At 43.4% G+C, this 57,671-nt stretch carries 52 protein-coding genes and 2 pseudogenes (1 of these 54 running past the window's edge); 32 read left to right on the top strand and 22 right to left on the bottom strand.

Annotated elements, in window-relative coordinates; translation table 11 throughout:
• The 6 genes and pseudogenes from zipA to AB6D07_RS13430 all read left to right on the top strand — a co-directional run.
• Positions 1–103 carry the final stretch of a cell division protein ZipA gene (gene zipA, locus AB6D07_RS13455; protein WP_017103254.1) on the top strand. 1,034 nt of this gene lie to the left of the window's left edge, so the window shows 103 of its 1,137 coding nt (coding positions 1,035–1,137); its start codon lies beyond the left edge, outside the window; its stop codon occupies positions 101–103.
• Positions 104–285: 182 nt separating this feature from the next.
• Positions 286–2,238, top strand: coding sequence for a BRCT domain-containing protein (locus AB6D07_RS13450; RefSeq protein WP_372091669.1), 1,953 nt, complete (start codon positions 286–288; stop codon positions 2,236–2,238).
• Positions 2,228–2,359 (top strand): annotated as a pseudogene (locus AB6D07_RS13445) (DNA ligase); the annotation flags it as partial. The gene AB6D07_RS13450 and the pseudogene AB6D07_RS13445, both read left to right, overlap by 11 nt.
• 387 nt (positions 2,360–2,746) lie before the next feature.
• A pseudogene (locus tag AB6D07_RS13440) lies at positions 2,747–2,903 on the top strand (DNA ligase).
• Positions 2,884–4,272 (top strand): hypothetical protein, encoded by a 1,389-nt coding sequence (locus tag AB6D07_RS13435; RefSeq protein WP_017103252.1) that lies wholly within the window; start codon positions 2,884–2,886, stop codon positions 4,270–4,272. The pseudogene AB6D07_RS13440 and the gene AB6D07_RS13435 overlap by 20 nt, the downstream one beginning before the upstream one ends.
• A 63-nt stretch (positions 4,273–4,335) precedes the next feature.
• Complete coding sequence (locus tag AB6D07_RS13430; RefSeq protein ID WP_017103251.1) at positions 4,336–4,701, top strand: DUF2799 domain-containing protein; 366 nt, start codon at positions 4,336–4,338, stop codon at positions 4,699–4,701.
• Positions 4,702–4,737: 36 nt separating this feature from the next.
• Here AB6D07_RS13430 and AB6D07_RS13425 read toward each other — a convergent pair whose 3' ends face one another.
• The gene (locus AB6D07_RS13425) at positions 4,738–4,914 is read right to left on the bottom strand and encodes a hypothetical protein (RefSeq protein ID WP_017103250.1); all 177 of its coding nucleotides are present in this window, start codon (positions 4,912–4,914) and stop codon (positions 4,738–4,740) included.
• A 353-nt stretch (positions 4,915–5,267) separates the two neighbouring features.
• On the opposite strand from AB6D07_RS13425, the gene cueR reads away from it, so the two are divergent.
• Positions 5,268–5,663, top strand: coding sequence for a Cu(I)-responsive transcriptional regulator (cueR, locus tag AB6D07_RS13420; RefSeq protein WP_009847356.1), 396 nt, complete (start codon positions 5,268–5,270; stop codon positions 5,661–5,663).
• Positions 5,664–5,700: 37 nt separating this feature from the next.
• On the opposite strand, the gene AB6D07_RS13415 is transcribed toward cueR, so the two are convergent.
• The 5 genes from AB6D07_RS13415 to AB6D07_RS13395 form a co-directional block, all read right to left on the bottom strand.
• Complete coding sequence (locus AB6D07_RS13415) at positions 5,701–6,156, bottom strand: NfeD family protein (RefSeq protein ID WP_017103249.1); 456 nt, start codon at positions 6,154–6,156, stop codon at positions 5,701–5,703.
• A gap of 3 nt (positions 6,157–6,159) precedes the next feature.
• Positions 6,160–7,089, bottom strand: coding sequence for an SPFH domain-containing protein (locus AB6D07_RS13410; protein ID WP_009847354.1), 930 nt, complete (start codon positions 7,087–7,089; stop codon positions 6,160–6,162).
• A 209-nt stretch (positions 7,090–7,298) separates the two neighbouring features.
• The gene (locus tag AB6D07_RS13405; protein ID WP_017103248.1) at positions 7,299–8,153 is read right to left on the bottom strand and encodes a co-chaperone YbbN; all 855 of its coding nucleotides are present in this window, start codon (positions 8,151–8,153) and stop codon (positions 7,299–7,301) included.
• Positions 8,154–8,548: 395 nt separating this feature from the next.
• Positions 8,549–9,376: an SDR family oxidoreductase gene (locus AB6D07_RS13400; RefSeq protein ID WP_017103247.1), complete on the bottom strand. Its 828-nt coding sequence runs from the start codon at positions 9,374–9,376 to the stop codon at positions 8,549–8,551.
• A 43-nt stretch (positions 9,377–9,419) separates the two neighbouring features.
• On the bottom strand, positions 9,420–10,334 hold the full coding sequence (locus AB6D07_RS13395) for a TIGR01777 family oxidoreductase (protein WP_017103246.1): 915 nt from the start codon (positions 10,332–10,334) through the stop codon (positions 9,420–9,422).
• 300 nt (positions 10,335–10,634) lie between these two features.
• On the opposite strand from AB6D07_RS13395, the gene AB6D07_RS13390 reads away from it, so the two are divergent.
• From AB6D07_RS13390 to yfcE, 5 genes are read left to right on the top strand one after another with little or no spacing between them, the layout of a single operon-like run.
• A complete protein-coding gene (locus AB6D07_RS13390; protein ID WP_009847350.1) occupies positions 10,635–11,369 on the top strand; it encodes a DUF1538 domain-containing protein in 735 nt (244 codons plus the stop codon).
• Positions 11,366–12,160 (top strand): DUF1538 domain-containing protein, encoded by a 795-nt coding sequence (locus AB6D07_RS13385; protein WP_017103245.1) that lies wholly within the window; start codon positions 11,366–11,368, stop codon positions 12,158–12,160. The genes AB6D07_RS13390 and AB6D07_RS13385 overlap by 4 nt, the downstream gene beginning before the upstream one ends.
• Positions 12,150–12,500, top strand: a complete 351-nt coding sequence (locus tag AB6D07_RS13380) for a P-II family nitrogen regulator (protein WP_004734245.1) — start codon at positions 12,150–12,152, stop codon at positions 12,498–12,500. The genes AB6D07_RS13385 and AB6D07_RS13380 overlap by 11 nt, the downstream gene beginning before the upstream one ends.
• The gene (locus AB6D07_RS13375; RefSeq protein WP_017103244.1) at positions 12,497–12,904 is read left to right on the top strand and encodes a CBS domain-containing protein; all 408 of its coding nucleotides are present in this window, start codon (positions 12,497–12,499) and stop codon (positions 12,902–12,904) included. The genes AB6D07_RS13380 and AB6D07_RS13375 overlap by 4 nt, the downstream gene beginning before the upstream one ends.
• Positions 12,905–12,951: 47 nt before the next feature.
• Positions 12,952–13,497, top strand: a complete 546-nt coding sequence (gene yfcE, locus AB6D07_RS13370; RefSeq protein WP_017103243.1) for a phosphodiesterase — start codon at positions 12,952–12,954, stop codon at positions 13,495–13,497.
• Positions 13,498–13,527: 30 nt separating this feature from the next.
• Here yfcE and AB6D07_RS13365 read toward each other — a convergent pair whose 3' ends face one another.
• From AB6D07_RS13365 to AB6D07_RS13355, 3 genes are all read right to left on the bottom strand, one after another.
• Positions 13,528–13,839, bottom strand: coding sequence for a SelT/SelW/SelH family protein (locus AB6D07_RS13365; protein WP_017103242.1), 312 nt, complete (start codon positions 13,837–13,839; stop codon positions 13,528–13,530).
• Between the two features lie 134 nt (positions 13,840–13,973).
• Entirely contained in the window at positions 13,974–14,489 is a 516-nt protein-coding gene (locus AB6D07_RS13360; RefSeq protein ID WP_009847344.1) for a regulatory protein ToxS, read from the bottom strand.
• Between the two features lies 1 nt (position 14,490).
• Positions 14,491–15,402, bottom strand: a complete 912-nt coding sequence (locus tag AB6D07_RS13355; protein WP_017103240.1) for a transcriptional regulator — start codon at positions 15,400–15,402, stop codon at positions 14,491–14,493.
• Positions 15,403–15,672: 270 nt separating this feature from the next.
• Between AB6D07_RS13355 and htpG the strand changes: the two genes are divergently transcribed.
• From htpG to hemH, 3 genes are all read left to right on the top strand, one after another.
• Positions 15,673–17,577 (top strand): molecular chaperone HtpG, encoded by a 1,905-nt coding sequence (htpG, locus tag AB6D07_RS13350; RefSeq protein WP_017103239.1) that lies wholly within the window; start codon positions 15,673–15,675, stop codon positions 17,575–17,577.
• A gap of 388 nt (positions 17,578–17,965) precedes the next feature.
• The gene (gene adk, locus AB6D07_RS13345; protein WP_009847341.1) at positions 17,966–18,610 is read left to right on the top strand and encodes an adenylate kinase; all 645 of its coding nucleotides are present in this window, start codon (positions 17,966–17,968) and stop codon (positions 18,608–18,610) included.
• Positions 18,611–18,886: 276 nt separating this feature from the next.
• The gene (gene hemH, locus AB6D07_RS13340) at positions 18,887–19,849 is read left to right on the top strand and encodes a ferrochelatase (protein WP_017103238.1); all 963 of its coding nucleotides are present in this window, start codon (positions 18,887–18,889) and stop codon (positions 19,847–19,849) included.
• A 106-nt stretch (positions 19,850–19,955) separates the two neighbouring features.
• Here the strand turns inward: hemH and AB6D07_RS13335 are convergent, their stop codons facing one another.
• Positions 19,956–21,341 (bottom strand): peptide MFS transporter, encoded by a 1,386-nt coding sequence (locus AB6D07_RS13335; protein WP_012604544.1) that lies wholly within the window; start codon positions 21,339–21,341, stop codon positions 19,956–19,958.
• A gap of 501 nt (positions 21,342–21,842) precedes the next feature.
• Between AB6D07_RS13335 and rfaH the strand changes: the two genes are divergently transcribed.
• Positions 21,843–22,349 (top strand): transcription/translation regulatory transformer protein RfaH, encoded by a 507-nt coding sequence (rfaH, locus tag AB6D07_RS13330; RefSeq protein ID WP_009847338.1) that lies wholly within the window; start codon positions 21,843–21,845, stop codon positions 22,347–22,349.
• Between the two features lie 82 nt (positions 22,350–22,431).
• On the opposite strand, the gene asnB is transcribed toward rfaH, so the two are convergent.
• From asnB to nagA, 4 genes are all read right to left on the bottom strand, one after another.
• Complete coding sequence (gene asnB, locus AB6D07_RS13325) at positions 22,432–24,102, bottom strand: asparagine synthase B (RefSeq protein WP_012604542.1); 1,671 nt, start codon at positions 24,100–24,102, stop codon at positions 22,432–22,434.
• A 234-nt stretch (positions 24,103–24,336) separates the two neighbouring features.
• Complete coding sequence (locus AB6D07_RS13320; RefSeq protein ID WP_009847336.1) at positions 24,337–25,923, bottom strand: cation:proton antiporter family protein; 1,587 nt, start codon at positions 25,921–25,923, stop codon at positions 24,337–24,339.
• A gap of 83 nt (positions 25,924–26,006) precedes the next feature.
• Positions 26,007–27,221, bottom strand: coding sequence for an ROK family protein (locus AB6D07_RS13315; RefSeq protein WP_009847335.1), 1,215 nt, complete (start codon positions 27,219–27,221; stop codon positions 26,007–26,009).
• Positions 27,222–27,223: 2 nt separating this feature from the next.
• Complete coding sequence (gene nagA / locus AB6D07_RS13310; RefSeq protein WP_017103237.1) at positions 27,224–28,360, bottom strand: N-acetylglucosamine-6-phosphate deacetylase; 1,137 nt, start codon at positions 28,358–28,360, stop codon at positions 27,224–27,226.
• Between the two features lie 475 nt (positions 28,361–28,835).
• Between nagA and nagE the strand changes: the two genes are divergently transcribed.
• Together nagE and glnS are read left to right on the top strand one after the other, a co-directional pair.
• Positions 28,836–30,395, top strand: coding sequence for an N-acetylglucosamine-specific PTS transporter subunit IIBC (nagE, locus tag AB6D07_RS13305; RefSeq protein WP_029222967.1), 1,560 nt, complete (start codon positions 28,836–28,838; stop codon positions 30,393–30,395).
• Between the two features lie 302 nt (positions 30,396–30,697).
• A complete protein-coding gene (glnS, locus tag AB6D07_RS13300) occupies positions 30,698–32,365 on the top strand; it encodes a glutamine--tRNA ligase (RefSeq protein ID WP_017103235.1) in 1,668 nt (555 codons plus the stop codon).
• Between the two features lie 198 nt (positions 32,366–32,563).
• Here the strand turns inward: glnS and fcrX are convergent, their stop codons facing one another.
• The gene (gene fcrX, locus AB6D07_RS13295; RefSeq protein WP_004734226.1) at positions 32,564–33,013 is read right to left on the bottom strand and encodes a ferric iron uptake transcriptional regulator FcrX; all 450 of its coding nucleotides are present in this window, start codon (positions 33,011–33,013) and stop codon (positions 32,564–32,566) included.
• 207 nt (positions 33,014–33,220) lie between these two features.
• On the opposite strand from fcrX, the gene AB6D07_RS13290 reads away from it, so the two are divergent.
• The gene (locus tag AB6D07_RS13290) at positions 33,221–33,727 is read left to right on the top strand and encodes a DUF4442 domain-containing protein (RefSeq protein ID WP_009847330.1); all 507 of its coding nucleotides are present in this window, start codon (positions 33,221–33,223) and stop codon (positions 33,725–33,727) included.
• Positions 33,728–33,823: 96 nt separating this feature from the next.
• Here AB6D07_RS13290 and fldA read toward each other — a convergent pair whose 3' ends face one another.
• The 3 genes from fldA to AB6D07_RS13275 all read right to left on the bottom strand — a co-directional run bounded on the left by fldA (position 33,824) and on the right by AB6D07_RS13275 (position 35,503).
• The gene (gene fldA / locus AB6D07_RS13285) at positions 33,824–34,357 is read right to left on the bottom strand and encodes a flavodoxin FldA (protein ID WP_009847329.1); all 534 of its coding nucleotides are present in this window, start codon (positions 34,355–34,357) and stop codon (positions 33,824–33,826) included.
• A gap of 57 nt (positions 34,358–34,414) precedes the next feature.
• Entirely contained in the window at positions 34,415–34,633 is a 219-nt protein-coding gene (locus tag AB6D07_RS13280; RefSeq protein ID WP_009847328.1) for a DUF2788 domain-containing protein, read from the bottom strand.
• 108 nt (positions 34,634–34,741) lie between these two features.
• On the bottom strand, positions 34,742–35,503 hold the full coding sequence (locus AB6D07_RS13275) for an alpha/beta fold hydrolase (protein ID WP_017103234.1): 762 nt from the start codon (positions 35,501–35,503) through the stop codon (positions 34,742–34,744).
• Positions 35,504–35,596: 93 nt separating this feature from the next.
• Here AB6D07_RS13275 and seqA point away from each other — a divergent pair, with 93 nt between their 5' ends.
• Together seqA and pgm are read left to right on the top strand one after the other, a co-directional pair.
• Positions 35,597–36,136 carry a replication initiation negative regulator SeqA gene (gene seqA, locus AB6D07_RS13270; protein WP_012604536.1) on the top strand — a complete coding sequence of 180 codons (540 nt, stop codon included), beginning with the start codon at positions 35,597–35,599 and terminating at the stop codon, positions 36,134–36,136.
• Positions 36,137–36,225: 89 nt separating this feature from the next.
• Positions 36,226–37,872, top strand: coding sequence for a phosphoglucomutase (alpha-D-glucose-1,6-bisphosphate-dependent) (gene pgm / locus AB6D07_RS13265; protein ID WP_029222966.1), 1,647 nt, complete (start codon positions 36,226–36,228; stop codon positions 37,870–37,872).
• 121 nt (positions 37,873–37,993) lie between these two features.
• On the opposite strand, the gene AB6D07_RS13260 is transcribed toward pgm, so the two are convergent.
• Positions 37,994–38,752 (bottom strand): DUF1853 family protein, encoded by a 759-nt coding sequence (locus AB6D07_RS13260; RefSeq protein WP_017103233.1) that lies wholly within the window; start codon positions 38,750–38,752, stop codon positions 37,994–37,996.
• A 106-nt stretch (positions 38,753–38,858) separates the two neighbouring features.
• Here AB6D07_RS13260 and AB6D07_RS13255 point away from each other — a divergent pair, with 106 nt between their 5' ends.
• Positions 38,859–39,617: a Nif3-like dinuclear metal center hexameric protein gene (locus AB6D07_RS13255; RefSeq protein WP_017103232.1), complete on the top strand. Its 759-nt coding sequence runs from the start codon at positions 38,859–38,861 to the stop codon at positions 39,615–39,617.
• Between the two features lie 299 nt (positions 39,618–39,916).
• On the opposite strand, the gene AB6D07_RS13250 is transcribed toward AB6D07_RS13255, so the two are convergent.
• Entirely contained in the window at positions 39,917–41,206 is a 1,290-nt protein-coding gene (locus AB6D07_RS13250) for a citrate synthase (RefSeq protein WP_004734217.1), read from the bottom strand.
• 414 nt (positions 41,207–41,620) lie between these two features.
• On the opposite strand from AB6D07_RS13250, the gene sdhC reads away from it, so the two are divergent.
• The 8 genes from sdhC (at position 41,621) to sucD (ending at position 51,239) form a co-directional block, all read left to right on the top strand.
• Complete coding sequence (gene sdhC / locus AB6D07_RS13245) at positions 41,621–42,013, top strand: succinate dehydrogenase cytochrome b556 subunit (RefSeq protein WP_012604532.1); 393 nt, start codon at positions 41,621–41,623, stop codon at positions 42,011–42,013.
• Entirely contained in the window at positions 42,007–42,354 is a 348-nt protein-coding gene (sdhD, locus tag AB6D07_RS13240; protein ID WP_004734215.1) for a succinate dehydrogenase, hydrophobic membrane anchor protein, read from the top strand. Before sdhC ends, sdhD begins: the two co-directional genes overlap by 7 nt.
• The gene (gene sdhA, locus AB6D07_RS13235) at positions 42,355–44,121 is read left to right on the top strand and encodes a succinate dehydrogenase flavoprotein subunit (RefSeq protein WP_009847321.1); all 1,767 of its coding nucleotides are present in this window, start codon (positions 42,355–42,357) and stop codon (positions 44,119–44,121) included.
• Positions 44,122–44,133: 12 nt separating this feature from the next.
• The gene (locus AB6D07_RS13230) at positions 44,134–44,847 is read left to right on the top strand and encodes a succinate dehydrogenase iron-sulfur subunit (protein ID WP_009847320.1); all 714 of its coding nucleotides are present in this window, start codon (positions 44,134–44,136) and stop codon (positions 44,845–44,847) included.
• 97 nt (positions 44,848–44,944) lie between these two features.
• Entirely contained in the window at positions 44,945–47,764 is a 2,820-nt protein-coding gene (sucA, locus tag AB6D07_RS13225) for a 2-oxoglutarate dehydrogenase E1 component (RefSeq protein WP_017103231.1), read from the top strand.
• Between the two features lie 21 nt (positions 47,765–47,785).
• The gene (odhB, locus tag AB6D07_RS13220; protein WP_009847318.1) at positions 47,786–48,994 is read left to right on the top strand and encodes a 2-oxoglutarate dehydrogenase complex dihydrolipoyllysine-residue succinyltransferase; all 1,209 of its coding nucleotides are present in this window, start codon (positions 47,786–47,788) and stop codon (positions 48,992–48,994) included.
• 206 nt (positions 48,995–49,200) lie between these two features.
• On the top strand, positions 49,201–50,367 hold the full coding sequence (gene sucC, locus AB6D07_RS13215) for an ADP-forming succinate--CoA ligase subunit beta (RefSeq protein ID WP_009847317.1): 1,167 nt from the start codon (positions 49,201–49,203) through the stop codon (positions 50,365–50,367).
• Entirely contained in the window at positions 50,367–51,239 is an 873-nt protein-coding gene (gene sucD, locus AB6D07_RS13210; protein WP_004734209.1) for a succinate--CoA ligase subunit alpha, read from the top strand. The genes sucC and sucD overlap by 1 nt, the downstream gene beginning before the upstream one ends.
• A gap of 135 nt (positions 51,240–51,374) precedes the next feature.
• Here sucD and znuB read toward each other — a convergent pair whose 3' ends face one another.
• Together znuB and znuC are read right to left on the bottom strand one after the other, a co-directional pair.
• Positions 51,375–52,160, bottom strand: a complete 786-nt coding sequence (znuB, locus tag AB6D07_RS13205) for a zinc ABC transporter permease subunit ZnuB (RefSeq protein WP_009847315.1) — start codon at positions 52,158–52,160, stop codon at positions 51,375–51,377.
• The gene (gene znuC / locus AB6D07_RS13200) at positions 52,160–52,939 is read right to left on the bottom strand and encodes a zinc ABC transporter ATP-binding protein ZnuC (RefSeq protein WP_012604527.1); all 780 of its coding nucleotides are present in this window, start codon (positions 52,937–52,939) and stop codon (positions 52,160–52,162) included. Before znuC ends, znuB begins: the two co-directional genes overlap by 1 nt.
• Before the next feature lie 83 nt (positions 52,940–53,022).
• Here znuC and znuA point away from each other — a divergent pair, with 83 nt between their 5' ends.
• Both znuA and AB6D07_RS13190 read left to right on the top strand, forming a co-directional pair.
• The gene (gene znuA / locus AB6D07_RS13195; protein WP_009847313.1) at positions 53,023–53,907 is read left to right on the top strand and encodes a zinc ABC transporter substrate-binding protein ZnuA; all 885 of its coding nucleotides are present in this window, start codon (positions 53,023–53,025) and stop codon (positions 53,905–53,907) included.
• 246 nt (positions 53,908–54,153) lie between these two features.
• Positions 54,154–57,540: a helix-turn-helix domain-containing protein gene (locus AB6D07_RS13190; RefSeq protein WP_017103230.1), complete on the top strand. Its 3,387-nt coding sequence runs from the start codon at positions 54,154–54,156 to the stop codon at positions 57,538–57,540.
• Positions 57,541–57,671 lie beyond the last annotated feature (131 nt).

Raw genomic sequence — 57,671 nt, 5'->3', positions numbered from 1 at the left:
GGGCGGAAACGTATTGGATGAGTCACGTAACTTAATGACGCCAAACCGTTTGTCTGACTACCGCAAGCAAATCCGAGACTTTATGACGGCAGCTAACGCCTAGCCGTATTGTTTAGCCTTGTAAATAATCTATATTTATAGAAAAGGGCTCCTAAGGGAGCCCTTTTTGATATTTCAATCACGACAGAGAAAGCTTTACTTACTAAGTTGATCCATCCCTAGAAATTAGCATGTGATGTTGGGCTAATTTCTACAACAGAACAAAGAACCGATTGGTAGTAGATAATGACAGAATTTAAGTTTAACAATAATCAACTCTCCACAATTCGAGATCTGGAAGTAGATGTTGATTTAAATACGTTAGAAGTTGCAATTAGCAATGGAAGTATTGATGAGCTGAGTGAAGATGAACTTCTAGGTTTACTGAAGGTTGCGAATGCTTTGTATCGTTCAGGTTTTCCTGTAATTGAAGATGCTCTTTACGACACATTTAGAGAGGTATTTGCTCAAAATAGTCCAAATCATACATATATTACTTCTGTAGAGTCCGAGGTAATGAACCTTGGTAAAACCGTGACTTTACCGCAAAAGATGTTGTCTACAGATAAGGCATATTCAAAAGAAGAAATTAAGAAATGGTTAGATAGAATCGTCAAAGCTGCTGTAGAGATAGGCCTTGATACTAAAGCTATAGAAATTAGAGTGACTCCAAAGCTTGACGGTTATGCTGCTTTTGATGACGGAGAAAAGCTTTACACACGTGGTGACGGCGTAAAAGGTCAGGACGTATCGAGAGCTTTTGAACGCGGCCTAAAAGTGGCTAAAAATGGAGATAGAGGCTTAGGCGCTGGTGAGATCGTTATCGACAAAGCTTATTTTGAAGAAAAGTTAAGTCAATATTTTGAAAATTCACGAAACATACAAGCGGCTATAATTGCAGAAAAAAACGTTGATGAAAGAGTTCTAGAGGCAATTAAGGACGGCGCCTGCGTATTCTACCCATTTAGCCTAATTGATGACTGGATTGGCAGTCATGAGGACTTGATCGTTGATTTTGAAAAGACCATTGATAAGATCTGGAATGCGGTCGGTTATGATGTCGATGGCGTTATTTTGGAAGCTACAGATCCCCTTATAAAGGAACACATGGGGGCAACGAGAAAGTTTCATCGGTGGCAAATAGCCTTCAAAATTAACGATGAATCAGAAGAAGTAGAAGTTATTAGTGTTACACCTCAAACATCCAGAACAGGTCGAGTTACTCCTGTAGCTGAGTTAGTTCCGACTCGAATTAGTGGTGCGACTATTAGTAGGGTAACGGTTCACCATTACAACATGGTTAAAACCAATGGCGTAGGCCCAGGCGCAATACTTCAAATTGTTAGAAGCGGCTTGGTGATCCCGAAAATAGAAAAAGTGATAAAACCAGCACCGCCTCAAATACCAGAGTCATGCCCTAGCTGTCAGTCTCATCTTCTTTGGGAATCCGATCACTTGGTATGTCCAAATAAAAGTGACTGTCCTGCACAAACAGAAAATACGTTGGTGCATTTTTTCAAAACCTTGGGCAACAATGACGGATTTGGCCCTAAAAACATCGAGAAACTAGTCAATCTCGGAGTTAATCATATTCATCAAATATATGACTTGAAACCGCATCACTTTGCAATGTATGGGTTTGGTGATAAGACATCTAAGAACCTATCTGATCAACTACAGGCAAGTAAAGATATTGAAATTGAAGACTGGCGTTTTCTTTCAGCATTTGGAGTAAGTCGTTTGGGGGGAGGCAATTGCGAGAAGCTTCTTCAACATTACTCATTGCTAGAGTTGCTTGACGCTACCGCAGAAAGCATTGCCAAGTTAGATGGGTTTGCGACAGTTAGCGCAGAAGCGATTGTTGAAGGTTTAGCTAACATTAAAGAAGAGTTTCTAAAAGTTTATGGGCTTGGGTTTAACTTAAGTCTTACGACTAAGCATTCAGAACAAGAGGATTCATCTTCACCAATAGCAGGTGCAACTATTGTTTTCACAGGAACAATGCTACAAGGGAAGCGCGGTGACATGGAAAAACATGCTAAATCGCTAGGGGCAAAAGTTGGTAAATCAGTGACAAGTAAAACAACTTATCTAGTAGCCGGGGAAAAAGTAGGTGAAACGAAGATAAATGGCGCTAGAGATAAAGATGTCGAGGTTATTTCGGAGCAAGAATATCTTGATTTGATACGTCAAGGGTAATATATCTCAGAAAACGGACATCTTATTTGCTAGTGAAGTTGTGGACTCTAAACTGACCAAAGCACAAGATTTATGTATCGAAATAAGAATAGAAGAAGATCTAATAGCCCTTCCTTCGTAAGTAAATACAGATAAAAAAAGCTCAAAGGCACTCCTTTCAAGGGAGTGCCTTTTTTGTTTCTGATATAAAAATGATCACTTTTTAATTGTTGAGAAATTTGTTCCTATACGAACTATGAAATTAGGACAGTGATGACGCTCAACATTAATGAAATGTTGTTCTAGTTGTTTGTTAAATGCGAGTGATATCAATTTTTAAGAGGTCGAGGGTTCGGTAAGTTTTTGTTTTTTAATGAGTTTGTTGTTTTTCCCTTCGGGTTTTTCAATTAGTAGATCTGGATCACTAAGTACATGATAAATTTGCACCAACTCATATTTTTTTAGATGAGAATTAAGTTCTCATTGATCTTTTTGGGGGTGAAGTTAGTCTTATTGGCATGGATGCACATTGTGTATAACCAGAAAGGAAATCGAGAATTCTGTGTTTAAGAGTTCTCAAACAAGAAAAGGTATTTCTCTCTACGGCGGCCAACTTTAGGCGGGAAATATTCAAACAGCTATATCCATTTTTAGGAGTTTTATTCCATGGAAAACAAATTTTTTAAAGTATCTGCGATCACAGCAGCAATGGTAGGTGCACTTTCTGCTGCACCAGCTATGGCTAATGATCCTGTAGGACCAGAATATTCTGGTGAAGTGTCTGAATTCTTCTCTGAGTCGGCAATTAGCGGTAATCTAAACTTCATGATGCGTGCTCGTGACCGAGGTGACGTAGATAAAAATGGTAATGACACTGCCAAGAAAACAAATCTAGATCATGGCTCAGTCTTCGCCAACATTGGCTTTAATTCTGGTTACGTTGGTGGTGTTGCTGGTCTTGATGCTGTGATCTATAGCACGTTTGATATGTGGCAAAATGGTGGTGCAGACCACGAAATGAACTTTTGGGGTGTGAATAACCCTTATGATAAACAAGCTAAAGATAGCGGATGTTCAAATGTGTGGAGTGATTGTACTGACAATGGTGTATCTTTCGCCACTGCAAACGCTAAATTCAAGTTTGGGCAAGATGTTACTGCTAAACTAGGTTACTTCCAGCCTTCCGTACCAAGTGCACTAGGTGTTAACTGGTCTTTTGCTCCTGGTACTTACATGGGTGGTGAAGTTGGTGCGACGTTTGGTGATCTATCTTTAGGCTTAGTTGTTGCTGATGAGTATAAAGCTCCTTGGTTCAAAGAAACATATGAATTCCAAACTACAAATGGTGAAGATGCGGGCACTCTATACTCACTAGGTGCTCGTTATGCTATGCAAAATGGTATCTCAGTTGACGTCGGTTACGGTGCATTAACGGATGGTGATCGTAAGAACTTCCACGTTAAGGTTAAAGGCACAACTGATGGTGGTTTATACTGGTCTCCACAACTTTATGTAGTTGATGATGACGAGCAGTATGACAGCACTGCATTCCAAGCTGCGATGCTAACAGCGTTTTCTTCGGGTCAATACTCTTACCGTGCCGAAGCGACATACACGGTAGCGGATTCAGTTGTTGACGGCTCTGCGGGTAATATGGCGTATCGTTTGACTAGCCAATATGGTGGTTCTAACGGTGCTTACGACGTCTGGTGGAACAACCGTTCTGACTTTAACCACGATGGCGAGATGGCTTTCTTCTTATCAGCTGCACGTGATTTCTCTGATATTGGTGGTAAAGGCTTCAGTGCTGGTGTGAACGGCGCATACGGCTTTGGTTCAGAAGCTCAAGGATTCGAGGATCTCACAGAGTACTCATACAGCTTCTTTGCAAACTACGCAATTCAAGCCGGTGCATTGGCGGACGCAAACGTTAGTTTCTACTATACTAACTACTACAATGACACTAATGCACCAAACTGGACTGGTTACACGAACTTATTCCAAGATGAAGAAGACTTTAAACTTATGTTAACAATTCCTTTTTCTGTAAAGTAAGTTGATGACACAGTAATTGAAGCTGGGCTAGTGCCCAGCTTTTTTGCTTTTTAGGAGATATTTATGATGCGTATTATTCCCGTTACATTAATTACTTTTAGCTTAGCAGCATGTACTTCTTCACCGAAAACTGCTGCTGAGTTTTGGTATGGTCAAGGTGAGCGCTTTGGTTCTCACGGTCACATGATAGATAATGACTCGTTAGCTGATATCAAAGGAAAGGTTGAGTTTGATGAGTCTGCGTATCTTGCTGGTTATGAAAAAGGAAAACTAGAATTCTGTGATCCCTATAAAGCGTTTGAAAAAGGCATCAAAGGAACAAGGTATACAGACCAATGTGCCGATATGCCTCAAGAGGTAATGATTAAAGCTGAGTGGCAAAGAGGTTGGGATGCATTTATTGGTGCTGATTTCTATAAGTTTAGGTAGGCTTAGAAATCGTTAATTTAAACCTACCCATTATAATTATTGATGTGTGCCTCCATATGCTTTGCACAGTTCACGGGGTAGTTGTTTTATCGCTCCGTCACTGAATGTGCACTGAACACCCGCACCAAATACTTTCCCTGAGTTGTTTTTCGCAATAGAGACTGGAGCTGAAAAAATAAATACTGAAGCGAGCGCTAAAGTTAAAAGTTTCATGTTTGCCTTCCTTTACACTTACCAAAAATAAATAGCATTAAACGTTATGCTCAATACTCAATTATGTATAAGGTTGATGAAAAATCAAAAAAATCAAAAAATTTCCTATGAAAAATAATGAATGCCTATTTTGCTATTTCAAACAGTAACTTGTTGATAGTTGGTGTTTGGGTTTGTTGGAAAATCTAAGCTACTCTCATCATTTGATGTAAAATAGCCATAAACAGCAGACTTTATTTTCGAACATTATATTGCTTCAATGTTTTTGTTTCGGTAGTTAGCATTCCTAGATGTTTGAATAATAGTCTTAGGTTTCTAAATAGTTTTTATGCGATATTTACTTGAGTAATATTATGAACATAAGCGAAGTTGCAAGCCTCACGCAGTTATCACCTAAGTCTATTCGTTTGTATGAAGACAAAGGGGTGATATCTGCACCGTTGCGTTCTGAAAATGGTTATCGGTCTTATGGTGAGAAGCAGATTAAAGAGCTCGGAATCGTAGCGAAAGCGAGAAGCGCTGGTTTTTCGCTTGATGAGTGTCGTGCGCTTGTTGAATTAGCCGACAACCCATGTCGCGAAAGTGCCGATGTTAAAGCAAAAGCGTTAAGTAAATTGGAAGAAGTGAATAAAAAAATTGAAGACTTACTGATCATTCAGAAGACATTGAAAGAGTGGGTTGAACAATGCCCTGGTGACTCAAATAGCCATTGCCCAATTATCGATTCACTTGTAGAGAAAAAGCCATAAGTTGGTTACTTATGGCTTTGACGGAGGGTTTTCTTGATTATTGTTTAGTAGGGCTTATCGTGAGAACAATGCCATCGACAGCAGTAATCACGACTTCCTCTCCCGCATTAATATCATGTGTACTCATCGCAGACCATGAGCTATCCCCTAGCTTTATCCTGCAGTTACCTTTTTGTACCGGCTCTAACAGGCGAGTCTTTCTTCCAATCAGTTGTTTCTCTCGCTGATTAAGGTCTCGAGTAGAGTCAGATTGCTTGTCACTAGATAGCTGTCTTCTCCACCACAGCCAAGTGGTGATAAGCGAGAAGCTCGCAAAGGATAGCCATTGCATCTGCCAACCGATTGGTAGTGCGCCTAATAAGGCGCCGACCAGCATGGCAGATATGCCTATCCATAAAAAGTAACCAGCGGTTCCAATTAGCTCAAGCGCTAACAATGCTAGGCCAAACGCTAACCAATGCCAGTAGTTTACTTGTTCGAGCAATTCGACCATAAGTTAGTCCTTACTACCCTTGTCATTCTTATGTGCAAACATCTCTGCAATACCCGCAACAGAACCCATTAGTCCAGTCGCTTCGAGCGGTAGCATGATGATCTTACCGTTTTCTGCTTGGCCAATAGACTTCAGTGCGTCGGTGTAACCTTGTGCAATAAAGTAATTGACTGCTTGCATGTCACCTTGAGCAATCGCTGTTGATACCATTTCTGTCGCTTTAGCCTCAGCTTCGGCAGCCCGTTCACGAGCTTCAGCTTGAAGTATCGCGGCTTGCTTTTGGCCTTCTGCTTTTAAGATTTCTGATTGCTTGTGACCTTCTGCTTTCAATATCTCAGCTTGTCGTACACCCTCTGCCTCTAGGATATCTGCACGTTTGTTACGCTCGGCTTTCATCTGAGCATTCATCGCAGCGGTAAGGTCTGCTGGTGGCTGTACGTCTTTGATTTCGATACGTGTAACTTTGACACCCCAAGGGTTTGTCGCTTCATCAACGATATTCAATAATTTGGTGTTAATCATGTCTCGCTGGCTGAGCATTTCATCCAGTTCCATCGAGCCCAGTACAGTACGGATATTGGTGAGAGTTAAATTACGAATCGCGTGCTCAAGATCATTCACCTCATAAGCCGCTTTAGGCGCGTCGATCACTTGAACGAAACACACCGCATCAATAACCACATTTGCATTATCTTTGGAGATGACTTCTTGTGCCGGGATGTCGAGAACACGTTCCATCATACTGATGCGTTGTCCGATTTTATCGATAAATGGAATGATCAGGTTCAGACCTGGTTGGAGGGTTTGTGTATAACGGCCGAAGCGTTCTACGGTCCAGTTATTGCCTTGCGGAACCGTTTTTACTCCGGCGAAAATAAACAATATTGCGACGGCAGTAAAGACGCCGATAGTAATCAATGTATCAATAGCCATACAAAATCCTTTGCAAGTTTAAGTTTTTGATAGTTCAGTATTGATACTGGCTCATATTTAAATTCTGAGCAAATTTATAAATGAGAAATGGGCCATAAAATATTGATTTTATGGCCCATTTACATTATTTAATTCGATAAACTAATTGATTGAATTGTCAGTTTTCGATGAGATATACGATGCTTATCTTTAGTGCTTTTAGGGTTTAGTTAGTAGAGCAGAGAGTACAGCTGTCGGCGGTACTTACTGGCAACTGGGTTACCTTGTCCAAGCGCACTTAAGATATCCATGAACTCTTTTTTCATATCGCCATCGCAAGCATTTAGATCTTTTGCAAGGAAAGACCACAACAGTTCCATCGCTTCTTCGTTGCGATTCACTTGGTGATATTGCAATGCTAATTCAGATGCTGTCTTAGCGTCATTTGGGTCTTGCTGAAGAGTGGTTTCTAATGCTTGTATTTCAGGGCTGTCTGCTGCTTGCTTGTGAAGCTCAAGCTTTGCGACTAAGCCTTTATAGTAATTATCTTGGTACTCTAGAGGAATGGTGTCTAGCTGAGTTTCAGCTAGATCAAACTGTTGCGTTTCTAGTAAACATTCTGCGATTGCCAGTTTTACCTCGCCTTTGCTCGTCAGCTCTATTGGCAATTGTTGCATTGCCGCGAGCGCTTGTGCGTGCTCGCCTGCTTGCATTTGCTCGAGAGCCTGACGCAGTGCGAGCTCGTCTTGGCTAGGAAGATGTTTTCCTAACATTTCAACAATCGCTTCTATGCTTTGTGGGCCACCCAAACCATCAACAGGCTGACCGTTAACAAACAGTGCAATAGTAGGGAGTGCTTGTACGCCAAATTGGCTAGCAATTGCCTGCTCTTGTTCACAATTCAACAGAGCTAAAGTAAAAGCGCCGTTGTATTGCTGAGTTAATGTTTGCAGTTCAGGGATCACCTGAGCACTTTCTTGGCTCATTGGTGCCCAAAAGTGGATGAGTACAGGCGTCTGCATTGAGGTTTCTAATACTTGACGAAAGTTCTGCTCATTAAGTTCAACAATATGCGGAGATTGCATTTACGTTCCTTGAGGTGTGTTTTGTGGGTACGTTGCAAATATGGGGGGAGATGCTGGTAACTTCAAGATCTAACTTGGTTATCTCAAATAAAAAGAGCCAAAATAGAAAAACGCTATGCTTCTATGTTGATAGAGTGGTGATCTCAACAGGGAAGGCATAGCGTTATCATTGAGGTGGTCAGTGAGGCATAGCGTAAGATACTCAAAACAGAATAAACAACGTAATCGCCAGACTCACACCGACCCAATTAAGGCGGTTTAAAGTCATGAAATATCCAGATTAGGTTCATCAATTGGGAATAATTGATGAGATAGGACAATCATGACATCTTATTGTTACGGAAAAATTACATCGTTACATTAAAGTTTGCGACTGTTGATGCAAAGTTAGTAATTTATGCTGCTTTTCTCAAAATAGGGTCTAGCAAGCGACTCGGTAGAATTCTTTTCAATACCGCGAACACTTTAGTTGGGGTCGTCACTCGGTATCTGAGTTTGGGCTTATCGGCGGTGAGTGCGTGATAAACCGGTTCAATACAACTTTCAGGCGGGAGAACAAAAGCGTTGTTCGATGATTCTTTTTCGAGTCGGTCTTTTTGTTGTTGATAAGCGTCTTGATGAGCGCTGCCAGCAATGGTGATCCATTTATTGAAAGCTTTCAGGGCATTATTTCTAAATTGGGTTTCTATTGGACCTGGCTGCAATAACGAGATATTAATACCACTGCCATGCAGTTCTAAACGTAACGTATCTGTCCAGCCTTCTAGCGCGAACTTTGAAGCGTTGTAAGCACCACGATATTTCATGGCTGCAAAGCCTAATACGGAACTGTTTTGTACGATTCGACCTTCGCCGCGTTCGCGCATGTGCGGAAGTATCTGACAAACAAGATGATGCCAGCCAAAGAAGTTGGTTTCGAATTGCTCTCTGAGACCTTGGGTTGGTAAGTCTTCTAGCGCGCCAGCTTGACCATAAGCGCCGTTATTGAATAAACCATATAATCCGTTAGGCGCTAGCTCAATAGCAAGTTGTGCAGCTTGTTCAATGCTTTCTTGGTTAGAAAGGTCGAGCTGTATGCAGGTCAGTCCCTCATCTTGCAGACGCTGTACATCTTGCGGATGACGACACGATGCAATGATGTGGAAACCACGCTTTTGTAGTGCATGCGCACATGTATAGCCAATACCCGTTGAGCAACCGGTGATCAGAATCGACTTGTTCACGCTTAATCCTTCATTAGAGTCTTTATCGCTCAAGGGTAAAGAATTAATCTTGATGTTGTAACAAGTTTTTTAAGGCTGGTTCTATTCTTGAGTAACTAAAGATAAATCCTATTTCAGTGAGTTTCTTTGGTTTGGAACGAATGCTGTCAAAGAGCAGACAAGAAGATTCACCCATCAGAAGCGACATTGCCCATTTCGGAGTGAATAAGAAATGAGGTCGGCGTAGTTGCTTGGCGAGTGTACTGCTGAACAGTTTGTTGGTGACAGGGTGCGGGGCACACATATTAAATTCCCCTTGAGCGTGAGGAGTTGACAATAAGTGGTTGATGGCTCTCACCATATCAAGCATGTGAATCCAAGGCATGTACTGTTCGCCTGAACCAAGTGGTCCGCCTACTCCGAGTTTGTAGGGCATTAGCATCTTCTTCAACGCACCGCCATTTTCACCTAACACAATCCCCGTTCTTAGTAGTATCACACGCGTCTCATCGGATTGGGCTCTCTTGGCTATATCTTCCCAGTGCGCGCAGACTTTGTGAGGAAAACTTTCGTCTTCTACTTGTAGTGATTCATCAAATGGGTGTTGTTGTTGATCGCCATAGTAACCGACGGCTGAGCCGCTAATAAAAGCGTGTGGTGGGTTGCTACTGGCATGAATTAATTCGACCAGCTTTTCAGTGATGTGCCAGCGGCTGTTACAGATCCTCTCTTTTTGCTCTGTACTCCAACGCTTATCGGCAATCGGTTCACCCGCGAGGTTGACCACCACATCAAAGTCATTGAGATCACTGAGCTCATCAAGAGATTGAATGTAATGAAGGTTATTCTGGTTCAGGTGATTTAGGTTTTGCTTCGCTTTTTCGGGGCTCCGTGTCAACAATGTCACATCGTCAGTATTCCAACTTTTGACCAATTCAGAACCAATAAATCCCGTACCACCAGTTAACAATATCTTCATACCAATCTCCCTATTAAACATAATTATAGACATGGCTTGTTTTTGAACGCCAATCAATACGAAAAAATCACTATAACGATCATAAGGTTTCAATCGTGTGATACCCAAATTACGCCGTATCAATTTACGAAAGAATGAAATTAAATTCATCAGGTTAGGATGTATACCGCTATCACACTTATGCACTTTACTCCGATATGTTACCAACTGCGTAATATTTGTCACATAAGGAATGATAAGGATTTGCCATGATTATTAGTAATTAATAACCAGACACAATTTCAATGACTAGGAGTTGCGATGACGGCAGTGCTTGCTTTGTTTCGAGCCATGTTAGGTAGCCTAAGGGATCTCTTGCCGATCGTGGCGGTAATTGCTTTCTTCCAGCTTGCTGTTTTGCAAGAACCACTCCCTCATCTGTTGTCTATTCTAACTGGCTTAGTGTTGGTGGTTTTTGGACTGACTTTTTTTATCTTTGGCCTTGAAATGGGTCTGTTCCCAATCGGCGAGTCGATGGCTCAAGCTTTTGCTCGTAAGGGGAGCGTGTTTTGGTTATTGACCTTCGCTTTCTGTTTAGGGTTTGGTACCACCATTGCGGAACCCGCATTAACCGCAGTGGCCGCCGAAGCAGCAGAAGTGGCCGCTGAAGGTGGTGTTATTCCCAACTCTCTAGACGAAATGGAACAGTACGCCGATGGTTTGCGTTTCACCGTAGCATTGTCGGTGGGGATCGCCATCTTACTTGGTGTGCTGCGAATCTTAAAAGGTTGGCCAATTCAGTACATGATCATCGGAGGTTATATTGGAGTTGTGGTGCTCACTGCATTTGCTCCTGAAAACATCATTGGGATTGCGTACGACTCTGGCGGAGTGACTACATCGACCATTACCGTTCCGTTAGTGACCGCATTGGGAGTGGGTTTGGCCTCTGCGATTAAAGGGCGAAATCCGATGATTGATGGCTTTGGATTGATCGCCTTTGCTTCACTGCTGCCGATGATGTTTGTCATGGTCTACGGGATGGTGGTGACATGATCAGTGCTCAGCAATTTATTGACACCTTTCTTGGCACTGTCATGGATGTGATTCCGATTGCGGTGATCATCTTCGGTTTCCAATTAGCGGTGCTGCGTAAGCCAGTTAATAACTTAGGCAAAGTGCTGATAGGTTTCTTTTACGTCATTCTTGGGTTGTCGCTCTTTTTGATGGGGTTAGAGCTCGCGCTGTTTCCTTTAGGGGAGACTATGGCAATGCAACTCACCGAACCAAGTTTTTTGACTGAGTTCAAGGTCAGTTCAGGCCTTACCTTGGCTTGGTTTGATTATTACTGGGTTTACCTTTTCGCGTTTTGTATTGGGTTCAGTACCACGATAGCCGAGCCCTCTTTGATTGCAGTGGCGATTAAGGCGAACCAAGTATCTGGTGGCAGTATTAGTGTTAACGGGCTGAGGATCTCCGTGGCGTTAGGCGTAGCGATTGGCATATCGCTAGGTAGTTATCGCATCGTGGCTGGCGACCCTATCCATTACTACATCATTGTTGGTTATGTCATTGTGGTGATTCAGACCTTTTATGCTCCCAAATTGATTATTCCATTGGCTTACGATTCTGGTGGGGTTACGACATCAACGGTGACGGTTCCTTTAGTGACGGCACTTGGGTTGGGACTCGCGTCAACGGTGCCAGGAAGAAATCCGCTAATTGATGGCTTTGGGTTGATTGCTTTCGCGAGCTTATTTCCAATTATATCCGTGATGGGGTATGCACAAATAACGCAATGGCTAAACCGATCACAATCCTCTAAGGAGAGCAAAGATGCGCTTTAAACTTATCTTAGCGTTTGTAGAAGAGAGCAAGACCGATATCGTGCTCGACGCCGCGCGTGATGCGGGTGCAACAGGGGCAACCGTGATTAACAATGCCAGAGGGCAGGGGCTAAACCAAAAGCGCACCTTCTTTGGGTTAACGTTAGAGGTGCAAAAAGATGTGCTGCTGTTTGTCGTTGAGGAGCATCTAGCAAGGCATATTCTTGAAAGAATTAGTGAAGTGGGGGAGTTTGACCAAGAATCGGGACAGGGTATTGCAGTACAGATAGATGTGGAAGATGCAGTCGGCGTTGCGCATCAAGTTGAGACGTTAACAAAGGTTGTGGAGGATGAGCTATGAGTACCAATGAAAAGATCCGAGTAGGCGATGTCATGGCCAATACGTATGTGATTATCGATGGGCTAACTACGGTGTTAGAAGCGATAGAGATGGCGAAGAAGCACAAAGTGAAGGCAATCATTGTCGATAAACGCCACGAGGATGATGAGTACGGTATCGTGTTGATGAATGATATTGCTAAGAAAGTACTGGCTAAGAACCGTTCTCCGAAGCGAACCAATGTTTATGAGATCATGACCAAGCCAGCGCTAAGCGTGTCTGCCGATATGAATGTGAAGTACTGTGCACGCTTGTTTGAGCGTTTTGGTATCAGTCGTGCACCTGTGGTCAGTGACCATAAAATAGTCGGTATGGTTAGTTACAATAATATCGTGATCAACGGTATGGCGAGAGATGACGTGTAGCTGTTAGATACGTACAATAGGCTCATAAATTTTATGGAGAAGTACGTGTGAAATTATTTTTTGCTTCAGACCTACACGGTTCGCTGCCAGCAACAGAAAAGGTATTAGAACTCTACCAAGCGTCTGGTGCGCAATATTTAGTGCTATTGGGTGACATTCTGAATCATGGTCCAAGAAACCCTATCCCTGAAGGATACAATCCGCCGGCGGTTGCAGAGAAGTTGAATGCGTTTTCTCAAGAGATCATTGCTGTTCGTGGTAACTGCGATAGCGAAGTGGATCAGATGTTGTTGTCTTTTCCAATGATGATGGATTACTCGTGGGTACTATTAGAATCAGGCCAACGTATTTTTCTAACTCATGGTCATTTGTACAACACCAATAAACGCCCTGCGCTGAAGGCGGGCGATATTATTGCCCATGGTCATACTCATATTCCTGTTGCTGAATACCAAGATGACATCTTTATCTTTAATCCTAGCTCGGTGACATTCCCACGAGATGGTCACGCGGCTAGCTACGGTGTATATGAAAATAAAACGTTCAAAGTTATTAGCCTTGAGGGTGACGTAATTGTGAGTGGCGAGCTTTAAATAAACTCAATCGGCGGCGTTAGAAAAGGCTTACTTTGAGTCTACGTGGCCGAGGTCCCTGTCTGGAGCAATGATGTTTCGCACTCTTTGCTTCAGAACTTTAGCCTCAGGAAAACCGTCGTCCGCTTTTCTTTCCCAAATCTGTATTCCATTACAAAAAACCTCAAATCGACCTCCGGTATCAGGGTGTAAACTCACTTGCTCTATCTCTTCACTGAAAGTATGCAGTAACTCTTGGCATAACCAACTAGAACGAAGCATCCAATTGTATTGACGACAATAGTGTATTGCGATGGTTGCCTTGGTGATTGATGCACTTACCGAGCTTGGTTCTGTATTCATAGATACCCCTAAAAATCCTAAAACAGTAGTTTGATGTCAACAGTTAATAAAAAAGGGGCATCATGCCCCTTTCTATTGGTATATCGTTTAATGATATACAGTAAATCACTGTTGAGTTTTAGCTTAATCTGATTTTAGTTTGAGAATAACACCGTAGAACCATGATTTAGGCTAGTGAGCAGCAGTGCTTTCTGATTAATAATATCAATGCGTCGGCTTTGTTCTGCATCCATTTTAATCACTTGAGTGATCAGCTCGAGTTGCTCTTCCGAAAAATCTTGGCGCTCAGCAGAAGTCACATCTTTAAACTCCGTTGGCGAAATCAGTAAATAGTTATCGTTAATATCCCACTGACCTGTTTCGGAGATATTGATGACGTTTGCGGGTGCAGTCTGAGTGCCATACAGTTTAACTACAGCCATTCTCAGATACGTACCGTTTGGCAAATACTTCGCATTCGATGATAGCTCAACCTTACGCAGTGGCCCGATTGAATCCTCTTGCTTGATATCGCTAATCAGAGTCACCATTTTCGATTGCCATTCGTGTTGCGTAAGCAAGCGTTCTATCTTTGCATCGCTACCCCAGTATAACCAGCCGCTCAAGAAAGCAGAGATAACCAGTAAAATAATGGATAATTTTAATTTCATGTTACTGACCACCGTTACAAATGTCGTGTACATCCGACTGGTTTGCGTAAATTCTTAGAGTTACATTCTCGCTCGAGTAATCTTGCGGGTGAATATAGTTTAGAGCTAGATTGTTACCTTGTCCGCCTGTTGCAATCACCTCAGTTGGCTTTAGCATGCCAGTGTGGCTGGTGTTGTAACGCAATACACATTTCTCTATCGCTGGTAGCCAACTAGTCAGAGTCGGGTGGTTAATAGGTGTTTGAACTTTGACACCATTGACCTCTGCTAATGTTCGAAACTCTGACTCTGCTGGGTTCGTTAACGTCAAAACGAGTACTGGCATGATGAAAGCGACAAGCAGTATTCCAAACGTTAACCATTTATTCGGGCTTTCAGTTTTAGGTTTAGCCTGATGGGTCACCTGTTCCGATTCGACATGAGGCTCTTGAGCCTTTGCAATTGGCTCTGGGTCGATAGTTTCAGTGATGACCTCATCAGCTAATGTGGTATTAGCAAATGTTAAGATAGGTTCTACGTCATTTTCTGCAATTTCAGCTGTTGTTGGCTGATCGTTTGATGACAGTGGTGCTGAGCGTTCAACAGTCGCAATAAATTGGTAACCGCGTTTAGGAACAGTCTTAACAAACGCCGGAGACTTGGTTGAGTCTTTTAGCATTTTTCTGAGTGTTGATACCGCTTGCGTTAAGCTGGAGTCGTCCACCTCAAAGCCTTGGTCTCGCCAAACATATTCGTGTAATTCGTTTCGAGTGATAACTTCATTGGGTCTTTCTGACAGCATTAGGAGAATGCGGCTTTCATTACTGCCAAGGCGTACGACTTCACCGTCGCTCATCTGATCAACAAGTGAGTTGCTATTTGGGTCGAATACGAACCGCTGTGCGAGAATAAACTTTGTGCCGATATTACTCATTGAATTCTTCTATTTTAGATGATTTGGGGTGTGAAATAGACAAATCTCAGGTGAAGTCCTGTTAATTCTTCACCAAATCATGGCTTCTTTTATGTTCTTTTATATTTATAACACTCAAGGATAATAAAAACAGATCAAAAAAACAGTGTTTTTATGCTTTTTGACCTTGAATTTACATTTGTCATCCTCATGTTAATGAACAGAAGAGTGGCATAATGTGCAACGCCCCTATGGTTATTCAACATAAAGTATAGATGTTTTGGAGTAAAAATGAGCGAAACGGCAACGCAAAATAAAGAGACTCGTGGCTTTCAATCTGAAGTAAAACAACTACTTCATCTAATGATTCACTCACTGTATTCAAATAAAGAAATCTTTCTACGTGAGCTGATCTCTAACGCATCTGACGCGGCTGATAAGCTTCGTTTCCAAGCGCTATCAAATGGCGACCTTTACCAAGGCGATGCTGATTTAGGTGTGAAACTTTCGTTCAACGCTGAAGCAAATACTTTAACGATCTCTGATAACGGCATCGGTATGAGCCGCGACAACGTTATCGAGCATTTGGGTACGATTGCTAAATCAGGTACGGCTGACTTTTTCTCAAAGCTGTCTGATGACCAAAGCAAAGACTCTCAGCTTATTGGCCAATTTGGTGTTGGTTTCTATTCTGCATTTATCGTTGCAGACGCAGTGACTGTTCGCACTCGAGCAGCTGGACTTGCTAATGACCAAGCCGTGCAATGGCACTCTGCGGGTGAAGGTGATTACACTATCGAAGACATCACGAAAGAATCTCGTGGTACAGACATCATTCTTCATATGCGTGAAGACGGCAAAGAGTTCCTAAATGAATGGCGTCTACGTGAAGTGATTGGTAAGTATTCTGATCACATCGGTATTCCTGTCTCTATCTTCACAGCGGTGAAAGATGACGAAGGTAAAGACACCGAAGAGAAGCATTGGGAGCAAATTAACAAGGCTCAAGCGCTTTGGACTCGTAACAAGTCTGATATCGAGAAAGAAGAGTACCAAGAGTTTTACAAGCACGTATCTCACGACTTTGCTGATCCACTAACCTGGAGCCACAACAAAGTTGAAGGTAAGAACGACTACACAAGCCTGCTTTATATTCCTGCGAAAGCACCTTGGGATATGATGAACCGCGATCATAAGAGCGGCTTGAAACTATACGTGCAACGTGTGTTTATTATGGATGACGCAGAGCAGTTTATGCCATCTTACATGCGCTTCGTTCGCGGCTTGATTGATTCAAACGATTTACCATTGAACGTGTCTCGTGAAATCCTTCAAGATAACAAAGTGACTCAGTCTCTTCGTGGCGCATGTACTAAGCGTGTACTCACTATGCTTGAGCGCATGGCGAAGAATGACAACGATAAGTACTTGGAGTTTTGGAAAGAGTTCGGCCTAGTATTGAAAGAAGGCCCAGCAGAAGACATGGCGAACAAAGAAAAAATCGCTGGTCTACTTCGTTTCTCATCAACGGAAGTGGGTTCTGTTGAGCAAACCATCAGCCTAGCTTCTTACGTAGAACGTATGAAGGAAGATCAAGACAAGATCTATTACCTAACGGCAGACAGCTATGCTGCAGCTAAGAACAGTCCACACTTGGAGCAGTTCAAAGCAAAAGGCATTGAAGTGGTTCTAATGTACGATCGTATTGATGAGTACGTAATGAATTACCTGACTGACTTCGACGGCAAACAGTTCCAATCGATCACTAAAGCGGGCTTAGACCTAAGCAAGTTTGAAGGCGAAGAAGAGAAAGAGAAGCAAAAAGAGACAGAAGAAGAGTTCAAATCTGTTGTTGAGCGCACTCAATCTTACCTAGGTGGTCGTGTTAAAGAAGTTCGGACTACGTTCAAGTTAGCAACAACACCTGCGGTTGTGGTGACTGATGACTTCGAAATGGGCACGCAAATGGCTAAGCTTCTTGAAGCTGCGGGTCAAGCTGCACCTGAAGTTAAGTACATCTTTGAAATTAACCCTGAGCACGCACTTGTGAAACAGATGGCTGATGAAGCGGACGAACAAGCGTTTGGCCGTTGGGTTGAGCTACTACTTGGTCAAGCTATGCTGGCTGAAAAGGGCTCAATGGAAGATCCGTCACAATTCTTAGGTGCAATCAACGAACTACTGACAAAACGTTAGTCTTTCGACTTTGGGCTAAGCTCATAATTATAAATAAAAGCTCGCTAATGCGGGCTTTTTTTGTGAACGTCGCTTAACTTCATCGAAATGTCGCTAAAGTTGCTAATGAGACGAACGCAAACGCTGTCGATACATTCTTTAGTCTTAATTTCAGCAAAATTGAATATTAATGTGATAGAATGCTCGACCTAATCAGCTGGCACTATGAACCTATCATCTCCAGTTGTATGATTTTTAAACGTTATACCGAAACTTACCGTTTTGCTTCTGTTTACAGTTGTGCTTAGCCTCAGTTGTTACTTAACCTCTCTTGTTCGACTTAAATTGAACCAGAGAGGCGGGATAGTGAGCTTCGGTATAAATCATAATTTTTATAAGAGGATTAAACATGCGCATCATTCTTCTAGGTGCTCCTGGCGCGGGTAAAGGTACTCAAGCTAACTTCATCATGAACAAATTTGGTATCCCTCAAATTTCAACTGGTGACATGCTACGTGCTGCTATCAAAGCGGGTACTGAGCTTGGTAAGCAAGCAAAATCAGTAATCGACGCTGGTCAGCTAGTTTCTGATGAAATTATCCTTGGTCTTATCAAAGAGCGTATCGCTCAAGATGACTGTGAGAAAGGTTTCCTACTAGACGGTTTCCCACGCACAATCCCTCAAGCTGATGGCCTAAAAGAAATGGGTATCGCAGTAGACTACGTTGTTGAATTCGACGTAGCTGACGATGTGATTGTTGAGCGTATGGCTGGTCGTCGTGCTCACCTTCCTTCTGGCCGTACATACCACAATGTGTACAACCCACCTAAAGAAGAAGGTAAAGATGACATCACAGGCGAAGAGCTAGTGGTTCGTGATGACGACAAAGAAGAAACAGTTCGTGCACGTCTAGGTGTATACCACGATCAAACAGCTCCGCTTATCTCTTACTACGGTAAAGAAGCTGAAGCAGGTAACACTAAGTACCTTAAGTTCGACGGTACTAAGCAAGTTGCTGAAGTTAGTGCAGAACTTGAGAAAGCACTAGCATAATTGGCTAACAGCCAGTTTTAGAATTTGATATATTGGAAGCGACCTTAAGGTCGCTTTTTTTGTTTCAATTTTTAGTCATATACCAATCTAGATAAACTCGATTGTGCACTGTTTCCGTGGTACGGCTTAGATTCGCGCGGCTAACGATCAATGTGATGTTGTGATCACCTAGGTTAAGAACGATTATTCTTAAATTTAGTGGCACAACAATGATCTTAAACTTATGTAGATTAGTATATTACGTTCCAGAAAATTACATATTGGTCTCAGGTATCTATGGAAAATAATAACAAGCAGGGCGTTTTACTGGTGAACTTAGGAACACCAGACTCAGCGACCCCAGCTGGCGTTCGTCGATTTTTGAGTGAATTCTTACACGACAAGCGAGTCGTAAACTTAACGCGTTGGTTGTGGTGTCCTATTTTACATGGGGTGATCTTACCGATTAGAGCGCCGAAAGTGGCTAAGCTGTATCAGTCTGTTTGGATGGATGAAGGCTCACCACTGCTTGTGTACTCTCAAAGACAAGCCGAAAAGCTCCAGAAAAAATTACAGATACCCGTAGCGCTGGGTATGACCTATGGTAACCCAAGCCTTAAAACGGGCGTTGAGCAATTAATGGGTCAGGGCGTTGAAGACATCATCGTATTGCCTTTATATCCTCAATACTCAGGCACAACCACAGCGGCCGTATCTGATGGCTTAACCAAGGCCTTTAAGCAGATGCCAGTGATTCCGAGCTATCGCTTTATTCGCGACTACTACGCGCACCCAAGCTACGCAAAAGCATTGGCTGAAAGCGTGCGTAGCCATTGGGATGAAAATGGTAGAGCCGATCATTTAGTTTGTTCTTTCCACGGTATTCCGAAACGATTGGCTGATGAAGGCGACATCTACCCACAGCATTGTGAAGCGACAACAGAGCTCCTTGCTGCTGAGTTAGGCTTATCAGCGGATGATATCACCATGACATACCAATCTCGATTTGGTCGAGAAGAGTGGTTGAAGCCATACACTGACGAGACACTTGAATCATTGCCAAGCAAAGGCATCAAAAAAATCGATATTATGGCGCCTGCATTTTCTGTGGATTGTTTAGAAACGTTAGAAGAGATTTCGGATCAGTGTAAAGAGACCTTCATTGACGCTGGTGGCTCAGACTTTAGCTACATTACGTGTCTGAATGATAGAGACTCGCACATCGATATGATGGCGGAGTTAGTGGCGCTGTATCGTTAAATACGACTTCGCCTAAACTGTCATGCACATCTAAAAATAACAAAAGGGCTGCTCATTGAGCAGCCCTTTTTGATCTGGATGTTTCTTCTTGAAATAGGTCTAGATATTAAGCAACCGAAGTTTCTGCTTTTGGCTCTGCTTCAAGCATCATGTTGCTTTCTACGCCATGCATCCATGATACAAGCTTGCCAGCACAAAGAAGAAGTAAGACGCCACTTATTGTCGCTGTAATTGCGATACCACCGAAGATAGACATTGCGCCAAGCTCACCAACGTGAGAACCCACAAGGCCAGCTACGTAGTTTGCGACAGCGTTGAAGCCAAACCATGCACCCATCATTAGCGATGCGAGACGAAGCGGAGCTAACTTAGTGACCAACGACAGGCCAATAGGAGATAGACAAAGTTCGCCAAGGGTATGGAAGAAGAAAGCACCTACTAGCCACAGCATTGATGTTTTCACTGTTAGGTCGCCACCTTGCTCCATTACAGCGCCCATCATGCACACAAAACCAAGAGCTAGGAAGAACAAAGCCATTGCAAATTTCACTGGAGAATTTGGTTCACGCTTACCAAGCTTAACCCAAAATGCAGCAATGATTGGTGCAAGTGTAATGATGAAGAATGGGTTCAGAGATTGGAACCACGCTGCTGGGACTTCAAAGCCACCAATCATGCGGTCAGTATATTGTTGAGTATAGATATTCATCAGACCGCCAGCTTGTTCAAAGCCCGCCCAGAAAACTATGACGAATAGACCCATAACCAGAATAACTTTTAATCGATCGAACTCTTCTTTGGTTAGTGGCGTTTTTTCTTTTGATTTGTTCAGTGCTTTTGCTCGCGCAGCTGCGGGCACTGAACCAATGTTACCTAACCAAGATTGAGCCATTGTCATTTGCATGATTAAGCTAATAACCATACCAATACCAGCGGCTAAGAAACCTGCTTTCCAGCCGAAAGAGTCGACAGCAGCGCCTGAAATCAAGCCACCTAATAATGCACCTAAGTTGATGCCCATGTAGAAAATGGTGAATGCACCGTCACGGCGGTTATCGCCTTCTTGGTATAGGTCGCCAACCATGGTCGAGATGTTTGGCTTAAACATACCGTTACCACTGATAAGTAGTGCTAAACCTAGATAAAGAGCATTTACTTGGTCTAAGCCAATAGCGCCGTTAGGAAGAGCGAGTGTAAACTGGCCGAGTGCCATTAATACACCACCCACTAGGATCGATTTACGTTGTCCTAAGTAGTTATCGGCAATCCAGCCACCGATCAATGGCGTGATGTAGACTAAGCCAGTGTAAATACCGTAGAGATCAAGTGCGTCTTTCGTTGACCAACCAAGTCCACCGTTGAGGGTCGTGTCAGTCAAAAATAAAACAAGGATGGCACGCATCGCGTAGTAGGAGAAACGTTCCCATAGCTCTGTGCTAAATAATAAAAATAGGCCTCTAGGGTGGCCAAAGATGTTGTGATTGCTTGGCATAAGTTTTACTAATTTTAGATATTAAAAGATTTTATAGTCATTCATGTATACACAGTAGGGTAAAAGTCTGCAATAGGCGTATTTTGTGGTCACGATAACTTGGTTTTGCTAAGACGTTGATATTAAATAAATTTACTTTTAATGTGGCCCATTCTACTTGTGCTGCAAACTAATTTTCCATATTTGACCTGGTTGGTTAGTAACCTTTTTTAAAACCCTATCCAATAAAAATGTTTAGATCTATTGCCCTAGCCTATCGTTATGATCTTATAGGGAATGTTATTCATATTATCTGCGATATACATATGCTTACAGCAATGAGTCTTTTGATCTCTAAATGTTCCTTGTACAATGACTGACCAAATTTTTTACCTATGACTTTTTGGTTGATAAGTCTGTCTGTTCCGCGTAATTTCTCGCTTATCAGGACTCATTTATTAACGGCGACTAAATTGTTTTAGGCTGTGGTTAAATGTCCAAAGAACGAAGATGGCGAGTTAAATGAAACGTTGGTATTTACTTTACTGTAAGCGTGGTGATCAAAAACGCGCTCAACAGCACCTAGAAAATCAGGGGGTAGAGTGCTTTTACCCTCAAATAGAAGTCGAAAAGGTAGTGAGAGGGAAAGAGAAGTTGGTCCAAGAACCGCTGTTCCCATCATATATCTTTGTCCGTTTTGATTATGAGCAAGGCCCAAGCTTTACTACCGTTCGTTCAACTCGTGGTGTTGTCGACTTTATTAAGTTCGGTGCAAGGCCGTATGAAGTCCAAGGTGATTTGGTTTTTGAGCTAAAAGAGTTCGAGAAGTGTTGCAGTAGCGAAGTTGAAGATTGCTGTGTTGAGTTTGAATCAGGGCAAGTTGTCAAAATTAATAGTGGCCAGTTTGCGGGTGTTGAAGCTATTTACCATCAGAAAGATGGCGAAGCTCGATCCATTATGCTCGTAAAAATGATCAGCCAAGTGGTTCCGATCAGTATTGAAAACGAAGCACTACAAGCTCACGTATAAGTGAAATATTAAAAAGTAAAAACTAGGCTTAAAACAAAAAGGCGCATAATACGCCTTTTTTAGTATTTGATTTTTCAAACGCTTAAGCGTTATAGGCGTCGTTGTGAACGGCTTGTACCGCACGGCCTGATGGGTCTACACAGTTTTTGAATGACTCATCCCACTCGATCGCTTTTGCTGATGAACAGGCAACTGAAGGGCCGCCAGGTACACACTCTGCCGCCGATTCTAGAGGGAATAGCTCCTCAAAGATTTCACGGTAAGCATAACCTTCTTTGGTTGTTGGTGTGTTGTAAGGGAAACGGAACTGAGCAGCTTCCATTTGTTGATCCGTTACTTTTTCTTCAGCCGTTGCTTTCAATGTATCAATCCAGTCGTAGCCAACACCATCAGAGAACTGTTCTTTTTGGCGCCATGCGATTGAATCTGGTAAGTAGTCTTCAAAACACTCACGTAGGATGTGTTTCTCCATTTTACCGTTACCGCACATTTTGTCTTCAGGGTTTAAACGCATAGCCACATCGATGAACTCTTTATCCAAGAATGGTACACGACCTTCGACTCCCCATGCTGCAAGTGATTTGTTTGCACGGGCACAGTCAAACATGCTTAGAGCAAGAAGTTTACGTACCGTCTCTTCGTGGAACTCTTTTGCGTTTGGCGCTTTATGGAAGTACAGGTAGCCGCCAAAGATTTCATCAGCACCTTCACCAGAAAGTACCATTTTGATACCCATTGCTTTGATCTTACGAGCAAGCAAGTACATTGGCGTCGATGCACGAATGGTCGTTACATCGTAAGTTTCGATGTGGTAGATAACATCACGGATGGCATCTAAGCCTTCCTGAATGGTGTAAGTCATCTCATGGTGTACAGTACCGATTTTGTCCGCAACTTCACGTGCAGCAATCAAGTCGGGAGCATTTTCTAGGCCAACAGCAAATGAGTGTAGTTGTGGCCACCAAGCTTCTGATTGCTCATCATCTTCGATACGCATTGCTGCAAAACGCTTAGCGACTGCAGAAGTGATTGATGAATCAAGGCCACCAGATAGAAGTACACCGTAAGGAACGTCAGTCATTAGTTGACGCTTAACAGCAGCTTCTAGCGCTTCAGTTAGCTCTTCTTTGCTTGTGCTGTTACCTTGAACGGCTGCGTATTCGTTCCAATCGCGGATGTAGTAGCGTTGAGGTTCTGCATCTTTAGAAGAGTAGAAGCTACCAGGAGGGAACTCACTGATCGTCTTACAAACTGGAACCAGTGCTTTCATCTCTGAAGCAACGTAATAGTTGCCGTGCTCATCGTAGCCTTGGTAAAGCGGGATGATGCCAATATGGTCACGGCCGACTAGGTATTCGTCTTTCTCTTCGTCATATAAAACGAAAGCGAAAATACCGTTAAGTTCTTCTAAAAGGTCGGCACCCATCTCTTGGTAAAGCGCAAGAATGACTTCACAATCAGAGTCAGTTTGGAACTGGTATTTATCTTCGTAGCGAGCGCGAAGTTCTTTGTGGTTATAGATTTCGCCATTAACTGCAAGAATGTGCTTTTTGTCTTGGCTGTATAGTGGTTGAGCACCACTGTTTAAGCCGACGATAGCTAGACGCTCGTGAGCAAGGATAGCTTTTTCACCTGCATAGATACCAGACCAGTCTGGGCCACGGTGACGAAGCTTTTTAGACATTTCTAAAGCAATAGGGCGAAGTGCTGCGGCATCACTTTTAATGTCGAGAATGCCAAATACTGAACACATAGAACTTCCTTTTAAATAATTTCTAAATCAACTGCATTCAATTTGCCATTCTGGCTAAAAAAAGCAACCGAATGTGAGCAAAAAAATAATATAAAGGGGTTTATGTTAGAAAATATCTACTTTTAAGGTGGTTTTGGTGAGTGGCGTCTAATTGCGGTTGGTTTTTTGAACAAAAACCTCTCAAAAGTGCAAAAAAATCGCAATTTTGAGAGGTTAAATGGAACATGTTGAATATCATATTTTATTGATGTTCGGATTCAATTGTTCACAAACATGTCGGGCAAAACCGCTACCAGCTTCGCTGTAAATGTTAAATGCCGCATCGACGCCATTCTCTTTCAGTGTTTCGAGCTGATCTGGATATTCGGCAATTGCCGCTATTTGACCTTTAAAGTTTCGTGATTTTAATTGTTCTAAGGCGGTTTGATTACCTTGGTGGTGAGGCATAGCCAAGATCACCAGTTTTACGTTTGCTGTGTCTAAGATTCGTTCCCAGAAATCCGGGTCAGTTGCGTCACCAGAAATAACGTTTCTGCCATGGCTTCTGTGGTTATGTGCCGCGTCTTCACGAACTTCTACACCTAAACTCACTTTGCCGTAGCGTGAGCGTAATTCGTCGTAGGCACCAGTACCAATGCGTCCCATACCAAGAATTAGAACCTGAGCCCGACCTGGGTCAATTCGTTTGTCACGTTGGTGGAGCTTCTCAGCAGCGTGCTCTTTTAACCAGCGACCTGATTGTTGATAAAGTTTGTGACCCGCTTTGTTGAGAGGTGCAGCGATTAAGAACGACAATGAAACGGCTATAGCCACTGCCACCAAGATGTCGCCAGACATCCAGCCCATCTTAAAAGCAAGGCCACCGACGATGAGGCCAAATTCACTGTAGTTAAACAGTGACAAAGAAGTGAGTAGGGAGGTTCGAACACGGAACTTGAATCGGTTTAGTACCAAGAAGTACAGAACGCCTTTCACTGGCAGTAACAATAAGAACAAGACTGCAAGCATAAAACCCTGAATAGTTGGCTGTTCTGACAAGCCAATATTCAAGAAGAAGCAGACGAGGAAAAGCTCTTTGAGGTTAAACAGCGACTTCGATAGCTCTGAAGCTTTTGGGTGACCGGCTAATAGCATACCTAGGATAAGGGCACCTAAGTCTGGTTTTACTCCTACAAACTGGAACAAGCCAGCACCAACAACTAATGCGAAGAAGATACCGAATAGCACCAACATTTCACCGTGCCCAACCCAATCGAGGACTTTGTAGAACAATGGGCGAAAGAAAGGCAAAGCGAACAGTGCGATCGCATACCACTCTGGAATTTTGCCCGTCGATGCAGTCAAGAATACGACAGCAAAGATATCTTGCATGACCAGAATGCCAATCGCTAGTGTGCCATAGGTAGCATTCATTTCCCCTTTCTCTTGTAGAGACTTGACCGCAAATACAGTACTAGAAAATGAAAGAGCAAAACCGAGTAGAACGATCTGTTCTATTGACATGGCTGCTAGAGATGAAATACCTAGGAACTTAAAACCAAATAGAGCGGCTGCAAAAAACAGAGTGGATAAAAGATTGTGGATCGTTGCGCCAGCCCAGATCTCTTTAGAGAGTAGGGTTTTGATGTCCAGCTTTAAGCCAATAGTAAATAAGAGAAGGGTGACACCAAGGTCAGCCAAAGTAATGATGGTGTCATTGGTTTCAAAGCCAAGGGCATAAAGCCCGAAACCTGCAACCAAAAAACCAACTAATGGGGGGAGGTGGCATTTTAAAGCAATAAATCCTGCGATAAACGCAGTGGATATTAATATAAGTTCCATAACTTGTTGTTGTAGTTCCCTAGCTTAAAAAAACGGGCCGTGTTTATACAAACACGGCCCGCGGAAAATCAGAATTGTTTTCTTTAGTCTTCAAGAAGCTTTTGCAGTAACACACCGTTGAGCATGGCGCGCTTAATCATGGCAAAGGCTCCCATCGTAGGATGTTTATCGATCTGTGATGCTACAATAGGCAGGCCGCTATGGAAAGTCGTTAACGACTGATTCTCTACATTGCGCTTAATTGCAGGGAAAACAATCTCTTGTGCCTTAGTAATATCACCAGCAATGATTACTTTTTGAGGGTTAAACAGGTTGATCGTCATCGCGATAGCCTTACCTAACTGGTTTCCTACTCGGACTAAGCTTTGCTTCGCGAGTTCATCGCCATTGATTGCGTGGTCACAAACATCTTGAATCGTAATATGTTCAAGTTCCGTTAAAGAAGATTCATAGCCTTGCTTAATGAGTTTCTGCACTCGATCAACGATGGCAGGGTTTGCCGCTACGGTTTCAAGACAACCGAAGTTACCACACTGGCATTGTTCCCCTAGCGGATCAATTTGGATATGACCAATTTCACCCACGTTACGGTTATGGCCTAAGAAAACCTGTCCATTAACGATAATACCAGCACCCGTACCACGGTGCACACTGACCAAAATAGAATCTTGACTGTCTTTACTTGCACCGAAGTAGTGCTCAGCAAGCGCCATTCCTCTAACGTCATTACCAACAAAACAAGCCACATGGAAAGTATCGCGAATAATATCGCTCAATGCGAGGTTATCGATGTCCGTGTTTGGCATGTACTCAACAACACCGGTCGTTGGGTTGACCAAGCCTGGAAGGGTGACACCAATGGCAATCAGTTGGTCGATCTTTGGCTGATGCTCAGCAATGAAAGCCTTGAGGTTATTGACCAAGCCTTGTGTAAGGTCTGATTGGTCTGAATAATCTAGGTCTTGTTGTTGGAAAGCCAACTCACGACCACCAAGGTCATGAAGGCTTATTTGAATATAGTCTCTACCTAAGCGTACAGCGACAGAATGAAAAGGGTCGACTTCTGTGGTTAGGGAGATCGCGCGTCTACCGCCAGTAGACGCTTGTTGCGCAACCTCTTTAATGAGGCCGCGCTCCAAAAGTTGGCGGGTAATTTTTGTAACACTTGCCGGTGCGAGTTGGCTTACATCAGCCACTTGTATACGACTGATAGGCCCTTGCTGGTCTATTAGTCGGTATACCGCCGCACTGTTTAGTTGTTTAACTAAGTCTACGTTACCTATTTGTCCGCCATTCATACTTAATTGTGCTCGTATTGTCCATTAACAACAGTCGCTTTAACGTTAAAGTCTCGGTCAAATACAGCTAGGTTTGCAACCATGCCTTTTTTGATTCGACCTAGCTTGCTTTCTACACCGATAGCCGTAGCTGGGTATAGCGTAGCCATGCGAAGAGCTTCGTCTAAAGCGATACCAGCGTGCTCAACTGTATTCTGAACTGCTTCAATCATAGTCAGAGCTGAGCCGCCCAGTGTGCCGTTTTCATCAACACACTTACCATCTCGGTAATATACTTTCTTACCGACAAAAATAAAGTATTCCATGTCAGCACCTGCAGGAGCTGTGGCATCCGTCACTAATACTAACTTTTCTCCCTTGATTTTGTGCGCAATTCTGATGTTTGCGTAATCAACGTGGAAGCCGTCGGCGATGATACCTGCATAAACTTCTGGCGTGTCGTAAATCGCGCCAACAACGCCAGGTTCACGACCAACCATAGGGGTCATTGCATTGAATAGGTGGGTAGCGAAAGTGATACCAGATTCGAAACTTTGTCGAGCTTCTGCGTAAGTCGCGTTTGTGTGGCCGATAGAAACGACAACGCCTGCTTTGTGTAGGCGCTCGATATGTTCTGGATCATTAAGCTCTGGTGCCAATGTTACTTTTGAAACTAGGTCGCTGTTCTCGCAAATCAGTTCAATCATTTCGCTGTCTGATTTACGAATGTGATCGACGCTGTGGATGCCTTTTTTTGCAACGTTTAGGTATGGACCTTCAAGGTGCAGACCTAGTGATTGGTTTTGGTACTGGTTGTGATATTCACGAGCTGCAGTAATAACTGCACGCATATCTTCGTCTGAAGAAGTGATGAGCGTTGGCAAGAAGCTAGTACAGCCTGATTTAAGGTTTGCTTCGTGCATGATCTGCATTGTTTCTGCTGTGATCTCATCGTTAAGCATTACACCGCCACAACCATTCAGTTGTAAGTCAATGAAACCTGGGCTTAGGCTTGCTCCGTTTAGATCGCGAACCTCGATTCCTTCTGGCAATTCAGAGATAGGACAGACTTTTTTGATCAGTTCATTTTCTATTACGACGGCATGATCGGTTAGAACATCACTACCAGTGTAAATTTTACAGTTACTTAGCGCGTACATAGTCAGCTAATCCTTATTTCGTGAGATCTTTTAAATTTGTTCGTTACCTAAATGTGGACTTAGTTTGCGAGCATCATTTACGTAACGATTTATCTTTTATGGGCGAACGGCTTCAAAATGGGAAGCTATTTAAGTTGTTGAAAAACATATGAACAATTGATCTTTATTATACATTTAGGTTCATTGTTAATGATTGTTCATAGGGTAATCTAAAGTTAGGAATATCATGTTTTTGCCTAATGATTAGATTTGAATTTTATCTATAAACGCTCATTTTTTTGAATGATAAAATAAGTTTTATGATCTCGCTAGCAAAAACCTCTGGATTTGGTAAAAACTGGTGATTAGGATCACAAATGGTAAGGTTTTAATTTGCGGGGCAAAATTAATTGAATACACTGAATAGGACTAAATTGAGCGACTAAAATAAGTTTCTCAAATGAATTCTAAAAAATCCTATAGGGGGAAACAACTGGTGAATATTCTAGGATATGCACAGAAGCTAGGTAAGGCATTAATGCTACCTATCGCAACACTTCCGATTGCGGCGCTTCTACTACGTTTAGGTCAAGGCGATCTACTTGATATTCCATTCATGGCAGAAGCTGGTGGAGCTATCTTCGGTAACCTACCATTGCTATTTGGTCTAGGTATCGCGATTGGTCTTTCTAAAGACGGTAACGGCGCAGCAGGTCTTGCTGGTGCAGTTGCTTACTTCGTACTAACAGCGACAGCAACAACAATTAACGCTGACGTAAACATGTCATTCTTCGGCGGTATCTTCGCTGGTATCATCGCAGGTCACTCTTACAACGCTTTCCATGCAACACGTCTTCCTGAGTGGCTGGCTTTCTTTGCGGGTAAACGTTTAGTACCTATCATGGCTGGTCTATTTGCACTTGTTGCAGGTGCTGTGTCTGGTGTGGTTTGGCCTGGTGTTCAATCTGGTCTAGACGCACTGGCTCACGCAGTATCAACATCTGGCGCTATTGGTCAATTCGTTTACGGTACTCTTAACCGTGCACTTATCCCTGTAGGTCTACACCACGTATTGAACTCATACTTCTGGTTCGGTATGGGTACATGTCAAGAAATCATCGTTGCTGGTCAAGGCGCATTCGCTAACATCACTCAACTTTGTGTTGACCCATCACTAGCTAAAACTCTAGTTGTTGGCCAAGAGCACACATTCACATTCGCTAACTCTGTAACTCCAGAAATCACTACTGTAGTTAAAGAAGTGACTGAAACTGTTAAATCTGGCGACCTACACCGTTTCTTCGGTGGCGATAAAGGCGCTGGCGTGTTCATGAACGGTTTCTTCCCAGTAATGATGTTCGGTCTACCAGGTGCTGCACTTGCAATGTACCTAGCTGCTCCTGCTGAAAAACGCAGCCAAGTTGGTGGCGCACTGTTCTCAGTTGCATTCTGTTCATTCCTAACAGGTATCACAGAGCCGCTAGAATTCATGTTCGTATTCCTAGCTCCTGCTCTATACGCAATGCACGCTGTATTTACAGGTCTGTCTCTAGTAGTTGCAAACATGTTTGGTACTCTACACGGTTTCGGTTTCTCTGCTGGTCTTATCGACTTCGTATTGAACTGGGGTCTAGCAACTAAACCATTCGTACTACTACTAATCGGTCTTGGTTTCGGTGCTCTATACTTCTTCACTTTCTCTTTCGCAATCCGCGCTTTCAACTTGAAATCGCCAGGTCGTGAAGATGATGACGAAGCTGTAGCAGCTCCTGCTGGCGACGCACCAAAAGGTGAAGTTGCACGTCAATACCTGAAAGCACTAGGTGGTCACGACAACCTAACTTCAATCGACGCTTGTATCACTCGTCTACGTCTAACTCTTAAAGACCGCTCTATCGCAGATGAAGCTGTTCTTAAGAAGCTTGGCGCTAAAGGTGTGGTTAAACTAGGTGAGAACAACCTACAGGTTATCCTAGGCCCACTAGCTGAAATCGTAGCTGGCGAAATGAAAGCTATCGGTGCAGGTGAAGACCTATCTGATGTAAAACTTCCATAGTGACGGAAGTGCTTAATTAAGAAGTAAAGTTACTCTTAAGTAAGTTTCAAATTGAAAGCCTCCCAAACGGGAGGCTTTTTTGTGCCTACTGTTTAAGGTCAATGAACCCGGTTCGTTCTATTCTTCATCGAATAGCAGAAATAATCGCAATTAACGGACGGTTCTTATTGTGCAAAGGCGAAGAATTGTGGATGATTAGCAACAATGATCTTTCTATCTTTGACAGGCGCTGTAAGCGACCATTTTCATTGGTACAAAAGATAACTTTCTCTGACAATACTAAATACATAGAGGTGCTATAGATGAGTGAAGCTGAGGCTCGTCCATCGAATTTCATTCGCCAAATTATCGATAAAGATTTAGCGGATGGTACACACAGTAGCGTGCATACTCGTTTCCCGCCGGAGCCAAATGGCTACCTGCACATTGGTCACGCTAAATCTATTTGCTTGAACTTTGGTATTGCTCAGGACTACCAGGGACAATGTAATCTTCGTTTCGATGATACAAACCCTGAAAAAGAAGACGTTGAATACGTTGAGTCAATTAAGAATGATGTAAGCTGGTTAGGCTTTGAATGGTCTGGTGATATTTGTTACTCATCAAACTACTTCGATACGCTTTACGCTTATGCTGTGGAATTAATTAATAAAGGCTTAGCGTACGTTGACGAGCTAAGTCCTGATCAAATCCGTGAGTACCGTGGCACGCTAAAAGAGCCAGGTAAAGCGAGCCCATACCGTGATCGCAGCCCTGAAGAGAACTTAGCGTTGTTCGAAAAAATGCGTGACGGTGGCTTTGAAGAAGGTAAAGCGTGTCTACGTGCTAAGATCGACATGAGCTCTTCATTCATGGTTATGCGCGATCCTGTTATCTACCGTGTTCGTTTTGCTCACCACCATCAGACTGCAGACAAGTGGTGCATTTACCCAATGTACGACTTCACTCACTGTATCTCTGATGCGCTAGAGGGTATTACGCACTCTATCTGTACGCTTGAATTCCAAGATAACCGTCGTTTGTATGACTGGGTTCTAGACAACATCACGATTGATTGCCAACCTCGTCAGTACGAGTTTAGTCGTCTGAATCTTGAATACACGGTAATGTCGAAGCGTAAGCTGAACCAACTTGTGGTTGAAAACCTAGTTCAAGGTTGGGACGATCCACGTATGCCAACTATTTCTGGTTTGCGTCGTCGTGGCTTCACTTCAAGCTCGATTCGTGAATTCTGTAAACGTATTGGTGTGACTAAGCAAGAGAACATGATTGAGTTCGGTTCACTTGAATCTTGTATCCGTGATGACCTGAACGAAAATGCACCTCGTGCAATGGCTGTTCTTGATCCGATTAAGGTCGTGATTGAAAACTACGACGCTGATACAGTAGAAACATTAACGGTAGCAAACCACCCGAACAAGCCAGAAATGGGTACTCGTGAAGTACCATTTACACGAGAAGTTTGGATTGAGCGTGATGACTTCCGTGAAGAAGCAAACAAAAAGTACAAGCGTTTGGTTCTAGGTAAAGAAGTTCGTCTACGTGGTGCTTACGTGATCAAAGCTGAACGTATCGAAAAAGATGCAGAAGGCAACATTACGACTATCTTCTGTTCTTACGACAATGAAACATTGGGTAAGAACCCTGCAGATGGGCGTAAAGTGAAAGGCGTTATTCACTGGGTATCTGCTGATAAAGCGTTGCCTGCTGAGATTCGTTTATACGATCGTCTATTCACAGTGCCAAACCCTGCTGCTGCAGATGATTTCGCTGCAACGCTAAACCCTGAATCACTTGTTACGCTAAACGGTTTTGTTGAACCTAGCCTAGCAGAAGGTGTGGCAGAGCAAGCGTATCAGTTTGAACGTACAGGTTATTTCTGTGTAGATTCGAAAGACTCTAAAGCAGACGCGCTAGTATTCAACCGCACGGTTGGTCTACGTGACACTTGGGGTAAAACTGAGGCTTAATGGCTTTGTTTTTCTCTACTCTATTTTTCCAAGCTCTGTTTCTCGGAGCTTAGTTTCTCAAGAGACGCTTAATAAAAAACCGGCTTAGAGCCGGTTTTTTTGTGTCTGGGAAATAACCAAATTGTGGGCCAAGCTACTGTGATTCTTAATACAATATCAGCCCAAATAAAAAACGCCGGCCTAAGCCAGCGTTCTGTGTTACTTCTTCGCTTTATGTGCGTCTGGGTTGCCTTTGCAATCCCCAGTGATGCTTTTACCATACAGATACAAACTGTGGTTAGTTAGCTGTACATTGTAGCGTTGAGCGATTTCTTTTTGTCTTTCTTCGATAAGATCATCAGAGAACTCGATAACTTCACCGCAGTCTAAACATACTAGGTGATCGTGGTGATGCTGTGTTGAAAGTTCGAATACAGACTTACCACCTTCAAAGTGGTGACGAGTTACAATGCCTGCATCATCGAATTGGTTTAGTACGCGATAAACGGTCGCAAGACCAATCTCTTCACCTAAGTCGATCAGCTTTTTATATAAATCTTCAGCACTAATATGTTGGCAGTCTGGTTGTTGTAATACTTCTAAAATTTTGAGCCGTGGGAGGGTCACTTTAAGACCAGCATCTTTTAGCGCTTGATTATTGTCTGACATATACTTTCCTGTTGATGATCTGCAGCAATTAACAGAATTCAATATTAATACCATTATAGTTTAGTCAGGCATAACAATAAACCACGAACTTCAAAGGGTTACTCACTGACATCACAATCTGTTTTGTAAATTGGAAGTATCTCACTTATAGTGGAGGTACGACCAGCCAGGTGACGGTGTTTTTTGATATGAACATGGATTGTTGTTATGAATAAGCAACTCGCAAAAATATATAAACCTAATATTGTAAAATTTGCACTCAATATTTGGCCTCCCTTTTGGGGCTCGGGAATTCGAATAGCCCACATTAGCGCTGACTTTAGGGTTGTTAAGACTGTGCTCAAGTTGCGGTGGTGGAATAAGAACGCTAATCGGACTCAATATGGCGGCAGTATCTTTTCTCTTACCGATCCCGTTTACTCGTTAATGTTAATGGGGATTTTAGGTGAGCGATATTATGTTTGGGATAAAGAGGCGAGTATTAACTTTATCAAGCCTGGTCAATCCGACTTGTATGCAGACTTTGAGATAAGCCAAGGGCAACTTGAGGATATCTATCGTCAGACACAACTTGGTGAGAAGTGTTTCCCCGAATTTATCATCCACGTTAAAGATAAGCAGGGAAGTGTGGTTTCGGAAATTCAGCGAACTCTCTATGTGAGAAAGAAGCCACAATTTAGAGAGGATGACGAAGCATTAGAAGCTGAGTGTTGATTGATAAATATTGAATAGAAAAAAACCTCCTATAAGGAGGTTTTTTCATATCTACATAACGGTCATTAATTGTAACAATTAACAACCGCTAATGAATTAGTCTTCAAGCTCTGCTAGGCACATCTCTTCGTGGATTTGTTTAACCCAGTTAGATACACGCTCATCAGTCAGCTCAGGTTGACGGTCTTCATCGATACATAGACCAACGAACTGGCTGTCATCGCCTTCAACTAAACCTTTCGATGCTTCGAATTCGTAGCCTTCAGTTGACGTGTGACCTAGGATAGTACCGCCTTTTGCTTCAACGATATCACGGATAGTACCCATAGCATCGCAGAAGTATTCTGCGTAATCTTCTTGGTCGCCACAACCAAAAATAGCAACAAGCTTAGTTGAGAAATCAATAGCTTCTAGCTCAGGGAAAAAGTCATCCCAATCACATTGTGCTTCGCCGTAGTACCACGTAGGGATACCAAGCAGCAGCAGATCGAAGTTATCGATATCTTCTTTGCTGCTTTTTGCAATGTCTTGAACTTGAACGAGCTGCTTGCCCAATTGCTTTTGAATCATCTTAGCAACAGCTTCAGTGTTACCTGTATCGCTACCAAAGAAGAGACCTACACTTGCCATAGAATCATTACCTTTCATTTTGTCTGTTGTCGGTGTAATAAAGTTCGGAGGAAATCGTTAGATTCCAGTTCCTTCCCAGCTTAGTTGGATTATCCCTTTTGCGATAAAGCCTGCGCAGCCAAGGAAAAGTACTAACCATACGATACGACGACCAAATGCAGGAACATTTCCCTGCTTTAGAACGTCTTTAATTGCCATTCCGATTAGAAAGAAAATCGCGGCAAACAGAAGATCTAAACCAACAGATTCAATGATGTTCATGTAGTCGTAAAGCATGGGAACCTTATATACCAAATTTGCTTGGGCGCACTATATCACTGTTGTGAGATAAAGTTAATCTGCTGTGATTACACAGCTCTCATTTATATCGACTAATCAACCTATCTAAGTGATGAATTTTCTTATTGCACGGAGCACTTCAGCGGGCTTTTCCGCGTGTAGCCAATGTCCAGTATTGGCGATAACATGTGCCTTTGCGTTGGAAAACTGCTGTTGAACGGCGGTTTGATGTTCAGCCGTCAGGTAATCTGAGTCACCACCCTTGATTAGCAAGGTTTTGACCGAGGTTTTGTCAATCGGTTCCCAACCAATAATCTGTGGGTAGTTGTTTAATAGCGAGGCAACATTGAAACGCCATTCCATGATGCCTTGTTCTGATTTGAACAAAGATTTCGTTAAAAACTGGCGAACCCCATCAATTTCGATATGTTTTTCGAGGACCTTAAGCGCCTCTGAGCGTGATGTCGGTTTTTCTTCTATCACAGCTTGTAGGCCTGCGAATACGTTGTCGTGACGACTTTGGGTGTACGCGACTGGTGCCATATCTAAGACAATCAATTTATGCAGCGTCAGATGTTGTGTCAGTGCCATCGCTACCTTGCCACCCATCGAGTGACCAATCACAGTGACACCTTCTAACTCAAGATCATTCAGCAGTTGAGCCACATCTTGTGCCATAGCTTGATAATTATGAGTGTCATTATGGAAAGATTGGCCGTGGTTACGTAGATCGATGCTAAGTACCTGATGATCGGTTTTTAGATCCCTAGCGAGCAAGCCAAGGTTGTCCAAATTTCCGAATAATCCATGGATCAAAACAATGGTGTGACCCTCACCTTCAATTTTATAGTTGAGCTGTACTGACATTTTTATCTTATTCATGGTGGGTTTGACGTAGAGTATCCGCGCGGATCTCGCTATAATCCCTCAGAGTTTAAACATTGAGATTGTGAAAAGCGAATGAAAACAATTGAGGTTGATGAGGACCTATACCGTTTTATTGCGGGTCAGACAGAACGTATTGGCGAAAGCGCTTCAGATATTCTGCGCCGCTTGTTACTGGTTGATAACCAAGGCACGGTTCCGATCGAAGAGATCGTTGAGCCAAAAGGTATCGTTGTTAGCAAAGAGGTAGGCTTTACTCCAGAGAAGTTCGATGGCGTTAAAGAAATGCGCTCACTACTAATATCAGATGAGTTTGCATCACTAAAGAAAGCCATTGATCGTTTCATGCTTGTGTTATCAACACTGCATAAAATCGACCCTTTAAGCTTTTCAGAAGCAACTCAAGTAAAGGGCCGCAAGCGTGTTTACTTTGCAGACAACGAAGCGACGTTGTTAGCAAACGGCAACACAACTAAGCCTAAAGCTATTCCACAAAGTCCTTTTTGGGTTATTACGAATAACAATACAAGCCGAAAAAGACAGATGGTTGAACAGCTTATGAGCCGCATGAATTTCCAAGCAGAATTGATAGAAAAAGTAACAGGTTCAATTTAACGAAATCTGATTTAAACCTCATAATATCCATGGCTAAGAAGATATTATGAGGTTTTTTTGTTTTTAAATTTTATATAAGGATGTCGATAATGGCTATGCACCCTCGTGCCGGGCAGAAAGCTCAGCAGGAAGATCTTCATAATATCCCGGCTTTAGTTGCAAACTATTTCTTACAGCAACCGGATGCTACTAACCCAGATCATAAAGTACTGTTCGGTACTTCAGGTCACCGCGGTACAGCAGACAAATCAACATTTAATGAAAACCACATTCTAGCGATCGCACAAGCGGTTGCTGAGGTTCGTGCCGATCAAGGTACAACAGGACCACTTTTCTTAGGCAAAGATACTCACGCTCTATCTGAGCCTGCTTTTTCTACGGTTATTGAAGTGCTAGTTGCAAACGGCGTTGAAGTTATCGTTCAAGAAAACAATGGCTTTACTCCAACTCCAGGTATCTCGCACGCGATTCTTACGCATAACCTAGTGAATGACAAAAAAGCAGACGGCATTGTTATCACGCCTTCGCATAATCCACCACAAGACGGGGGTATTAAATACAATCCGACACACGGTGGCCCTGCTGAGGCTGAGCTAACTCAAGCGATTGAAGATCGTGCGAATGTGATCATTGCTGAGCAAATGCAAGGCGTTAAGCGCACTCCTATCGCACAGGCTAAACAGTCTGAGCTAGTGAAAGAAGTTGATTTAGTTGCTCCTTACGTTGCTGACTTGGTTAACGTGGTTGATATGGAAGCAATCCAGAAAGCAAACATCAAGATTGGTGTTGATCCACTGGGTGGTAGCGGTATTGATTACTGGCGTCAAATTGGTAAAGCGTACAACCTAGACCTGACTCTGGTCAGTGAAGCTGTTGATCCTTCGTTCCAATTTATGTCTCTAGACAAAGATGGTGTGGTTCGTATGGACTGTTCTTCTCCATACGCAATGGCAGGTTTACTGGCTCTTAAAGATGACTATCAACTAGCATTTGGTAACGACCCTGACTACGATCGCCACGGTATTGTTACGCCAAAAGGCTTGATGAATCCCAACCACTTCCTAGCAGTGTGTATTGATTACCTATACCGCAACCGTGAAGGTTGGGGTAAAGACGTTGCAGTGGGTAAAACACTGGTATCAAGTGCTCTGATTGACCGCGTTGTTGCTGACTTAGGTCGCGAGCTTTGCGAAGTGCCAGTGGGATTCAAATGGTTCGTTGATGGCCTATATAACGGTCAGTTTGGTTTCGGTGGTGAAGAGAGCGCGGGTGCATCTTTCTTACGTAAAGACGGAACGCCTTGGTCAACAGATAAAGATGGCCTAATTCTTTGCCTGCTTGCGGCTGAGATCACAGCAGTAACGGGTAAGAACCCACAAGAATACTACGAAGAGCTTGCTGCTAAACACGGTGAGTCTAAGTATAACCGTATTCAAGCGGTAGCAAATGGTGCACAAAAAGACGTACTTAAGAAGCTGTCTCCAGAGATGGTTTCTGCTGAGACGCTTGCTGGTGATGCAATTACTGCACGCCTAACGCATGCTCCAGGTAATGGCGCTGCGATTGGCGGCCTAAAAGTGACGACTGAGAACGGTTGGTTTGCCGCTCGTCCATCAGGTACTGAAGACATCTATAAGATCTACTGTGAAAGCTTTAAAGGCGAAGAGCACCTAAAAGCAATCGAAGCAGAAGCTCAAGAGATTGTTAATCAAGTATTTGCAGCCGCTGGCCTATAATCGAATACAGATTAGTAGAGTTACAAGGTAAATAGTGAAAGGGTTGATGTGAAAGCATCAGCCCTTTTTTATAGTTTGTGGATAAAGCGGCTAGGACTAAGTGGTTGAATAACTGAATAGATTATCCGTGTGGCCAACTTTGTGGCATCACAAACCAAAACTGCCCTGATTTAGTTTGTCCATGAACGAAGCGATCACCAAACTCGGTGATAGGCTCGCAGGTGAAATCATCAGTGCCCGCTGCCCATTGCTCTTTGGTGAGAGGGTAGAGCACTTCCGTAATTAAATGAGCTTGGTTTTGATAGCACCAAAAACCGTTTACTTGGCTCGAATTAATGTCATAGCCCAAACATTCAGTAGGTACTTTTTGATCTAAGAAGGGGTTGGTATATAGGCGACCCTGCATGAGGAGGTGCTTTAAGTCGACATCAATCTCTGGATATTGCTCAACAAAGGCCGTTGAAGACGACATACCCAGCTGGTGGCTCAACATACGATCGAGCTTCTTATCCAATTGATCATGAGAGTTTGGCCCAAACCATGTTTGTTCATGGAGCAGGTAAAACTTAATCGCCACTTCCCAATGTTGCAGCTTTTGGCTGCTCTCTTCTTCAAGAATAAAGTCGATTGCACCGAGAGTTCTACCTTCCACATTGATCTGAATTTCATCGTACTTGATCGAATAATCAGGTGAAGCTTCGATGACTTGTTCACATAGGTGCTGGTAGAGGAAACTTAACCTAGGATTACCATTGTATGTATGTGATGCATCTATGGTATGAGGGCTTGAGAAGGCTCTGAGACCAGAAACGGGTGGTTTGATTTCCAGTAATGGCGGTGAGTCGATGACCCATTGGTAAAAACGTTGCAGTGCTGTCATCTGTTCCTCATAAACTAGCTCTTTATAAACATAACCCTGGGGCTTTCGACATTCTACCCGTAAATTGATATAACGACGTTATTATAAAGGTAAGCTGGAAATAAAAATGAATAACTTACAATTAGAAAAGCTACTTAACGAAAAACTGCAGCCACAGCAGATTAAAGATTACTGTCCTAATGGTCTTCAAGTTGAAGGTGCAACAGAAGTGAAGCGAATCGTTACTGGTGTGACAGCTTCTCAAGCCTTGATTGATAAAGCGGTAGAACTGAACGTAGACGCTTTGTTAGTGCATCATGGCTTTTTCTGGAAAGGCGAGTCAGAAGCGATTCGTGGCATGAAGGGCAAGCGCATTCGTACCCTGATTAAAAACGACATCAACCTTTTGGGTTACCACTTGCCGCTTGATATTCACCCTGAGTTAGGCAACAACGCCAAGCTTGCTGAGTTGCTTGATATCGAAGTCGAAGGCGGTTTAGAAGGGCACCCACAAGCTGTTGCGATGTTTGGCAAGTTGAGTGCGCCAATGACCGGTTCAGAGTTCGCAGAAAAGATTGGCCAAGCTTTGAACCGCAAGCCATTACACATTGCTCCAGAGAACCAAGACAAAATGATTACGACTGTCGGTTGGTGTACTGGTGGTGGTCAAGACTACATTGAGTTAGCGGCTTCTCAAGGTATTGATGCGTTTATCTCTGGTGAAATTTCAGAGCGCACTACGTACTCAGCGCGTGAGCAAGATATTCATTACTTTGCAGCAGGACACCACGCAACAGAACGCTATGGTGTGAAGGCATTAGGTGAGTGGTTAGCGAAAGAACATGGCTTAGATGTTGAGTTTATCGATATCGACAACCCGGTATAAAAAGAAAATATGGGATGTAGGATACGAGTCACTATAAATTTGTACCCGTCGATGAGACTGGCTAGTTAGAACTCTAATGGATTTTATTTCGAGAGATCTCAAGTAATTCGTCATTCCCTAGACTGACGAAGGAAGGAGTAGGGAATCTCTAAAAGCTTGTCGATACAATTAGTGAGATCCCCAACTCGCTCGTCCCTCACTCTTGAGGATGACGGAGTTGAGAGCATATAAAAGAAAAGGGTTGATGTTAATACATCAACCCTTTTTGATTTTAATCGATTAGAAAAGTCGAAACTTTACTATTCGCGCTCGTGTAGAGCTTGGAAATCACGCTGTTCTTCACCAGTGTACAACTGACGAGGACGACCGATGCGGTTCGTCGGATCGCTGTGCATTTCGTTCCAGTGTGCAATCCAACCGATAGTACGAGACATCGCGAAGATTACTGTGAACATTGATACCGGAATGCCGATCGCTTTCAGAATGATACCAGAGTAAAAATCTACGTTCGGGTATAGTTTCTTCGATACAAAGTACTCATCAGAGAGAGCGATGCGCTCAAGTTCCATTGCTACGTCAAGTAGTGGGTCTTGAATGTTCAGTTCTTTAAGTACTTCGTGGCACGCTTCGCGCATTACCGTTGCACGTGGATCGTAGTTCTTGTAAACACGGTGACCGAAGCCCATTAAACGGAATGGGTCATCTTTGTCTTTTGCTTTTGCTACGTACTCTTCAATGTTGTCTACGCTACCGATCTCTTCAAGCATCATTAGACAAGCTTCGTTAGCACCGCCGTGAGCCGGACCCCACAAAGAAGCGATACCAGCAGCAATACAAGCAAATGGGTTTGCGCCCGAAGAACCAGCTAAACGAACCGTTGACGTTGAAGCATTTTGTTCGTGATCTGCGTGTAACGTAAAGATTTTGTCCATTGCGCGAGCAACAACAGGGTTTACTTCATATTCTTCACATGGATTTGCATACATCATGTGCAGGAAGTTTTCTGCGTAGCCTAGGTCATTGCGTGGGTAGATAAACGGTTGACCGATAGAATATTTGTAACACATTGCAGCCAGTGTTGGCATTTTTGAAATTAGGCGGTATGCCGCAATTTCACGGTGTGTGTCGTTATTAACATCTAATGAATCATGATAGAACGCAGCAAGCGCACCTACCACACCACACATAACAGCCATTGGGTGAGCATCACGGCGGAAGCCGTGGAAGAAACTAGCAATTTGCTCATGAACCATGGTGTGACGTGTGACAGTCGTCTTGAACTCTTCGTATTGAGCTCGAGAAGGAGCTTCGCCGTATAAAAGAATGTAACAAACTTCTAAGTAATCAGCGTTATTGGCCAGTTGATCAATTGGATAACCACGGTGTAGAAGGATACCTTTTCCACCGTCAATATAAGTGATTTGCGATTCACAAGATGCAGTGGCAAGAAAACCAGGATCAAAAGTGAAAAAACCATTAGAACCCAGTGTACGAACGTCGATGACTGGAGTACCAAGTACACCTTCTGTAATCGGCAATTCGATCGGCGCTTGACCTTCAATATGAAGGGTAGCTTTCTTATCCGCCATAACAATCTCCTTTGTTATTATTAATCCGTCCAGGATGTTTATGTGCCATTTTTTTACTGGTCTTACGTCAGAAAGTCAATTTTTCTGCAGCTTTGTGTGCACTTGTTAGTGTTTTTTACATTAAATTCGTTAAAAGTCTGTGCTGTGTAGCATTATTTGTTGCATCAATTGTATTAGAATGTTGCCAGCCGTATAGTGGCGCTGAAAAGTTTGGTTAAAACCTTATAAATGCAAGGCTAAGAAGAAATGTGAGGTGTCTTCGGAAATCTAGCTATTAACAATTATTTTACAATTATCTAAGGCTCAACTTATGTTATTTGTTAAGTTAATGTTAAATTTTGAGGGTTTGCAATCAAATTTTGTCCATAACAATACATAAGGTTATTTAATGACCATCATGCTCAATGGAGCTGAGTGAGCGAGCCCGTGAAAGAAAGAAAGACAAGACCTGTTAATTTAGATTTACAGACCATCCACTTTCCTATCACAGCAATAGCTTCCATCCTACACCGTGTGTCTGGGGTGATTACTTTTGTTGCGATCGGAATTCTGCTTTGGTTACTATCCATTTCCCTCTCTTCCCCTGTAGGCTTTATGGAAGCTAGCGACATTGTCGACGGTTTCTTCGTGAAGTTTATTCTGTGGGGCATTTTAACCGCTTTGGCTTACCACATTGCTGGTGGTATTCGTCACCTTCTTATGGACCTTGGTCACTTTGAAGAGCTGGAATCTGGCGCTAAGAGCGCGAAGGTTGCATTCGCAGCAACAGCGGTATTGTCTCTACTAGCGGGGATCTTAGTATGGTAAACAACGTTTCTACTTTTGGTCGTAATGGTGTGCATGATTATCTATTGATTCGTGCAACAGCCATCATTATGACGCTTTACACTATCTACCTAGTGAGCTTCTGTGCTTTCTCAGGTGATATTTCTTACGCATCTTGGACGCAATTCTTTGGTGGTACTTTCACTAAAGTCTTCACCATGTTAGCGCTTACTTCAATTTTGGTTCACGCGTGGATCGGCTTGTGGCAAGTACTAACTGACTACATCAAATGTGCAAAATTGCGCGTTGGTCTTCAAGTCGGTGTTGTTGCGGTTCTTCTAGGATATTTCTTCTCTGGTCTGTTTATTTTGTGGGGTGCGTAAGTGACTATTCCTGTTCGTGAGTTTGATGCTGTAGTAATTGGCGCTGGTGGTGCTGGTATGCGCGCCGCGCTACAAATTTCTGAGCAAGGCCTATCTTGTGCGTTGCTTTCTAAAGTTTTCCCAACTCGTTCTCATACTGTATCTGCGCAAGGTGGTATCACCGTTGCTCTTGGTAATGCGCATGAAGATCACTGGGAGCAACACATGTACGATACGGTAAAAGGTTCCGATTACATCGGCGACCAAGATGCTATCGAATACATGTGTAAAAATGGTCCTGAGTCGGTTATCGAACTAGAAAAAATGGGTCTTCCATTTTCTCGTTTTGATAACGGTAGTATTTACCAACGTCCGTTTGGTGGCCAATCTAAGAATTTTGGTGGTGAGCAAGCGGCTCGTACCGCAGCGGCAGCCGACCGTACTGGTCACGCACTGTTACACACGCTTTACCAACAAAACATTAAACACAAAACGACGGTTTTCTCTGAGTGGTATGCACTGGATCTTGTTAAAAACGAAGATGGTGCAATCTTAGGTACTACCGCGCTTTGTATGGAGACGGGTGAGGTTTGCTACTTCAAAGCGAAGGCAACAATCCTTGCTACTGGTGGTGCTGGTCGTATTTACGCATCAACAACCAATGCTCACATTAACACTGGTGACGGTGTTGGCATGGCGATTCGTGCAGGCGTTCCAATGCAAGACATCGAAATGTGGCAGTTCCACCCAACGGGTATCGCTGGCGCAGGTGTTTTGGTAACAGAAGGTTGTCGTGGTGAAGGTGGTTACCTTCTCAATAAAGACGGCGAGCGCTTCATGGAACGTTATGCTCCGAATGCTAAAGATTTAGCTGGTCGTGATGTTGTAGCTCGTTCGATGATGGTTGAGATTCGTGAAGGTCGTGGTTGTGATGGTCCATGGGGTCCACACATCAAGCTGAAACTCGATCACCTAGGTAAAGAGACGCTTGAGTCTCGTCTACCGGGTGTATGTGAGCTTTCTCGTACGTTCGCTCACGTTGATCCTGTTAAAGAACCAATTCCTGTAATCCCAACGTGTCACTACATGATGGGTGGTGTTCCTACACAGGTTTCTGGTCAAGCAATTAAACAAACTGAAGACGGTACAGACGTTGAAATTCAAGGTCTATTCGCTTGTGGCGAAATCGCTTCAGTATCAGTACACGGTGCAAACCGTCTAGGTGGCAACTCGCTACTTGATTTGGTTGTGTTCGGTCGTGCGACAGGTCTTCACCTTGGTGAGACTTTGAACAAACAAGCTGAAGCAAAACCTGCAACTGAAGCTGACATTGAACGTTCACTAGAGCGCTACAATCGTTGGGAAAACAGTACTGACGGTGAAGATCCTGCGGTAATTCGTAAAGACCTTCAGCAATGTATGCAGAACAACTTCTCTGTATTCCGTGAAGGTAAAGCGATGGCTGACGGCTTAGAAGAGCTGAAAGTGATTCGTGAGCGTCTTAAAAATGCACACCTTTCAGACAAGTCGACTGAGTTCAACACGCAACGTATTGAGTGTTTAGAGCTTGAAAACTTGATGGAAACGGCATTCGCAACCGCGGTTGCAGCAAACTTCCGTACAGAGAGTCGTGGAGCGCATGCTCGTTTCGACTTCCCAGATCGTGATGATGAGCAATGGCTATGCCATTCTCTGTACAACCCTGAATCAGAAAGTATGACTAAGCGTGGCGTGAACATGGAACCTATCCATCGTGAAGCATTCCCGCCGAAAGCACGTACGTACTAAGGAGATATGACCATGAAACTGAATTTCTCTTTATACCGTTACAACCCAGATGTGGACCAGAAACCTTACATGAAAGAGTACACCCTAGAGGTGGAAGAAGGTTCTGACATGATGCTTTTGGACGCGCTTATTCTTTTGAAAGAGCAAGATCCAACGATTTCATTCCGTCGCTCATGCCGTGAAGGTGTATGTGGTTCTGATGGTTTGAACATGAATGGTAAAAACGGATTGGCGTGTATCACGCCACTGTCTGCACTTTCTGGCCAAGATAAGATCGTAATTCGCCCACTTCCAGGTTTGCCTGTTGTGCGTGATTTAATCGTAGACATGACTCAGTTCTACGATAACTACGAAAAAGTTAAGCCGTTCTTAGTGTCTGATGGCAATGTGCCACCGGCTCGTGAAAACCTACAAAGCCCTGATGAACGTGCTCATTTAGATGGTTTGTATGAATGTATTATGTGTGCATGTTGTACGACTTCATGCCCATCATTCTGGTGGAATCCAGATAAGTTCATCGGACCAGCTGGCCTACTTGCAGCATACCGTTGGCTAATAGATAGCCGAGATACGGCGACAGACGAACGTCTGTCCGATCTTGATGATGCATTTAGCGTTTTTCGTTGCCATGGCATAATGAATTGTGTAAGTGTTTGTCCTAAGGGATTAAATCCGACGAAAGCGATTGGTCACATCAAGACCATGCTTGTGAATCGTTCGGTTTAAGTTATATAAAAATTGCCGCCCTAGAAGTTTTGGGGCGGCCTTTTAATAGCTCGGCATAGACCGCAGCAAACGTGAAAACTACTGGTTAAGGGAAAATATGCACAACGGCGTGATGAAGGCATGGCTCGAGTCTTCACACTTGGCTGGCGCCAATGCAACGTACGTAGAAGAACTCTATGAACTGTATCTTAGTGACCCCGATTCGGTAAGTGACGAATGGAGAAGCGTTTTTGAAGAACTGCCTGTGCAAGCTTCAGAAGCGGTGGAACAACCACACTCTCGTGTTCGTGAATACTTCCGTCGACTCGCTCAAGAAACAAAGCATTACAGTGTCCAAGTTAGTGATCCAGATGTCGATGCGAAACAAGTAAAGGTTCTGCAACTTATTAATGCCTATCGATTCCGAGGGCATCAATCAGCAAATCTAGACCCCCTAGGTTTATGGGAAAGAGATACAGTCGCTGAACTGGACCCTTCTTTCCACACTCTTACCGAAGAAGACCTCAACGAGACGTTTAACGTCGGCTCTTACGCCATTGGCCAAGAGACGATGGTGCTTAAAGATCTCTACAAATCTCTAAAGCAAACGTATTGTGGTTCGATTGGTGCTGAATACATGCACATGACTAATACAGAACAAAAGCGTTGGATCCAACAACGTTTAGAGTCTGTATCTGGTCAACCCTCTTTCAATAAAGAAGAAAAGCAAGCTTTCCTAGAAGAGCTAACGGCTGCTGAAGGTCTTGAGCGCTATCTTGGTGCGAAATTCCCAGGCGCAAAACGCTTCTCGTTGGAAGGTGGTGATGCTCTTATCCCAATGACGAAGGAAATTATTCGTCATGCTGGTGGACAAGGCATGCGTGAAGTTGTTGTTGGTATGGCTCACCGTGGTCGTCTAAACATGCTAGTCAATGTGCTTGGTAAAAAGCCACAAGACCTGTTTGACGAGTTTGCGGGCAAGCACAGCGATGACTCGTGGGGCACTGGTGATGTGAAATACCACCAAGGTTTCTCTGCGGATTTCGCAACACCAGGCGGCAACGTTCACTTAGCACTCGCATTTAACCCATCTCACTTGGAAATCGTAAACCCGGTAGTTATCGGTTCAGTACGTGCTCGACAAGATCGTCTAGACGATAAAGACGGCAGCCGTGTACTTCCAATTACTATCCACGGTGATTCAGCTATCGCTGGTCAGGGTGTAGTGCAAGAGACGTTTAACATGTCTCAAGCGCGTGGTTTCTGTGTCGGTGGTACGGTTCGTATCGTTGTAAACAACCAAGTTGGTTTTACGACGTCTAACCCTCGCGATACACGTTCTACGATGTACTGTACAGATATCGCGAAGATGGTTCAGGCTCCGATTTTCCACGTTAATTCTGATGATCCAGAAGCGGTTGCGTTCGTAGCGCGTCTTGCATTGGATTACCGTAATACCTTCAAGCGTGATGTTGTTATTGATTTGGTTTGTTACCGTCGCCACGGTCACAACGAAGCCGATGAGCCGAATGCAACACAGCCTTTGATGTACCAAAAAATCAAGAAGCATCCAACACCACGTAAGCTTTACGCTGACGTGCTAATGGAGCGTGGAGAGTTTGGTATTGATACGGCAACTCAACTGGTTAACGAATATCGTGATGCACTTGATCACGGTGAAGTTGTGGTTAAAGAGTGGCGCCCAATGGCACTTCACTCTGTGGACTGGTCTCCTTACCTAGGTCACGACTGGAACATCGAGTGGGACAATAAGATTGATATCGAGCGCCTGAAAGAGCTTGGTACTAAACTTTGCCAATACCCAGACAGCCACAAGCTGCAAAGCCGAGTAAATAAACTGTACAACGATCGAACTGCCATGGTGAATGGTGAGAAACAAGTCGATTGGGGTATGGCTGAAACTCTGGCTTACGCAACACTGGTTGACGACGGTAAGCGTATTCGTATCTCTGGCCAAGATTCAGGTCGTGGTACGTTCTTCCACCGTCACTCAGTACTGCACAATCAATCAGATGCAAGCACGTATGTTCCTCTTGCGAACATTCATGATAAACAAGGGCCATTCCAAGTGTTTGACTCTGTGTTATCTGAAGAAGCGGTACTCGCATTTGAGTATGGTTATGCGACAGCAGAGCCAAGCGGTCTCACCCTTTGGGAAGCACAATTTGGTGATTTCGCAAACGGTGCACAAGTTGTTATCGACCAATTCATTTCATCAGGTGAGCAAAAGTGGGCACGTCTATGTGGTCTAACTATGTTGCTTCCTCACGGTTATGAAGGCCAAGGCCCGGAGCACTCTTCTGCGCGTCTAGAGCGTTACCTTCAGTTATGTGCTGAACAAAACATGCAGGTTGTTGTTCCTTCAACACCAGCTCAGGTTTACCACATGATTCGCCGTCAGGTTGTTCGACCAATGCGTCGTCCACTGATCGTAATGTCACCTAAGTCATTGCTTCGTCACCCTCTGTGTACATCTTCTCTTGAAGATTTGGCAGAAGGCACGTTCCAACCAGCTATCGCAGAAATTGATGATCTGTCTCCTGAGAACGTAAAACGCGTCGTGTTCTGTTCAGGTAAGGTTTACTTTGACCTGCTTGACCAAAGACGTAAGAACGAGCAAGACGATGTCGCTATTGTACGTATTGAGCAACTTTACCCGTTCCCTTATGAGGACGTGAGAGCTGCCATCGCACAATACACAAATGTAGTCGATTACGTTTGGTGTCAAGAAGAGCCACAAAACCAAGGTGCTTGGTACAGTAGCCAACATAATTTCCGAGCTGCTATCCCAGTGGGTGCTGATATTCAATACGCAGGTCGTCCTGCATCAGCGTCACCAGCTGTTGGCTATATGTCGGTACACTTGAAACAACAAAAGGCGTTAGTTGACGACGCTTTGACCCTACTTAAGAACTAGAAGTAAAAGGAAAATACGCACATGACAATTGAAATTCTGGTTCCAGATTTACCTGAATCTGTGGCTGATGCAACAGTAGCGACTTGGCACAAAAAACCAGGCGAAGCCGTTGCACGTGATGAAGTCATTGTAGACATCGAAACAGATAAAGTAGTTCTAGAAGTACCGGCTCCTGAAGCGGGTGTTCTGGAAGCTATCATCGAAGAAGAGGGTGCTACGGTACTTTCTAAGCAGCTTCTGGCTAAAATTAAGCCTGGTGCTGTCGCTGGTGAACCAACGAAAGACACGACTGAAGATACAGAAGCTTCTCCTGATAAACGCCACAAAGCGGCACTGACAGAAGAAAGCAACGACGCACTAAGCCCTGCTGTTCGTCGTCTTCTTGCTGAACACAACCTACAACCAGCTGACGTTAAAGGCACTGGTGTTGGTGGTCGTATTACTCGTGAAGACATCGATGCACACCTAGCAGCAGCGAAAGCGGCTCCGGCAGCAGCATCTGCACCAGCAGTTGAAGCGCCAGCAGCGGCTCGTAGCCAAAAACGCGTGCCTATGACTCGCCTACGTAAGACAGTTGCAAACCGTCTTCTAGAAGCGAAGAACAGCACAGCGATGCTGACTACTTTCAACGAAGTGAACATGAAGCCAATCATGGATCTTCGTAAGCAGTACAAAGACCAATTCGAGAAGCGTCACGATACGCGTCTTGGTTTCATGTCTTTCTACGTGAAAGCAGTAACAGAAGCACTGAAGCGTTTCCCAGAAGTCAACGCTTCTATCGATGGTACAGATATCGTTTACCACAACTACTTCGACATCAGCATGGCAGTATCAACACCACGTGGTCTAGTAACTCCAGTACTGAAAGACTGTGACACACTAGGTTTCGCTGACATTGAAAAAGGCATCAAAGAGCTAGCAATCAAAGGCCGTGACGGCAAGCTAACTGTTGATGAGTTGATGGGCGGTAACTTTACTATCACGAACGGTGGTGTATTTGGCTCTCTAATGTCTACGCCAATCATCAACCCGCCTCAAGCGGCAATTTTGGGTATGCACAAAATCCAAGATCGTCCAATGGCTGTTGATGGCAAGGTTGAGATCTTACCAATGATGTACCTAGCGCTTTCTTACGATCACCGTCTAATCGACGGCCGAGAATCAGTTGGCTTCCTAGTGACAATCAAAGAGCTCCTAGAAGATCCTGCACGTCTGCTATTAGACGTTTAGTATCTCTAAAACGTCTAGTTAACCCGGTTAGCTAGACGTAAAAAGTTTCAAAGGCTAGGCTGCTCAACGTCTGGCCTTCAATTGAACTGTAAAGCCATTAGAAAATGGACAGCAGTTGATTTGAGAAGACCCTACAGACGTACCACAGGAAACTGTGTCGTTATGGAAATAATAATCCCTTAAGGGAAAATAAACGGAATATCAAAATGAATTTGCATGAATACCAAGCCAAACAGCTGTTTGCAGAATTCGGTTTGCCTGTACCAGAAGGTTTCGCATGTGATACAGCACAAGAAGCTTTCGAAGCTGCAGGTCGTATCAGTACAGCCAAGAAAGTCGTTAAGTGTCAAGTACACGCTGGTGGTCGCGGTAAAGCGGGCGGCGTAGAGCTACATGACACCAAAGAAGGCGTTAAAGAGTTTGCACAAAAGTGGCTAGGTAAAAACCTAGTGACTTACCAAACAGACGCTAATGGTCAACCTGTAACAAAGATCCTAGTTGAAGAAGCATCGAACATTGCTAACGAACTTTACCTAGGTGCTGTTGTTGACCGTGCAACGCGCAAAATTGTATTCATGGCGTCAACTGAAGGCGGCGTGGACATTGAGAAAATCGCTGAAGAAACTCCAGAGTTGATTCACCAATCAGCGATCGATCCTCTAGTGGGCCCTCAAGCTTACCAAGGCCGTGAACTTGCGTTCAAACTTGGTCTAGTTGGCGATCAAATTAAACAGTTCGTTAAGATCTTCATGGGTCTTGGCCAAATGTTCTCTCAGTACGACCTAGCTCTACTAGAAATCAACCCGCTTGTAATCACTGGCGAAGGCAACCTGCTTTGTCTAGACGGCAAGATCAACATTGACTCAAACGCAATGTACCGTCAGCCAAAGCTTCGTGAAATGCACGATCCTTCACAAGAAGACGAGCGTGAAGCGCACGCAGCTCAGTGGGAACTGAACTACGTAGCACTTGATGGCAACGTTGGCTGTATGGTTAACGGTGCAGGCCTTGCGATGGGTACGATGGATATCGTAAACCTACACGGCGGCAAGCCAGCAAACTTCCTTGATGTAGGCGGCGGCGCGACAAAAGAGCGTGTAGCTGAAGCATTCAAGATCATCCTTTCTGATGACAATGTTAAAGCAGTACTCGTAAACATTTTCGGTGGCATCGTTCGTTGTGACATGATCGCTGAAGGTATTATTGGTGCAGTTAAAGAAGTTGGCGTAACAGTTCCTGTAGTTGTTCGTCTAGAAGGTACAAACGCAGACCTAGGTCGTGAAGTACTTGCTAATTCTGATGTTGATATCATTGCTGCTGTATCTCTAACAGATGCTGCTCAGAAAGTTGTTGCTGCTGCGGAGGCTAAATAATGTCTGTATTAATTAACAAAGACACTAAAGTAATCTGTCAGGGTTTCACTGGCGGTCAAGGTACATTCCACTCAGACCAAGCTATCGCATACGGTACGCAAATGGTTGGTGGTGTTTCACCTGGTAAAGGTGGTCAAACTCACCTAGGCCTTCCAGTATTCAACACAGTACGTGAAGCAGTAGAAGTGACTGGCGCAACAGCAACAGTTATCTACGTACCAGCACCTTTCTGTAAAGATGCAATCCTAGAAGCGATTGATGCAGGTATCGAACTGATCGTAACGATCACTGAAGGTATCCCTACTACAGACATGATCGACGTTAAAGTGAAGCTAGAAGAAACTGGCGTTCGCATGATCGGTCCTAACTGTCCAGGTCTTATCACTCCAGACGAGTGTAAGATTGGTATCATGCCTGGCCATATCCACAAGAAGGGTAAAGTAGGTATCGTATCTCGTTCAGGAACTCTGACGTACGAAGCAGTTAAACAAACAACAGATGAAGGCTTTGGTCAGTCTACATGTGTTGGTATCGGTGGTGACCCTATTCCAGGTTCAAACTTCATTGATATCCTAAAACTTTTCCAAGAAGACCCAGAGACTGAAGCAATCGTAATGATTGGTGAGATCGGTGGTACTGCGGAAGAAGAAGCGGCTGAGTTCATCAAAGCAAACGTAACTAAGCCAGTTGTATCTTACATCGCTGGTGTTACTGCTCCTCCGGGTAAACGTATGGGCCACGCAGGCGCAATCATCTCTGGCGGTAAAGGTACTGCTGAAGATAAATTCGCAGCACTGGAAGCAGCAGGCGTTAAGACTGTTAAGTCTCTTGCTGACATCGGTAAAGGCCTACGTGAAATCACGGGTTGGTAATCAGCAGGCTTTTATCGATGAGATAGAAGTTAACTGAATGATATTAAAAAGGCTTGGTCACTGACCAAGCCTTTTTTGTATGTTTTCAATGATACGAGATACGAGATACGAGATACGAGATCGTACTGATAAGTGTTAAGCTCGGCTTCTAACCATTTGAGATAACATAAACATTGCCGCAGCACTGATAACAACAGAAGGGCCGGCCGGTGTGTCATAGAACCAAGACAAGCTCAATCCTCCGAACACAGCGATAGAACCAATTACCGATGCAAGGAATGCCATTTGTTCGGGTGTATTGGCGAATTTTCTTGCCGTTGCTGCCGGAATGATAAGTAGTGAGGTCATGATTAACGCACCAACAAACTTCATACCTACCGCAATCACGATCCCAACCAATAGCATCAAAATAAGACGCATTAAATCAATGTTGATGCCATCAACCGCTGCGAGATCTTCGTTAACGGTCGTCGACAATAGTGGTCGCCAAAAGATAGCAAGTACCACTCCAATCACGGCAGCACCCGCATAGATGAATACCAAATCTGTCGGAGACACTGCAAGCAAGTCACCAAATAGGTAGCTCATTAGGTCAACGCGAACGTTATCTAAGAAACTCACGGCGACAAGACCCAAAGACAGAGCGCTGTGCGCCAAAATACCGAGTAGGGTATCGGTCGCGACCAGCTTTTGTTTTTGTAAAGTCACTAGCAACACAGCTAGCATCAAACAACAAATCAGCAGCGCGAAATACAAGTTAATGTTGAACAGAAAGCCAAGTGCTAAGCCCATCAAAGAAGCGTGAGCAAGCGTGTCACCAAAGTAAGCCATCTTGCGCCACACCACGAATGAACCTAGTGGCCCCGCGATTAGAGCAATGCCCAAGCCAGCTAAAATAGAGGGAAGAAGAAACTCAAGCATTAGTGGTGTCCGTGTTTATGGTTTGAACATTCATGCACGTCGCCTTCGACAGGCTGTCCTGCGAGATCATGATGGTGATGTTCGTGTTGGTGGTGATAAAAGGCTAAGGTCTCTTGGGTCGCGGTGCCAAAAAGTGCGATATAAGAGGGGTGGTGTTTGATGTCTGCCGGTGCGCCTGAACAGCAGATATGGTGATGCAAACAGATAACATCGTCTGTTTTTGCCATCACTAAATGCAGATCGTGTGAAACCATAAATACGGCACAACCAAAACGGTGGCGAATGGTATCGATCAGGTCGTACAGGTCTATTTGGCCTTGTACATCAACACCTTGTGCGGGTTCATCAAGAACCAGTAGATCGGGTCTTCTTAGCAATGAACGAGCAATTAGCACACGTTGGTTTTCACCGCCAGATAGTTGGTGCATGTTGCTCTTTTGTAGATGTTCAGCACCAACGAGCTTCAATGCTTCAAGGATCTCTTGCTGACTGAACTTACCAGTGAGCTTTAGAAAACGTTCTACATTGAGCGGTAGTGAATCATTGAGCTTTAATTTTTGTGGTACATAGCCAATTTTCAGTTTTTTAGCTTTTGTTATTGTGCCTGAAAATTTGGTCTGTAAACCTAATACCACTTTTACTAATGTCGACTTTCCTGCACCGTTTGGCCCAATCAGGGTGGTGATTCTGCCGCGCTCTAAATTTAGAGAGATGTTATCTAGAACTTTTCGACCGTCAAATTCGACGCTCACAGAATCTAGTTGGATTAAATTATCCATGAATAGAACTCATTTGCAATTCGCTAATGTTATAATGTAACATTTACCTCAAGCCTAAGCTACTTTTCTATTAACGAGGAATTATGTCACGTTCATCTTTTATACTTGCTACTTTGCTTTTAGCGCCAAGTGTTGCAAGTGCCAATACTATTCTAACAAGCTTCAAACCAATTCAAATGATTGTGACAGAATTAACGCAGGGCGTTAGTGAACCTGATGTGTTGATGAACAGCAATGCTTCGCCGCACGATTATGCGCTTAAGCCATCGGATGTCAAAAAAGTTCATAGTGCCGATATGGTGATCTGGTTTGGCCCTGACCTAGAAGCTTTTTTGACCAAGGTGATTGGTTCTAAAGAAAACGTTATCAAGATCAGTGAGATTCCGGGGATTAACTTGAGAGAGTTTGGACATGAAGACCACGATGCTCATGAAGGGCACAACCATGGTAGTCATGACCCGCATTTTTGGTTGGGTATCGATCAAGTCGAGGTCGCGGCAAAGTATATCTCAGCTAAGCTAATTGAGTCAGACTCTGATAACGCCATGGCGTATCAAGAGAATCTAGATTCATTCTTGATTGCTTTGAAAGAGAAACAGCAGGCGATTCATGAACAACTCGCGCCAGTGAAAGACAAAGGCTACTACGTATTCCATGACGCGTATGGCTACTTCGAACAAGAATTTAAGTTGAATAATCTAGGTCACTTTACGGTTAGCCCTGAGCGTAAACCTGGCGCAAAAAGTCTGATAGCTATCAAGAAGACTTTGGTGCGTGAAAATGTTCAATGCGTATTTTCAGAGCCTCAATTTACACCAGCGGTGATTGAATCGGTGACTCGTGGAAGTAACGCTAAACAAGGGCAACTTGATCCTGTCGGTTCGCAGGTTGAAGTGAAGAGTGGAAGCTATTTTGATTTTCTTCAGCAGCTTACAGATAGTTACACAAGTTGCTTAAGTGGAATGTAATCAATATTGAGTATTCTTTACGACACTTTGCTCTCGTTAATTGATGAATCATGCCGCTTTTTGCGGCATTTTCGTGACCGCTAAGATAAAACCTTCCAACAAATATCAAACCTCCTTTCTCCTTTGTCAATTTCAGCTAAAATAGAAAGATAATAATAAGCACAAAAAAACTCACTTTTTGGTTAATCAGCAACAAGCGCTGTGAGAACCAATATTTCATGTGTTGTTGCTGTTCAGGATTAAAAGTTGTATCGAATTATTTTCAAAATGTTCATCTTAATGAGCATTTCATTTAGCGTTCTTGCGGTAAATACATCACCCTCCGTTTTCTACCCTTTGCCCGTTCAAGCACAAGGGAACTTCCTTGCGGCAAAAAATCTGTACTTAGGTGAAGGTGGCGGACTCTGGGTTCATGATGTGCATGGAAAAATACTTTTTTATGATGGCAGAACCCTATTCCCTCGAAAAGGTAGCCTTTTGCAATTTTCTTCAGAGAAAGTCGCGTTTCTTAACGATGAGTTTTGGACTTTCTTTGATAATGAGGTGTACCGACATAGCCCAGGAATCGGCAATGCACTTGCATTTAGTCTAAGCCCGGGGGCTGAGATCGCGAATATCGGTGCTTCCGGTGATTATATTTGGGTTACAGATGGCAGTAATTTCTATACGTACAATACTCAATCTTTAGAATTTAGCACTTACTCGCTTCTAAAATTGTATCGGCATAACAATAGCAGCGATATTACGATTAACGATGCTGAGCGGGTGCTGTCAAAATGGGTGCTTGCGACCAGCTCCGGAGTGTACCTTTCTGATAGCCAAGAATTTACTCATATCGGTGCATCAGAAAAAAATCATATAGAGACGCTGTATTTTTCGATGGCAAGACGTGAGTTAGTCATTGGTACATTGAATGGTGCAGTGATTATAGATCTTGCAAATCCTAAGAAAGAAAGGTGGGTGCGTGGTTCGCATGTTCTTTCTCTCGCTGAAACAACCGATCAATACTGGATTGGGACTGAGCATGGTCTTATCAGCTACAACTTTATTACGGGGCAAATTACACGATTTGAACAAGCCGATAATCAAGACTTTTCGTTACCGGGTGAAAAAATATATTCGTTAATTAACGACCATGCTGGTGGAATGTGGGTCGCGACCAATAACGGAATTCGATACTTTTCACTGTTCAGCAGGACATTCTCAAGAACGCCATTAACGGGAATGGGGATGCACTCGAGTAGTGTGGTGATAAACAAAGTACAGCTTGTTCGCGATCAACTGTCTTGGGTTGCTTCTTCCAGAGGTCTCTATTTGGTTGATTCTCAAAGTGAAGATAACCCCGTTCGTGTTTACTCTAACCCAGTACAGGACTTTGAGTTCTTTGGTTCTTCAATTTGGTTGGCGACTGCAGAAGGTATTATTAGTTTCAACACTGATACGTTAGAGGCTGAAAAGGTCGATCTACCAAGAGCGATTGAAGGTGTACCCGTTGAAAACTTTGCACTTGAAGCGAATAACATGCTTTGGATGACCTCGGGACAAAACCTTTATTCGTTATCTATCGAAACCAATAAGTTGACAAGTTATGGTACCGACTGGTTAGTCGATAAATTTTTGCCAGCAAAGATCACCGCTCTCAATATAGGTTTACAAGGTCGTATTTATGTTGGTACTGATCACGGATTCTACTCTTTTCTTGATGAGAGAATTAGCTTTAGTCGTTCAAGCGAGCGGCTTGGCAAAGTGGTCGATATTGAAAAAGCGAAAGATGGATCCCAGTGGTTTGCGAGTAGCTATGGTGTGTATCGAATCTCTAATAACAGTTCTATTATTCAAGAGGTCACTCTTGTTGAGGAAAATATCAGTCCTAAATGTTTAATTAGCGATGATAATGGGATGTGGTTAGGCTCTTCGAAAGGTATTAGCTATTACGGATTGGATGGGCAACTGCATAAACATATCGGCTCACCATTTGGCTTGATCACCAATGAATTGGCTGCAGGTGCGTGTGCTCTGTTTTACAGCTCAGGTAGCCAGTCTACTAGGCTTATCTTTGGCTCAAGATATGGCGTGGTGAGTGCGTTAGCTAATGAGCTATTGGTATCAACAACACCTCATAGCCGTGCATTGCTAAGCAAGATAAGTGTCGACCATCAGATAGTATCACTTGGTGGCAAGACAGCTGATTTAGATGAAATTCCTTATGGCTCATCAATCGGTTTTAAGATTGGAATTTTACCAGCGACATACACACCTGCAATGGAGTATCGACTAAGCGACAATGAACCTTGGAGTGAGTTTGAAGGGGGGTTACTAACACTCGATCACCTTCTTCCTGGGGACTATACGTTGGAAGTGAAACCCGTTAAGGACTCCCATTATCGCTTTACGTCAACGAACCAAAGCTTTTCTATTGCGGAACCTTGGTATCTGAGTAATTGGGCAGCAGCAAGCTCTCTTGTATTACTTATCTGTGTAGTGACTGCTTTGGTTTTTTGGCGATCGCGTTACGTCACTTTCGCCAACAGGCACTTAAAGGCGCAAGTTGCATTAAAGACAGATCAACTGAGGCATCAAAGCCGAATACTACTAACGACTAATCAACAGCTTAAAAAACAGTTGTCAGTTAAGAGTGCTCTTGTCACACATACTGCTAATGAACTCTCTTCTGAAGTTAATCATATCGCAGCTATGATCCCAAATTGGCATGATGAACAAGGTAAGTCGCCAATATTGACATTGAAAAATGGCTTGGCTCAGTTGAGTAACACGCCACAAGGGAAGGGAAAGGTTTGTTACGATATAATTTTAATCTTAGAAGCTGTACTCAAAGCTTGGCAGGACGATTTAGCCAAAGCCGGTATTGAACTGGATATTAAAGTTGACACTAAACAACGACACGTCTCCTTGCTGTATTTTAACCTTGATATTATTTTCAACAGTCTAGTCGCTAGCATCATTAAGAGAAATTTTAAGTCACAGAGTATGGTGGTATTGGTTGAAGAGGTTAAAGAGCACCTTGTTGTGACGATTCGAGACCATGGAATGCCTTTCCCAAAATTGACTTCAAGCATTAATGACAATACTGGAAAGTCGACCGACCTAAACATCGAAAAGTTGCCATTATTGATGAACCAGAGCGGTGGTGAACTGAATGCTTTTGTCTCGGACTCTCAAAATAAGGTGCAGCTTTCGTGGCCGATTGAATATCAAGTGTTAGATAATTTGGAAGCTAGCACAATTGAACAGATCGAGACCATTAAACTTAGAGTTTCAGCGACGGAGCAACAAAGGTTAAGTGCTGAGCAAGAGTGGAAAAACAGAGTGTCACAGCTTGTAAGTGAAAACTACGCCGATGCAGAGTTCAGTACTGCAAATGCTGCTAAGTACTTGTTCATGTCAGAGAGAAGCTTACAGAGACGTTTTAAATCGGCTTACAACAAGACCTTTAAAGAGCATTTGAATGAAGTGCGTTTAGAGCATGCGTGCGAGCGGCTACTTGCGGGAGAAAGGATTTCAGACGTCGCGTTTGATTCTGGTTTCAATGACCCTTCCTATTTCAGTCAAAGGTTTAAACATCACTTTGGCATGTCGCCATCTAAGTTTGCTGAAAACAACGAAGAGCAGTGAACTAGGGACGTCCAGTTACAACATAGATAAAGATACTTTGAGCCTCGACATTCGTGTTGGGGCTTTTTTATGCTTCTACGAGATACGAGATACGAGATACGAGATACGAGATACGAGATACGAGATACGAG

The organism is Vibrio sp. 10N.239.312.C11, assembly GCF_041466065.1.
In the GTDB taxonomy this organism is placed as follows: Bacteria; Pseudomonadota; Gammaproteobacteria; order Enterobacterales; family Vibrionaceae; genus Vibrio; species Vibrio tasmaniensis_A.
This window is presented reverse-complemented; position numbering and strand designations above follow the sequence as displayed.

Coding starts and splice junctions, on each gene's coding strand:
- AB6D07_RS13450 (WP_372091669.1), top strand. CDS start 286: ATGACAGAATTTAAGTTTAACAATAATCAACTCTCCACAATTCGAGAT.
- AB6D07_RS13435 (WP_017103252.1), top strand. CDS start 2,884: ATGGAAAACAAATTTTTTAAAGTATCTGCGATCACAGCAGCAATGGTA.
- AB6D07_RS13430 (WP_017103251.1), top strand. CDS start 4,336: ATGATGCGTATTATTCCCGTTACATTAATTACTTTTAGCTTAGCAGCA.
- AB6D07_RS13425 (WP_017103250.1), bottom strand. CDS start 4,914: ATGAAACTTTTAACTTTAGCGCTCGCTTCAGTATTTATTTTTTCAGCT.
- cueR (WP_009847356.1), top strand. CDS start 5,268: ATGAACATAAGCGAAGTTGCAAGCCTCACGCAGTTATCACCTAAGTCT.
- AB6D07_RS13415 (WP_017103249.1), bottom strand. CDS start 6,156: ATGGTCGAATTGCTCGAACAAGTAAACTACTGGCATTGGTTAGCGTTT.
- AB6D07_RS13410 (WP_009847354.1), bottom strand. CDS start 7,089: ATGGCTATTGATACATTGATTACTATCGGCGTCTTTACTGCCGTCGCA.
- AB6D07_RS13405 (WP_017103248.1), bottom strand. CDS start 8,153: ATGCAATCTCCGCATATTGTTGAACTTAATGAGCAGAACTTTCGTCAA.
- AB6D07_RS13395 (WP_017103246.1), bottom strand. CDS start 10,334: ATGAAGATATTGTTAACTGGTGGTACGGGATTTATTGGTTCTGAATTG.
- AB6D07_RS13390 (WP_009847350.1), top strand. CDS start 10,635: ATGACGGCAGTGCTTGCTTTGTTTCGAGCCATGTTAGGTAGCCTAAGG.
- AB6D07_RS13385 (WP_017103245.1), top strand. CDS start 11,366: ATGATCAGTGCTCAGCAATTTATTGACACCTTTCTTGGCACTGTCATG.
- AB6D07_RS13380 (WP_004734245.1), top strand. CDS start 12,150: ATGCGCTTTAAACTTATCTTAGCGTTTGTAGAAGAGAGCAAGACCGAT.
- AB6D07_RS13375 (WP_017103244.1), top strand. CDS start 12,497: ATGAGTACCAATGAAAAGATCCGAGTAGGCGATGTCATGGCCAATACG.
- AB6D07_RS13365 (WP_017103242.1), bottom strand. CDS start 13,839: ATGAATACAGAACCAAGCTCGGTAAGTGCATCAATCACCAAGGCAACC.
- AB6D07_RS13360 (WP_009847344.1), bottom strand. CDS start 14,489: ATGAAATTAAAATTATCCATTATTTTACTGGTTATCTCTGCTTTCTTG.
- AB6D07_RS13355 (WP_017103240.1), bottom strand. CDS start 15,402: ATGAGTAATATCGGCACAAAGTTTATTCTCGCACAGCGGTTCGTATTC.
- htpG (WP_017103239.1), top strand. CDS start 15,673: ATGAGCGAAACGGCAACGCAAAATAAAGAGACTCGTGGCTTTCAATCT.
- adk (WP_009847341.1), top strand. CDS start 17,966: ATGCGCATCATTCTTCTAGGTGCTCCTGGCGCGGGTAAAGGTACTCAA.
- hemH (WP_017103238.1), top strand. CDS start 18,887: ATGGAAAATAATAACAAGCAGGGCGTTTTACTGGTGAACTTAGGAACA.
- AB6D07_RS13335 (WP_012604544.1), bottom strand. CDS start 21,341: ATGCCAAGCAATCACAACATCTTTGGCCACCCTAGAGGCCTATTTTTA.
- rfaH (WP_009847338.1), top strand. CDS start 21,843: ATGAAACGTTGGTATTTACTTTACTGTAAGCGTGGTGATCAAAAACGC.
- asnB (WP_012604542.1), bottom strand. CDS start 24,102: ATGTGTTCAGTATTTGGCATTCTCGACATTAAAAGTGATGCCGCAGCA.
- AB6D07_RS13320 (WP_009847336.1), bottom strand. CDS start 25,923: ATGGAACTTATATTAATATCCACTGCGTTTATCGCAGGATTTATTGCT.
- AB6D07_RS13315 (WP_009847335.1), bottom strand. CDS start 27,221: ATGAATGGCGGACAAATAGGTAACGTAGACTTAGTTAAACAACTAAAC.
- nagA (WP_017103237.1), bottom strand. CDS start 28,360: ATGTACGCGCTAAGTAACTGTAAAATTTACACTGGTAGTGATGTTCTA.
- glnS (WP_017103235.1), top strand. CDS start 30,698: ATGAGTGAAGCTGAGGCTCGTCCATCGAATTTCATTCGCCAAATTATC.
- fcrX (WP_004734226.1), bottom strand. CDS start 33,013: ATGTCAGACAATAATCAAGCGCTAAAAGATGCTGGTCTTAAAGTGACC.
- AB6D07_RS13290 (WP_009847330.1), top strand. CDS start 33,221: ATGAATAAGCAACTCGCAAAAATATATAAACCTAATATTGTAAAATTT.
- fldA (WP_009847329.1), bottom strand. CDS start 34,357: ATGGCAAGTGTAGGTCTCTTCTTTGGTAGCGATACAGGTAACACTGAA.
- AB6D07_RS13280 (WP_009847328.1), bottom strand. CDS start 34,633: ATGCTTTACGACTACATGAACATCATTGAATCTGTTGGTTTAGATCTT.
- AB6D07_RS13275 (WP_017103234.1), bottom strand. CDS start 35,503: ATGTCAGTACAGCTCAACTATAAAATTGAAGGTGAGGGTCACACCATT.
- seqA (WP_012604536.1), top strand. CDS start 35,597: ATGAAAACAATTGAGGTTGATGAGGACCTATACCGTTTTATTGCGGGT.
- pgm (WP_029222966.1), top strand. CDS start 36,226: ATGGCTATGCACCCTCGTGCCGGGCAGAAAGCTCAGCAGGAAGATCTT.
- AB6D07_RS13260 (WP_017103233.1), bottom strand. CDS start 38,752: ATGACAGCACTGCAACGTTTTTACCAATGGGTCATCGACTCACCGCCA.
- AB6D07_RS13255 (WP_017103232.1), top strand. CDS start 38,859: ATGAATAACTTACAATTAGAAAAGCTACTTAACGAAAAACTGCAGCCA.
- AB6D07_RS13250 (WP_004734217.1), bottom strand. CDS start 41,206: ATGGCGGATAAGAAAGCTACCCTTCATATTGAAGGTCAAGCGCCGATC.
- sdhD (WP_004734215.1), top strand. CDS start 42,007: ATGGTAAACAACGTTTCTACTTTTGGTCGTAATGGTGTGCATGATTAT.
- AB6D07_RS13230 (WP_009847320.1), top strand. CDS start 44,134: ATGAAACTGAATTTCTCTTTATACCGTTACAACCCAGATGTGGACCAG.
- sucA (WP_017103231.1), top strand. CDS start 44,945: ATGCACAACGGCGTGATGAAGGCATGGCTCGAGTCTTCACACTTGGCT.
- odhB (WP_009847318.1), top strand. CDS start 47,786: ATGACAATTGAAATTCTGGTTCCAGATTTACCTGAATCTGTGGCTGAT.
- sucC (WP_009847317.1), top strand. CDS start 49,201: ATGAATTTGCATGAATACCAAGCCAAACAGCTGTTTGCAGAATTCGGT.
- sucD (WP_004734209.1), top strand. CDS start 50,367: ATGTCTGTATTAATTAACAAAGACACTAAAGTAATCTGTCAGGGTTTC.
- znuB (WP_009847315.1), bottom strand. CDS start 52,160: ATGCTTGAGTTTCTTCTTCCCTCTATTTTAGCTGGCTTGGGCATTGCT.
- znuC (WP_012604527.1), bottom strand. CDS start 52,939: ATGGATAATTTAATCCAACTAGATTCTGTGAGCGTCGAATTTGACGGT.
- znuA (WP_009847313.1), top strand. CDS start 53,023: ATGTCACGTTCATCTTTTATACTTGCTACTTTGCTTTTAGCGCCAAGT.